Origin of the sequence: Streptomyces sp. NPDC057900 (genome assembly GCF_042887885.1) — a bacterium.
Classification (GTDB): Bacteria; Actinomycetota; Actinomycetes; order Streptomycetales; family Streptomycetaceae; genus Streptomyces.
In genome coordinates this window covers 495,122-550,465 of the sequence record NZ_JBHVOI010000002.1, presented here as the reverse complement: position 1 = coordinate 550,465, position 55,344 = coordinate 495,122, and the positions used below count along the sequence as shown (strand labels likewise).

Genomic DNA, 55,344 nt, shown 5'->3' with positions numbered 1-55,344 from the left:
TCGGCTTCGGAGCGATCCTGGCCAGCCTGGTCTGGTTCGCCGGCCTCGCCTACGGCGCCCGGCTGCTCAGCGGCATCCTCAACCGCCCCGCCGCCTGGCGGATCCTGGACGCGCTCGTCGCGGCCACGATGCTCACGATGGGCACCATGCTGCTGGCCCGCTCCGTCTGACCAGGACGACTCGCGGACTTCGCCCCTCTGGTCAACGGCCGCCGCCCGGACCTGCGGAGATCAGCTCCACATACCCATGGCGATCTCCTCGAAGGAAGGAACCCACTCACTGTCTTCCGAGAACGGAAGCGGATCTCGTTGCTCGATCTCCCGCCGCACACGCTGGATGATTGCCTCCCTGCTGTCGAACGAGCTCTGTGCCGCGATCTCGGGCAGAGCGCATTCCACGGCATAAATGGTGTAGGCGAGGGACGAGATGTCCGCATGGAGTGTGACTGGATCTTCAGCACCCTCATAAAATCCGTATACCAGTCCGGTAACCGTGTCGAGGGCGATGGTCGTGGCAGTGAGATTTCCCAGAATGATCCAATTTAGCGCCTCTTTCGGCACGCTCCATTGAGAGTCCGACATTTCATCGATCGCGCGCAGATCAACAGATCCGCCCGGGGCCGCGACTTCCGCTTTGGGGGTGGAGGGGATGCCGACTTCACAAAGGAATTCAAGAGTTTCTCCAGTAAAACCCAGCCCTCCCGCCTCTTCCCGGACGGACCGTTCGACGTTCTCGGCACCGAACCGGCTCACCAATTCATCATGCGTCAGGTCAAACTTCAAGGCACTCACACCGTCCAAATCCACTCGCTCGGCAACATCTACTTGAATCCGCCACTGACTCCGTGCGCCTTTTGGTCTTTCTGTAGCTGAGATCGGTACGCCTCGTGTTCGGCGTCCCTTATCTTCGGAATGTCAGAGTTGAGGTATTTTGCCGTGTGGGTCACCTCCAGGTCCGGTTTAAAATACTTTGCCGTCCATTTGTCACACCACGACGGCGCCCCCTGACAAGGCTCCCTCTCGGTATATAAGGCCTTTAGGTTATCCTGCTTTCCAGCCTTGAGGATCGGGTAACCAAGCGTACGTTCGGAGTGGGGACCCTCGCTGTTGGTTACGAGTATCATCTGCTTTCCCGAGCTGTCTACGTAACGGCCCGCCGCATAATTGCCACCACCCCAGTCGCTATTATGGTATCTGGCTATCTGGGTGGCTTGAGATAAGTCAGTGCTCCCGGAGGGGATTTTAGTCGAAGTGACCTTGGCCTGATCTTTTTTTGGGCTAACGGGATACGAAGGACCTTTTTCCCCTTTACGAGGACGCCAGACTCGTCCAGCTTCCCCGTTCTTCCCGGGTTCCGTCATGAGATCAAGGATCCCCGAGTTGTCATCCTTTTTGACCGCAACGGTTGTTCCATCGGGATTCAGCTTCTCGACTGTTCCGTCGGCATTGAGAAGGAACATGGGCGTATCGTCGACCTGACAACCTTCAATGTCCTTTTTGGTCTTCTGATCGTTCTTCTCGTGCCCTTTCTTACTGTCACTGATTTTACCGCCGTGCTCCTCAAGGACATGGACTGTTTCGTCGGCCTTCTTTTCGATAGCATCTTCCGCCTTGTCCATGACGGTAGCAAGCTTTCGAAATCGACTGTCCTTTTTTACCGAGCTGCGCCTCTTGGACCCGCCCGCCTTGTGTGAATTTTTCTTCTCATCGAACTTGCGCTTGGTTTCGTCGTATCCACCGATCGACTTGTCGAACTCGTCAAACTCTATGACAAGGTCCTGCGCCAAGTCGGCTCCACCATCGGCGTACCGCGCGAGATCGGCGTCGTCGTGGGCATCCAGCCTTTCGGTGAAGAGGTCCTCGATTTTGGTGAGGATCTTGGCTTCGATTTTGTCGGTGACAACGCTGGTGATCTGCCCGACGGCGTAGTCGATGGCTTCATGGAGCGCTATGCGACAGGCTGCTATCGCGGCGGCACTAAGGAGACCGCTTAGGCCTGCGGTGAAGAACATGCCGATGACACCCGCGGTGGCCGCCGCCGCTGTCGTGCTGAGTTCCGCGATACAAACGATCTTGCACCCTTCGATCAGGCCTGCGCAGTCGTCGAGGGCGTCGCCCAGGCTGTCGAGAGCATTGATGAAGGTGACTAGATCTTTGGTGGTGAGCTTGCCCCACCGGCGGTCGATCGCGGTGACCGTCGCGCCTTTGCTGCGTCCGGATACGATGTGGGAGCACGCATTGTTGCCCTGGGTGATGACGTCGCGGAGGCCTTCGGCGAGATGCCGGTAGTCCTTGGCGGTTTCACGAACTTCGTCTTCGTCGATATTTGGCCACTGAACGCCCACAAGGTCGAGGACCTCGACCAGGTCGTCGGGTATTCGCTTCCCCATGATTCGACCACACCCCCGCCAGTCCGGAAGCAGCGAATTCTCGCTATTGCGCGTCGGGCCGTCAACCCTCAGCCGTCTGAATTCAGCCTCATCAGGGTCAGAGAGGGCGCAGGCACACAACCATGTGGTCCATGCCGATGACGAGGTCTCCCCCGGCGGTGAGGGCCAGGGCGTTCACGGCAGGTCCGAGGTGCAGGGTGTGCACCTCGTGAGTTCTGGGCCGGTGATGTTCGATGTGTCCGTCGGCCCAGGAGATGGCGAGGGCCGGGCCGCCGGGAGTCGATGCGGCTGCGAGCGCGGTGACCGGTAGCGGGCGTGCCGCGACGACTGTCTCAGCAGCTGTGTTCCCTGGATCCCAGCCCCGGACCTGTCCGTCGATCCCACCGCTGTATACGTAGGAAGAGCCGCAGGATTCCATCGAGCCGTCACTGGGCTCGGTATCCATGACGGCCAGCGCACTCACTGAATGAGCGTGAGCACAATGGGCCTGGGGGTCGCGGGACGCGTTGTGGGCACTGAACACATGCACGGCACCGCTCTGATGACCGGTAACGACGACCCGAGAGGATGCCGCCAGCGCATGGGCGGGGTGGCTGTCGAGGTGGGCGCGCACCGTGTGGACGAGTTCCTCCGTGGGGTCGGTGCTTTCCTCCAGCAGCGCTCTGATCCCGGGGGTGGGAGTGGTGGCGGAACGCTGCGCTCGAAGTCCGCCTTGCTCGGTGAGGGCGAGCACGGTGCCGTCGTCCAGAGCTGCCAGGGCGCCGACCGTGCCGAAGGCCCTGGGCAGCCTGCCGACCGGCTCAGCGTCTACGAGGCCCAAGCTCCTCACCGTGCCCTGCTGGTCCGCGATCAGGAGAACGGGCGTTTTCGTGCGGCTCACGGTGAGAGTGCGGGCGGGGCCGGGCCATGGGGGCAGGACGTCCCCGTCGACGCTGCTCCAGACCAGCTGCCATGGCGCGTCGGCCGTGTAACCGGCGAGTGTTCCGCGAAGGCGGGGGTCGGCACTGTCGCCCAGCGCCGCAAGCAGAAGCAGCCCCCTGGTCGTGGAGTCCTCTTCGCTGATGAGAGCTTGCCCGACACGGAACCAGGCAGCGCGCAGGCCGCCGTGATCGTGGGTACTCGACTCATAGCGAGTGGTGACGTACAGGGCGTCGGCGGCCAAGACATCAGCGGGGTCGTCGAGGCTCGGCTCCATCTCCGCCCTCGCTTCTGAATCCGCTGAAGGCACCGGCCGGTCCGAGTACTGCCGCCGCCACAGGGCAAGGCGATATCCATCGGTCCAGTGTTCCTGGTCGAGGTCCATGACTGCGGGCCCAAAGGCCTCCAGCCGGCGTGCGGCAGCGCTCTCAGTATCGACTTCGACGATGACGCGAACGTGGTCCAGCGCCAGGAATGCCGCGATCAGTTCGCTGAGTTCGCCAGGCGTCGCGGAACCTTGCAGATCCGGCAGCACGATCGTCGTCCGCCGGGTGTCCGTGGAAAGCCCCTGGAGCAGTTGCGCGACGGTGGGCGCGCTCAGGTGAAGCTGTTCGGCGAGTGTCCAAGCAGTTGCGTGCAGCCCCAAGCCCTTGAGGGGGGCGAACGCGTGCACCCGACGTGCGGGGGGTGTGCCCGGCCGGGTTCCGTGCGCGACCAGCCAGGCAAGCAGAGTAGATTTCCCGCACTCCTTACTTCCGGTGACCAGGCACAGGTGGGGAGCCGACCCGTCGGCCAGCCAGGCCAGCAGCGCAGCCGCAGCGGGTTCGCGCCCCGCAGGGGGCCTGGCCCATTCCTCACCGTGCGCGGTACTCACGGCCGGGCCTGGCCGGCTGCGCTGGTGATCAATTCCTTCAGAGCCGATTCGCGTGACTCCGCAGATGATCCGTAGTCGAAGGAGTGGGTGAATTCGGCATCCGGAAACGTCTGCCGCATCCAGGCCGCACAGTAGTGACCAGGCATCATGCAGGGCTCAAGTTCGCAGTACACGCGCCGAACCTGTTCTGGTGTAACCCCCTGCTCCTTGAGACGCCACCACAGCAGCTCCTCGGGGTGCGACCGGCCCGGCCCGGTGGCGTCGGTGGCTATCTGCTTCTCACCTGCGGCGTCGGTGTACTCGAAGGCTGCGGAGAACGGGAAGTTCAGCGTGTGGCGCACGTCGTCCAGGACACGCGGCCACCAAGCCTCCCGGTCCTCGAACGCGGCCGGGTCAATCTGACGCAGTTCGGCGTTCAGCTCTCTGAAGGCCGCTGCGGCAACCGGAAGTTGTGTGGCAGCGGCGATAGTCGGGAGCCTGCGGTCCAGGCAGGCCAGCGAGGTCGTGAATGCGGCCACGCTGGAGGAGACCAGCATGTCTTCCTCATTCCAGCTCCCGAGGAAGACTGCCTGCACCGCGCCATCGGGGCGGACACACAGTTGTGTGAGGCGATCGGAGCCCAGACGCAGCCAGTCAGCCATCCCCGCGGAAGGAGGGGCCAGACTCGCACGGTCGGCGTACGGACCGAGTGTCATGGCGTCAGCCGGGTCGGCAGCAGTGAAATAGGGAAAGACGAGGAGCGGCACGCCGATGTTCTGCAGGGCCTCCCGTGCCGACTGAGGACACCGGGCCCCGCCCGACCGGGCAGCGGGCAGCCGCCACATTCCGGCAGCACCGAAATGGCCGAGTGCCGGGTCCTGATGAGACATGAGATGCAACCTCTCGATTCGGCCGTCTGGTCGTAGGCATCAGTTCGAACTGCTGGTCGCCTCATCGTGTACGACGCGACCCTCCAGGACTCGGGCCCTGCAACGCATCCCAAGCTACTTCGCCATCGGGATCATGGAAGGCCTGCACCAGCCATAGTGCTCCCAAACGTGGATCACAGGCCCCGGAGGGCTCTCCCGGCCTCCGGCTCACGGCCATGCCGGGCCCGCCCCTCCCACGTGACCGACCCCACCCCCCGCTCCGTTCGGATTCCCGCGACAATGAACCTGTGATCACTTCGCCGACACGGAGCACGAACCGACGCGCCGAGCACGCCGCGACGCCGTACGTCGACCTCTCCCGAGCGGAGTGGAGTGCGCTGCGCGACAAGACGCCGCTGCCGCTGACCGCCGAGGAGGTGGAGCGGCTGCGCGGGCTCGGGGACGTCATCGACCTGGACGAGGTACGGGACGTCTACCTGCCGCTCTCCCGGCTCCTCAACCTGTACGTGCAGGCCACGTCCGGGCTGCGCGGCGCGCTGAACACCTTCCTGGGGGACGCGGGGAACGGGCAGGGGGCGCAGCGCGGCACCCCGTTCGTCATAGGGGTCGCGGGCAGTGTCGCGGTGGGTAAGTCGACCAGTGCCCGGCTCCTCCAGGCGCTGCTGGCGCGCTGGCCGGAGCACCCCCGGGTGGAGCGGGTGACCACCGACGGGTTCCTGCTGCCGATGAAGGAGCTCCACGCGCGCGGGCTGATGTCGCGCAAGGGGTTCCCGGAGTCCTACGACCGGCGCGCCCTGACCCGCTTCGTCGCGGACATCAAGGCGGGCAAGGACGAGGTGACCGCCCCCGTCTACTCGCACCTGATCTACGACATCGTGCCCGGTGAGCGGCTCACCGTCCGGCGCCCCGACATCCTCATCGTCGAGGGGCTGAACGTGCTCCAGCCCGCGCTCCCCGGCAAGGACGGCCGTACCAGGGTCGGGCTGGCGGACTACTTCGACTTCAGCGTGTACGTGGACGCCCGGCCCGAGGACATCGAGACCTGGTACCTCAACCGCTTCCGCAAGCTGCGCGAGACGGCGTTCCAGGACCCGTCCTCGTACTTCCGCAAGTACACGCAGGTCTCCGAGGCGGAGGCGCTGGAGTACGCGGCGACGATGTGGCGGACCATCAACAAGCCGAATCTGGTGGAGAACGTCGCGCCGACCCGGGGCCGTGCCACTCTGGTGCTCCGCAAGGGCCCCGACCACAAGGTCCAGCGGCTGTCCCTGCGCAAGCTCTGAGGCGCAGGACCCACCCGAGGAGCGTGTTGTGCTGCATCTGCGTCTGATCGTGCCCACCGGCCGTACGGACGAGGTAACGGATCTGCTGGAGCGGACCGTCGGCACCGCCCATCTCGTGGTGCTGCCGGGCGTGGCCCGCGACCCGGTGGGCGACATGGTGCTGTGCGACGTGGCGCGGGAGGCGGGCGACGAGCTGATCGGGGCGCTGCGGGCGCTCGGCCTGGACGAGTACGGCTCGATCACCGTCGAGAACATGGACCTGACGCTCTCCGCCCGCGCGGACCGGGCCGAGGCGGACGCTCCGGGCGAGGGCGCGGACGCGGTGCTGTGGGAGGAGCTGACGGAGGCGACCCACGACGAGTCGACGTTCAGCGTCACCTACGTGGCGTTCCTCGCGGTCGCGACGATGCTCGCCGCCTGCGGTGTGATGCTCGACAACGCGATCCTGATCGTGGGCGCGATGGCGGTGGGCCCGGAGTTCGGTCCGCTGGCCGGGATCTCCACGGCCCTGGTGCAGCGGGCTCCCCGGCTGGTCTGGCGCTCGCTGCTGGCGCTGATCGGCGGCTTCGCCGTCGCGATGGTGCTGACAGCCGGTTTCGCCTGGCTGATGGACGTTCTCGGGCTCTTCGACGTGGGGATGATCGAGGCGGACCGGCCCAACACGGCGTTCGTCTGGCAGCCCGACTGGATCTCGTTCGTGGTCGCGTTCCTCGCGGGCATCGCCGGGACGCTCTCCCTCACCTCGGCCAAGTCCGGCGCGCTGATCGGGGTCGCGATCTCGGTGACGACCGTGCCGGCCGCGGCCAACGCGGCGGTGGCGTTCAGCTACAGCGACTACGGCCAGATGACCGGCTCCGTGCAGCAGCTGATGGCGAACCTCGGCGGGATCGTGCTGGCCGGAACGCTGACGCTCCTGGCCCAGAAGGCCCTGTGGCGGGCGGCCCGCAACCGGGACGCGAACGTCCGGCCGTCGGCGCGGACGGCCGCGGGCCGGCGCGGAGGCGGGGGCTGAGGACGCCCCCGGGCCGGGGGCTGAGAAGCCCCCGGGGGCCGGGGGCTGAGAAGCCCCCGGGGGCCGGGGCTGAGGACACCCCCGGCCCCCGGCCGCCCCGGCCCCGCGCACCGCTACCCCAGCGCGGACTTCACCACGTCGGCCAGCCGGCCGGCCACCGAGCGCGCCTGCTCGATGTCGGCGGCCTCGACCATGACCCGTACCAGCGGCTCCGTGCCCGACTGGCGCAGCAGCACGCGTCCGGTGGCGCCCAGCTCGTGCTCGGCCTCCGCGACGGCCAGGGCCAGCTCCGGGGAGGTGGACACCCGGGACTTGTCGACGTCCGGCACGTTGATGAGGACCTGCGGCAGGCGCTCCATCACACCCGCCAGCTCGGCGAGCGTACGGCCGGTCGCGGCGACCCGGGCCGCCAGCATCAGGCCGGTCAGCGTGCCGTCACCGGTCGTGGCGTGGTCCAGGACGATGACGTGGCCGGACTGCTCGCCGCCCAGCGCGTAACCCTGGTCCTTCATCGACTCCAGCACATAGCGGTCGCCCACCGCGGTCTGGACGAGCTGGATACCCTCCCGCTCCATGGCGATCTTGAAGCCGAGGTTCGACATCACGGTGCCGACCACGGTGCCCTTGCGGAGCTGCCCGGCATCGCGCATGGCGAGGGCGAGGACGGCCAGGATCTGGTCGCCGTCGATCTCCTCGCCCGCCGCGTCCACGGCCAGGCAGCGGTCGGCGTCGCCGTCGTGCGCGATGCCGAGGTCGGCGCCGTGCTCGACGACGGCGGCGCGGAGCAGCTCAAGGTGCGTGGAGCCGCAGCCGTCGTTGATGTTCAGGCCGTCCGGCTCCGCGCCGATCGTGACGATCTCGGCCCCGGCGCGGGCGAACGCCTCCGGCGAGACACGGGCCGCGGCACCGTGCGCCTCGTCCAGGACGACCTTCAGTCCGTCGAGCCGGTTGGGCAGTACGCCGATCAGGTGAGCGACGTACCGGTCGAAGCCCTCCGCGTAGTCGTTGATCCGGCCCACCCCGGCGCCGGTGGGACGGGCCCACGGCTCGCCCGTGCGGTGCTGCTCGTAGACCGTCTCGATGCGGTCCTCCAGCTCGTCCGCGAGCTTGTGGCCGCCTCGGGCGAAGAACTTGATGCCGTTGTCCGGCATGGCGTTGTGGCTGGCGGAGAGCATCACGCCGATGTCGGCGCCCAGCGCACCGGTGAGGTACGCCACGGCGGGGGTCGGCAGCACGCCGACGCGCAGGACGTCGACGCCCGCGCTGGCGAGGCCCGCCACCACGGCGGCCTCCAGGAACTCTCCGGAGGCACGGGGATCTCTGCCGACCACGGCCGTCGGCCGGTGGCCCTCGAAGGTGCCCACCTCGCCCAGTACGTGCGCCGCAGCGACCGACAGGCCGAGCGCGAGCTCAGCCGTCAGGTCCGCATTGGCGACACCGCGCACGCCGTCCGTGCCGAAGAGTCGTCCCACTGGTGTCCTCCGAAGGTGCTCCGAAACGCAAAAACAGACCAGCCAGTCCACGAGCGTATGAACGTCTTATGCCGTTATATGCCCGAGGCTGTCAATAAACGAACGCCCCGGCAGCACGAGGTGTGCCGCCGGGGCGAACGTGTAACGCGGATGAGCAGGCGGTTTAGCGCTTGCTGTACTGCGGGGCCTTACGGGCCTTCTTGAGACCGGCCTTCTTGCGCTCGACCGCACGGTCGTCGCGGGAGAGGAAGCCGGCCTTCTTCAGCGTGGCGCGGTTGTTGTCCTCGTCCGCCTCGTTCAGCGAACGGGCGACACCGAGGCGCAGGGCACCGGCCTGGCCGGAGACGCCGCCACCCGAGATGCGGGCGATGACGTCGTAGCGGCCGTCGAGCTCAAGCACCTTGAAGGGCTCGTTGACTTCCTGCTGGTGCACCTTGTTGGGGAAGTAGTCCTCAAGGGTGCGACCGTTGATCTTCCACTTGCCGGTGCCCGGGATGATCCGGACGCGGGCGATGGCGTTCTTGCGACGGCCGAGGCCGGCCGCCGGCTGCGGGTCGCCGAAGCGGCCCACGAGCGACTCCGAGGTGTACTCGCCCTCGACGGGCACCTCGGACTCGAAGGTGGTCACCTCGGCGAAGGTCTCTTCGCCCTCGGTGACCTCGGTGCCCTCGACGGGCGTCTCTGCAGTGGTCTCGGCCACGATTCTCCTCAGATCTTTCTGTACGTCTTAGGGGGAGGCCGGAACTACTGCGCGACCTGGGTGATCTCGAACGGGACCGGCTGCTGGGCAGCGTGCGGGTGCTGGTCACCCGCGTAGACCTTGAGCTTCGAGATCATCTGGCGACCCAGAGTGTTCTTGGGGATCATGCCCTTGATGGCCTTCTCGACAGCCTTCTCGGGGTTCTTCGCGAGAAGCTCGTCGTAGCGCACGGAGCGCAGACCGCCCGGGAACCCGGAGTGGCGGTACGCCATCTTCTGGGTCTTCTTGTTGCCGGAGAGGTGAACCTTCTCGGCGTTGATGATGATGACGAAGTCGCCCATGTCCATGTGGGGGGCGTAGATCGCCTTGTGCTTGCCTCGGAGGAGGTTCGCAGCCGTGGTGGCCAGACGGCCCAGGACGATGTCCTCGGCGTCAATGATGTGCCACTGGCGAGTGACATCGCCGGGCTTGGGGCTGTACGTACGCACTTCGTAGCCTTCGCTTCTTCAGTGGATGGGGTCCAGACACACGGCACCTCTGAAGCGATCATGCAGCTGGGGCTGACAATGCCGGGGACGCTGCCCGTATGCGAGCCACTGGTAACTGCTCCAGAGAACCTACGTAAGGGCCCTTCGCGTGAGAACGACGAAGCCAATACGTATAACAACGCCCGAGAGTACCCGCCACGCCCCGGACGGGTCAAAACGGTGCCCTCGGCCGGGGGGCGCGGGGTTCCTCGGCGCGGGATTCCGTCCTCAATCGCCGGACGGGCCCCCGTACCCCGGACCGGCGCACCTCACCGAGCCCGTGACACCCGGCGCTCGTCCCAGACCGGCTCCGCCGTCTCCCGTACGACCCCGTCGGAGCCGAAGACCAGGTACCGGTCGAAGGACTTCGCGAACCAGCGGTCGTGCGTGACGGCCATCACCGTGCCGTCGTACACCTCAAGGCCGTCCTGGAGCGCCTCGGCCGACTCCAGGTCCAGGTTGTCCGTCGGCTCGTCCAGCAGCAGCGCGGTCGTACCGGCCAGCTCCAGGAGCAGGATCTGGAAGCGCGCCTGCTGCCCGCCGGACAGCTTCTCGAAGGGCTGGTCGCCCTGCCGCTCCAGCTCGTACCGCCGCAGCACCGACATCGCGCCGCCCCGGTCCTTCGCCTGCTCCGTCCACAGGATCTCGACGAGGGTCTTACCGAGCAGCTCCGGGTGGGCGTGGGTCTGCGCGAAGTGCCCGGCCACCACCCTCGCCCCGAGCTTCCACTCCCCCGTGTGCGCCACCGGCTCGCCGGCCAGCAGCCGCAGGAAGTGCGACTTGCCCGACCCGTTGGAGCCGAGGACGGCGACCCGTTCCCCGTAGAAGATCTCCAGGTCGAACGGCTTCATCAGGCCGGTCAGCTCCAGGTTCTTGCAGGTCACCGCCCGCATACCGGTCCGGCCACCGCGCAGCCGCATCCGGATGTCCTGCTCGCGGGGCGGCTCCGGCGGCGGGCCGGCGTCCTCGAACTTCTTGAACCGGGTCTGCATCGCGTGGTAGCGGTTCGCCATGTCGGGGCTGTTCGCCGCCTGCTGCCGCATCCGCAGGACGAGCGCCTTCAGCCGGGCGTGCTCCTCCTCCCAGCGCCGCAGCAGCTCCTCGAAGCGCGCGAACCGCTCCTTGCGGGCCTGGTGGTACGTGGCGAAGCCGCCACCGTGCACCCATACGTCGCTGCCGGCCGCGCTGGGCTCCACGCTGACGATCTTCTCCGCGGCCCGGGACAGCAGCTCCCGGTCGTGGGAGACGAAGAGGACCGTCTTACGGGTCTCCTTCAGCTTCTCCTCCAGCCAGCGCTTGCCGGGGACGTCCAGATAGTTGTCCGGCTCGTCGAGCAGCAGCACCTCGTCTGGCCCGCGCAGCAGCGCCTCCAGGACCAGCCGCTTCTGCTCACCGCCCGAGAGTGTGCGCACCTCGCGCCACTGCGCCTTCTCGTACGGGACGCCGAGCGCCGCCGTCGTGCACATGTCCCAGACGGTCTCGGCCTCGTACCCGCGCGCCTCCGCCCAGTCGCTGAGCGCCTGCGCGTACGCCATCTGCGCGGCCTCGTCGTCCACGGTGAGGATCTTCTCCTCGGCGCGGTCGACGGCCAGCGCGGCTTCCCGGATGCGGGGCTGGGCGACGGAGACCAGCAGGTCGCGCACGGTGCGTTCGTCGCGTACCGAGCCGACGAACTGCTGCATCACGCCGAGCCCGCCGCTCACCGAGACCGAGCCGCCGTGCGGCTGAAGCTCACCGGCGAGCAGCCGCAGCAGCGTGGTCTTCCCGGCGCCGTTCGCCCCGACGAGGGCGACCACCGCGCCGTCCGCCACGCGGAACGAAGCATCGCCGAGCAGCACCCGCCCGTCCGGTAGGTAGTACTCCAGATGGCCTGCTTCAAGATGTCCCATACACAGCATTGTCACGGCCAGCGAAGCTCTGGCCCAACAGGTTTGTGTTCCGTCTAGGATTCGCCGCATGAGCTTTGGGCAAGGGGGGCCCTCCTGGGGGCCAGGGGAGAGCGGTACTCCGGACTGGTCGGCCCTGGCCGACCAGTCCGCGGCGCGGACCAGGCGCAAGCGGTGGCTGCTGATCGGCGGGGGCGCGCTGGCCACCGCCGCCGTCGCCGCGATCGTGGCGACGGCGGTCATCAAGACCAACAAGGACGACACCGGCGCCTCCGGGGGCAAGGACGCGAGCCAGCTGCCGTCGGCGACGGACCTGCCGAGCCAGACGGCCGAGCCCGAGCCGTCCTTCTCCGCGGTGCAGCCGCCGCCACCGCCGGACCCCAAGGACTACATATCCGACGCGAAGAAGGACCGGGCGCCCATCAGCGCCGACGCCTTCTTCCCCGGCAAGCAGCTCAAGATGGGCGACCGCGTCTATGCCAAGGGCGCCACGGACCGCACCACGAAGTGCGCCGCCACCACCCAGGGCGCACTCGGCTCGATCCTCGTCAACAACGGCTGCGACCAGGTCATCCGGGCCACCTACAGCCGCGGCGGCGTCGCGGTGACGATCGGGCTGGCGGTCTTCGAGACCGAGGCCCAGGCCAGGAAGACCGCCCAGCAGGCATCCGGCAGCGTCGCGTCACTGAGCGGCGCGGGCGTGCCGACCTTCTGCCGGGGCGGCGCCGTCTGCCGCCGTACGACCAACTACTACGGCCGGTACGTCTACTTCGCGATCAGCGGCTTCACCAACGGCAAGAGCGTCACCAAGGCCGACAAGAACGTGTTCACCGTGGGGAACGACCTCACGGACTTCACGTTCCGCCAGATCCGCCACCGCGGCGAGGTCCAGGCCTCTGCCGCCGCCACCGCCCCCACCACCTGACGCCCCGCCGCCCGGGGCCGGCCGCTCAGCAGCAGCCGGCCCCCGGCAGGGTCCGTACGTTACGGGCCTCCACCGCCCGCGCGGCCAGCAACTCGTCGGCCGGGTAGGCCACTTCCTCCAGCGTCAGCCCGTGCGGCCGCACCACGTGCACCCCGGGGTCGCGCACCCGCGCGGCGAGCACCTCGGCCGGCCAGCCGGACGGGCGCCGCCCGTCCCCCACGAACAGGGCCGCCCCGATCAGCGCCCGCACCATGTTGTGGCAGAACGCGTCGGCCTGCACCGTCGCCGTCATCACGCCCGACGCCTCGTCACGTACCCAACTGAGCTGCTGGAGGGTGCGGATGGTCGTCGCGCCCTCGCGCTTCTTGCAGTACGCGGCGAAGTCGTGCTCGCCGGTCATCAGCGCCGCCGCCTCGTTCATCGCATCGATGTCCAACGGCCGGTCGTGCCACAGAACATGACCCCGGATCAGCGGGTCGACGCCGCCCGGCCGGTCCGCGACCCGGTACGCGTACCTGCGCCACAGCGCCGAGAAGCGCGCGTTGAACCCCGCCGGGGCCTCCGCGATCCGCATGATCCGCACATCGGGCGCCATCCGCCCGGCCATCCGCCGCAGCAGCTTGTCCGCGTGCTCGGCCCACACCCCGGAGGGCAGGTCCACATGCGCGACCTGGCCACGCGCGTGCACCCCGGCATCGGTGCGCCCGGCCACGGTCAGGTCGTACGTCCGCGAGGAGCGCGTCACGGTGCGCAGGGCGTCCTCGATCTCCCCCTGGACGGTGCGCCGGCTCGTCTGCTTCGCCCAACCGGAGAAGTCCTTGCCGTCGTAGGCCAGGTCCAGCCGCACCCGTACGAAACCGGGCTCCACCACGTCACTCACACCAGCGGTCCTTTCAAGATCCGTACACAGCGGAACGGGCCCGCACCGCCCCGAAGGGTGATGCGGGCCCGTCCAGAGGTCTCAGAACGCTCAGGCGTCCTTGGACTCCTCGGCGTCGGCCGGCTTGGCGTCCTCGACGGACTCGACCGGGGTCTCGTCCTTCTTGGCCGCGTCTTCCTTGACCGCACGCTTCGTGGCGGCCTCGGCCTCACCGGTGGCGGCCTGCGCCACGGTCAGGGCCTCGACCAGCTCGATGACGGCCATCGGGGCGTTGTCGCCACGACGGTTGCCGATCTTGGTGATACGGGTGTAACCACCGGGGCGGTTCTCGTACCGCGGGGCGATCTCGGTGAAGAGCGTGTGGACGACGCCCTTGTCCGTGATCGACTGCAGCACCAGGCGACGGTTGTGGATGTCGCCCTTCTTCGCCTTGGTGATGAAACGCTCGGCGACCGGACGCAGGCGGCGGGCCTTGGCCTCGGTCGTGGTGATGCGGCCGTGCTCGAACAGCGACTTCGCGAGGTTGTTGAGAAGAAGCTTCTCGTGCGCAGCGCTGCCGCCCAGACGGGCGCCCTTGGCGGGCTGAGGCATGGTATTTCTCCTTGTGTGCTGCACCGGCCGTATCAGGTACCGGTGTCAGTTCCCGCGCGGCGGTCGCCGCACGGAAGTCTTACGAGCCTTACGGCTGTCATCGGACATCAGCCCGAATATCAAGCCCGTCCGGCGATTGAGGACAAAGTCCCCGCCCGGTCCGGGGCACGCGACAACACCACGCACCCCAGCCGGAGGCGGCTCAGTACTGCTCGGTCTCCACGAAACCCGCGTCCGCGTCGTCGTCCGCGCCGAACGCGTCCGCCGCGGCGGTCGGGTCGAAGCCGGGAGGCGAGTCCTTCAGCGCCAGGCCCATACCGGCCAGCTTCGCCTTGACCTCGTCGATCGACTTCGCACCGAAGTTGCGGATGTCGAGCAGGTCCGCCTCGGAGCGGGCCACGAGCTCGCCCACCGAGTGGATGCCCTCGCGCTTGAGGCAGTTGTACGAGCGGACCGTGAGCTCCAGCTCCTCGATCGGCAGCGCCAGATCGGCGGCCAGGGCCGCGTCCGTCGGCGAGGGGCCCATGTCGATGCCCTCGGCGTCGATGTTGAGCTCGCGCGCCAGACCGAACAGCTCGACCAGGGTCTTACCGGCCGACGCCATGGCGTCACGGGGACGCATGGCCTGCTTGGTCTCGACGTCGACGATCAGCTTGTCGAAGTCGGTGCGCTGCTCGACACGGGTCGCCTCGACCTTGTACGTGACCTTGAGCACCGGGGAGTAGATGGAGTCGACCGGGATCCGGCCGATCTCCTGGCCCACCTGCTTGTTCTGGACGGCGGAGACGTAACCGCGACCGCGCTCGACGGTCAGCTCCATCTCCAGCTTGCCCTTGCCGTTCAGGGTGGCCATGACGAGGTCCGGGTTGTGGACCTCGACACCGGCCGGCGGGGCGATGTCGGCAGCGGTGACCAGGCCGGGGCCCTGCTTGCGCAGGTACATCACGACCGGCTCGTCGTGCTCCGAGGAGACGACCAGCTGCTTGATGTTGAGGATGAGGTCGGTGACGTCCTCCTTGACACCCGGCACGGTGGTGAACTCGTGCAGAACGCCGTCGATCCGGATGCTGGTGACAGCGGCGCCCGGGATCGAGGAGAGGAGCGTACGGCGAAGAGAGTTACCGAGCGTGTAACCGAAACCCGGCTCCAGCGGCTCGATGACGAACCGCGAACGGAACTCGTCGACGACCTCTTCGGTCAGCGACGGACGCTGAGCGATAAGCATGTGTGAATCCTTCAGTCGTGGGCGACCACTATTTGACGCCCGACAGATGAAACAAGGATACGGGCGGCACACCCCCGTAGGGGGCATACCGCCCGTACCCACGCTACTGACGCACGGCCGTCACCGGCCGTGGCGGATCAGACGCGGCGACGCTTCGGCGGACGGCAGCCGTTGTGCGGCGTCGGGGTGACGTCCTGGATCGAACCGACCTCAAGGCCCGTGGCCTGGAGGGAGCGGATCGCGGTCTCGCGGCCGGAGCCCGGACCCTTCACGAAGACGTCAACCTTGCGCATGCCGTGCTCCTGCGCGCGGCGGGCGGCCGACTCGGCGGCCATCTGCGCGGCGAAGGGGGTGGACTTGCGCGAGCCCTTGAAGCCGACGTGGCCGGCGGAGGCCCAGGAGATCACGTTGCCCGAGGGGTCCGTGATCGAGACGATGGTGTTGTTGAACGTGCTCTTGATGTGCGCGTGGCCGTGAGCGACGTTCTTCTTTTCCTTGCGACGCACCTTCTTGGCTGCGCCCTGACGACCCTTGGGGGGCATGTCTTTACTCCAGATGGAGAGGGGAGGTGATCGGTCCTACAGCGAAGACCGCTGGATGCTGCGGATGCCCGGGGACCCGGACGTTCGCAGTGCGTCCGCTGAGGACTACTTCTTGCCCGGCTTCTTCTTACCGGCGATCGCGCGACGCGGGCCCTTGCGGGTACGCGCGTTCGTGCTGGTGCGCTGACCGTGCACCGGCAGACCACGGCGGTGACGAATGCCCTGGTAGCAGCCGATCTCGATCTTGCGGCGGATGTCGCCCTGGATCTCGCGGCGGAGGTCACCCTCGGTGCGGAGGTTGGCGTCCACGTACTCGCGGATCTTGACCAGGTCTTCCTCGGCCAGGTCACGAACGCGGGTGTTCGGGTTCACGCCGGTGGTGGCGAGGATCTCCTTGGACCGGGTGCGCCCGATACCGAAGACGTAGGTGAGGGCAACCTCCACGCGCTTTTCGCGCGGGATGTCAACACCTGAAACGCGTGCCATTCAATGGCTCCAGTTGTTATTTCGGGGGTCTTCCGCAGTGCCGCTCCCGACCGCCGACCGCTCACTCGGAGCCGGTGGTACGCCCGGGTCTCCGGCCCCCGCCGGAGGTGTCGTCAGCCGTGGCTTGGACGGGCACTGCGTATGTACGTTTACGTGCGTCGCGCGAAGTACTGCGAGATGCAGGGGGTCGTGCGTCAGCCCTGGCGCTGCTTGTGGCGCAGGTTGTCGCAGATGACCATGACCCGACCGTGACGGCGGATCACCTTGCACTTGTCGCAGATCTTCTTGACGCTCGGCTTGACCTTCATGGGATGTCAGGTTCTCCGGGTCAGTGCCAGCACCCCGCCGAAGCGGAATGTGGGCAAGATCTACTTGTAGCGGTAGACGATCCGGCCACGCGTCAGGTCGTACGGGGAGAGCTCCACGACGACCCGGTCATCGGGAAGGATTCGGATGTAGTGCATCCGCATCTTCCCGCTGATGTGCGCGAGGACCTTGTGACCGTTCTGGAGCTCCACCCTGAACATGGCGTTCGGGAGAGACTCGATCACGGTGCCCTCAATTTCGATGGCACCTTGCTTCTTGGCCACGCTTCGCCTTTCGAATCGGCTACCTTGATCGGCTCCGTACCTTCGTGTGCATACATACGGGCACACTGATGCACGAGAGCCGACGAGTCAGTCTACGTCAGCGGACTCCAAAAGACGAATCCGTCAAGTTTGCCCAGCGCAGGAGATCCTTAGACCTCCTGACCGTCCTCAATCACCCCAGCGGGTCGGGCGCCGCCTCAATGCCGTACTGCGCGAGCTTCTCGCGGCCGCAGTCCGGTGCGGTGAGCACCAAGGGGCCCTGCTCCGTGAGGGCGATGGAGTGCTCCCAGTGGGAGGACCAGCTGCCGTCGGGGGTGATGACCGTCCACTCGTCCTCCAGCACCTCGGTGCGGGCCGTGCCGAGCGAGACCATGGGCTCGATCGCCAGGCAGACACCGGGGACCAGCTTGATGCCCTTGCCGCGCTTGCGGGAGACGTAGTTCAGCAGGTGCGGGTCCATGTGCATCTCGGTGCCGATGCCGTGGCCGCCGTAGTCCTCGACGATCCCGTACTTGCCGGTCGACGGGCGGGGCTGGCGCCGGATGTAGGACTCGATCGCCTTCGAGATGTCGACCAGCCGGTTGTTCACCTTCATCGCGGCGATGCCGGCCCACATCGACTCCTCGGTCACCCGGGACAGCTCGATGAGCTCCGGAGCGTGACCGGTGCCGACGAAGGCCGTGTACGCGGCGTCGCCGTGCCAGCCGTCGATGATCGCGCCGGCGTCGATGGAGATGATGTCGCCGTCCTTGAGGACGGTCTTCTCGTCCGGGATGCCGTGGACGACGACCTCGTTGACCGAGGTGCAGATCGTCGCGGGGAATCCGCCGTAACCGAGGAAGTTCGACTTCGCACCGTGCTCGTCGATCACCTTGCGGGCGACCTGGTCCAGGTCCAGCGTGGTGGCGCCGGGAACGGCGGCCTCTCGGGTGGCCGCGTGAATGGCAGCGACCACCAGCCCCGCCTCACGCATCTTCGCGATCTGCTCGGGGGTCTTGATCTGCACCATTGCGCGGCGCCTTTCTGGATACGGGACGGGGCGGCGTATCAACGATACGACCACAAACAGTCGGCCGCGGCGCCCATGGGCGTCGCGGCCGACTGCACAAGTACTACGGGTTCTACTGCTTCGCCGTCAGCCCTCGTCGGACTTCTTCAGCGCCTCCATGGCCCGCTCGGTCACATCGGTGACCTTGCCGAGCGCGGAGATGGTGACCACCAGGTCCTGGGCCCTGTAGTAGTCGATGATCGGCTCGGTCTGCGTGTGGTAGACCTCCAGCCGGGTGCGGACCGTCTCTTCGCTGTCGTCGTCGCGCTGGTACAGCTCGCCGCCGCAGGTGTCGCAGACACCCTCGGTCTTCGGCGGGTTGTACGTCACGTGGAACACGTGCGCGCTCTCGTTGCGGCAGATACGACGGCCGGCGATCCGCTTCACGACCTCGTCCTCGGGGACTTCGAGATCGAGAACCGCGTCCAGCTTTACGCCCTCGTCCTTGAGCATCACATCCAGGGCCTCGGCCTGGCCCACGTTGCGCGGGAAGCCGTCGAGCAGGAAGCCGTTGACCGCGTCCGACTGGGACATCCGGTCCTTGGCCATCCCGATCGTGACCTCGTCCGGCACCAGCTGTCCCGCGTCCATGTAGGCGCGGGCCTGCTTGCCAAGGTCAGTGCCCTGGCTGATGTTGGCGCGGAAGAGGTCGCCCGTGGAGATGTGCGGAATCGACAGGTTCTTGGCAAGGTACGCAGCCTGCGTTCCCTTGCCGGCACCCGGCGGGCCGACGAGGACGATTCGCATCAGCGGAGGAACCCTTCGTAATTGCGCTGCTGGAGCTGACTCTCAATCTGCTTCACGGTTTCCAGACCCACACCCACGATGATGAGGATGCTCGTCCCGCCGAACGGGAAGTTCTGGTTAGCGCCACCGAAGCCTGCCAACGCCATCGTTGGCACCAGAGCGATCAGACCCAGGTACAGCGAGCCCGGCCAAGTGATCCTGTTGAGCACGTAGCTCAGGTACTCGGCAGTAGGTCGACCAGCCCGGATACCCGGGATGAAGCCACCATACTTCTTCATGTTGTCCGCGACTTCCTCGGGGTTGAACGAAATCGCCACATAGAAGAAGGCGAAGAAGACGATCAACAGGAAGTACGCGGTGATGTAGTACGGGTGGTCGCCCTTGACGAAGTGGTCCTTGATCCAGGTCGCCCAAGCCGCTTGGGAGTTGGAGAACTGGACGATCAGGGCCGGGATGTAGAGCAGCGAAGAAGCGAAGATGACGGGAATCACACCCGCCTGGTTCACCTTCAGCGGGATGTAGGTGGACGTACCACCGTAGGACCTGCGGCCGATCATGCGCTTCGCGTACTGAACCGGAATGCGGCGCTGGGCCTGCTCGACGAAGACCACGAGGGCCACCATCACGAAACCGATCAGGATGACGGTGCCGAACTCGATCCAGCCGTCCGCGAGCTTGCCGCTCGTCTTGATGGCCCACAGGGCGCCGGGGAAGCTGGCGGCGATCGAGATGAACATCAGGATCGACATGCCGTTGCCGATGCCGCGGTCGGTGATCAGCTCACCGAGCCACATGACGGCGGCCGTGCCGGCGGTCATCGTGATGACCATCGTGATGGTCGTGAACAGCGACTGGTTCGGGACGATCTGGTCGGCGACCGGGCAGCCGCTGAAAAGGGCTCCGCTGCGTGCGGTGGCCACCAGGCCGGTGCCCTGGAGGATGGCGAGCGCGACCGTCAGATAACGCGTGTACTGCGTGATCTTGGCCTGGCCGGACTGCCCCTCCTTCTTGAGCGCCTCTAGTCGGGGAATCACCACGGTCAGCAGCTGAAGAATGATGCTGGCCGTGATGTACGGCATGATGCCGAGCGCGAAGATCGTGATCTGCAGCAGTGCACCACCGCTGAACATGTTCACCAGGCCGAAGAGGCTGTTATTGCCCTTGCTTGCCTGATCAACACAGGTCTGGACGTTCTCGTAGCTCACCCCCGGGACCGGGATGTGCGCCCCGAGCCGGTAGAGCACGATGATGCCGAGCGTGAAGAACAGCTTCTTGCGCAGGTCGGGCGTCTTGAACGCCCGGGCGAACGCGGTGAGCACGGTGCCTCCTGCGACCCCCGCGCAATGCGTAGAGGTGACGGTCTTGAGGATTGACGAATACGTAACAGTCAAAGGTCCCCGGACGACATGCGTCCAGGGCTTACCACAGCAACGGACGCCACCTTACCGGCGTACATGCCCCCCTAGGAACGACCAACCGGGGATGCCCCATATGAGAGGCATCCCCGGTCGGATGTTCAGGCCACCTATGTGTCCGAGTTGTCTCAGACCAGCTCGGTGACGGTGCCGCCCGCGGCGGCGATCTTCTCCTTGGCGGAGCCGGAGACGGCGTCAACCGAAACCTGCAGCGCCACGGAGATCTCGCCCTGTCCGAGGACCTTGACGAGGTGGTTGTTGCGCACAGCGCCCTTGGCGACCAGACCGGCCACCGTGACCTCTCCACCCTCGGGGTAGAGCGTCGCGAGCTTGTCCAGGTTCACGACCTGGTACTCCGTGCGGAACGGGTTCTTGAAGCCCTTGAGCTTCGGGAGACGCATGTGGAGGGGCATCTGCCCACCCTCGAAGCGCTCCGGAACCTGGTAGCGGGCCTTGGTGCCCTTGGTGCCACGTCCGGCGGTCTTACCCTTGGACGCCTCGCCTCGACCCACGCGGGTCTTGGCGGTCTTGGCGCCCGGGGCAGGCCGGAGGTCGTGGGCCTTCAGCGGCTGGTTCTCCGCCATGTCAGTCGACCTCCTCAACCGTCACGAGGTGGCGGACGGTGTTAGCCATTCCGCGGAACTCGGGGCGGTCCTCCTTGACAACCACGTCGTGCAGGCGCTTGAGCCCGAGCGAACGAAGGGTGTCGCGGTGGTTCTGCTTGCTGCCGATGTACGACTTGGTCTGCGTGATCTTGAGGCGAGCCATCACACACCCGCCGCTCGGGCACGGAGGAGAGCGGCCGGGGCCACGTCCTCAAGCGGCAGACCGCGGCGGGCCGCGATCTCCTCGGGACGCTGCAGGCCCTGGAGGGCCGCCACCGTCGCGTGCACGATGTTGATCGGGTTCGAAGAACCGAGCGACTTCGACAGGATGTCGTGAACGCCGGCGCACTCAAGAACGGCGCGCACGGGGCCACCCGCGATCACACCGGTACCGGGGGAAGCAGGCTTGAGCAGGACAACGCCCGCGGCCTTCTCGCCCTGGATCGGGTGGGGGATGGTGCCCTGGATACGCGGAACCTTGAAGAAGCTCTTCTTGGCCTCTTCAACGCCCTTGGCGATGGCCGCGGGAACTTCCTTGGCCTTGCCGTATCCGACACCGACGCTGCCGTCACCGTCGCCCACCACGACCAGCGCGGTGAAGCTGAAGCGACGACCACCCTTCACGACCTTGGCGACACGGTTGATCGCGACGACACGCTCGACGTACGCGGTCTTCTCGGCGGCGCTGGCGCCGTCACGGCCCTTCCGGTCCCGCCGCTCGCCGCCACCGGCACCGCTTCCGCGGCGCTGGGGTCCAGCCATTGGAATTACCTCTCTCTGTTACGTCCGCTGTGCGTAGGAACCGGGGCTTAGAACTTCAGCCCGGCTTCACGGGCGGCGTCAGCCAGAGCGGCAATCCGCCCGGCGTACTGGTTGCCACCGCGGTCAAACACGACGGCCTCGACGCCTGCGGCCTTGGCGCGCTCGGCGACCAGGGCCCCGACCTGCTTGGCGAGGGCGCTCTTGTCACCCTCGACGCCGCGGATGGAAGCGTCGAGCGTCGACGCCGACGCGAGCGTGTGGCCCGCGATGTCGTCGATGACCTGAGCGACCATGTGGCGGTTCGAACGCGTCACAACCAAGCGCGGACGCTCGGGCGAACCGGAGATGTGCTTCCGGACGCGGATGTGGCGGCGCTTGAGGGCGGCACGCTTGTAGGCGTCGCCCTTGGCGATCTTTACACCGTATGCCATGGCTTACTTACCCGCCTTTCCGACCTTGCGGCGGATAACCTCGCCGGCGTACTTGACGCCCTTGGCCTTGTACGGGTCGGGCTTCCGCAGCTTGCGGATCTTCGCCGAGACCTCGCCGACCTTCTGCTTGTCGATGCCCTCGACAGTGAACTTCGTGGGCGACTCGACCTTGAAGGTGATGCCTTCGGGGGCCTCGATGAGGATCGGGTGGCTGTAGCCCAGGGCGAACTCCAGGTTGGAGCCCTTCGCCTGGACTCGGTAACCGACACCGCTGATTTCGAGCGCCTTGATGTATCCCGTGGTCACGCCGGTGATCATGTTCGCCACCAGCGTGCGGGACAGGCCGTGAAGGGCCTTGTTCTGACGCTCGTCGTTCGGGCGGACGACGTTCAGAACGCCGTCCTCACCCTTGGTGACCTCGATCGGCGCGGCGACGGTGTGCGAGAGGGAACCCTTGGGGCCCTTCACCGCGACCGTGCGGCCATCGATGGTGACGTCCACACCGGCGGGAACCTGGATGGGGAGCTTGCCGATTCGCGACATGAGCTTTTCCTCCGTTCCCGACTACCAGACGTAGGCGAGGACTTCCCCACCTACGCCCTTCTTGCTGGCCTGCTGGCCGGTCAGGAGACCGTGGGACGTGGAGATGATCGCCACGCCCAGGCCGCCCAGAACCTTCGGCAGATTGGTGGACTTTGCGTATACACGCAGACCCGGCTTCGAAATACGCTTGATGCCGGCGATCGAACGCTCGCGGTTCGGACCGAACTTCAGGTCGAGAACGAGGCTCTTGCCGACCTCGGCGTCCTCGACCTTCCAGCCGGTGATGAAGCCCTCCTGCTGGAGGATCTCCGCGATGTGCGACTTGATCTTGCTGTGCGGCATCTTGACGTCGTCGTGATACGCCGAGTTCGCGTTACGCAGACGCGTGAGCATGTCTGCGATGGGATCAGTCATGGTCATGAGTTGGCCTTCGGCCTCTCTCGCCGGGGTTTCCTGTATGCGCCATCCCTCTCCCCACTCAGTGGCGGGACGGGTGCGGTGCGGGGACCTACGGCGTAGTAAGTCGGTCTAGGGCGGCAGGCGCCCAACCACACAAGCCTACGGCATGTGGGGCCGGGCTCCTGCCGACCAGATACTTACCGAGAGCTTCCGGATAATCCCAACGCCCAGAGGGCGAAGGAGGATTACCAGGAGCTCTTGGTCACGCCCGGCAGCTCGCCACGGTGAGCCATCTCACGAAGGCACACGCGGCACAGGCCGAACTTGCGGTAGACGGAGTGGGGCCGGCCGCAGCGCTGGCAGCGGGTGTACCCGCGGACGCCGAACTTCGGCTTGCGGGCGGCCTTAGCGATCAGGGACTTCTTCGCCACGGTCAGTTCTCCTTGAACGGGAAGCCGAGGTGACGAAGGAGGGCACGACCCTCGTCGTCATTGGTCGCCGTGGTGACCACGGTGATGTCCATGCCCCGGACCCGGTCGATCTTGTCCTGGTCGATCTCGTGGAACATGACCTGCTCCGTGAGACCGAAGGTGTAGTTGCCACGGCCGTCGAACTGCTTCGGCGACAGGCCACGGAAGTCACGGATACGCGGAAGCGCGAGCGACAGCGTACGGTCCAGGAACTCCCACATGCGGTCACCGCGGAGGGTGACGTGGCAGCCGATCGGCTGCCCCTCGCGCAGCTTGAACTGCGCGATCGACTTGCGGGCCTTGGTGACGGCGGGCTTCTGGCCGGTGATCGTGGTGAGGTCGCGCACGGCGCCATCGATCAGCTTGGAGTCGCGGGCGGCGTCGCCCACACCCATGTTGACCACGATCTTGACCAGACCGGGGATCTGCATGACGTTCTCGTAGGAGAACTCCTCACGCAGCTTGCCGGCGATTTCCTCGCGGTAGCGCGTCTTGAGACGCGGCGCTGTGGTGGTAGTCATCAGATGTCCTCACCGGTGCGCTTGGCAACGCGGATCTTGTTGCCCTCGTCGTCAAAGCGGTAGCCGACGCGAGTAACGACCTTGTTGCCGTCCTTCTCAACAACCAGCTGCACGTTGCTGACGTGGACGGGGGCCTCGGTCGTCACAATGCCACCGGTCTGCGAACCGCGAGCGGTCTGACCGGCCTTCGTGTGCTTCTTGACCCGGTTGACACCCTCGACGAGGACGCGGTCCTGAGCAGGGTAGGCAACGATGACCTTGCCCTGCTTGCCCTTGTCCTTACCGGTGATGACCTGAACCAGGTCGCCCTTCTTGATCTTCATGCTTACAGCACCTCCGGCGCGAGCGAGATGATCTTCATGAACTTCTTCTCGCGCAGCTCACGGCCCACCGGGCCGAAGATACGGGTGCCGCGGGGGTCGCCGTCGTTCTTGAGAATGACAGCGGCGTTCTCGTCGAAGCGGATGTACGAGCCATCCTGACGACGACGCTCCTTGACGGTGCGAACGATGACGGCCTTGACGACGTCACCCTTCTTCACGTTGCCACCGGGGATCGCGTCCTTGACGGTGGCGACGATGACGTCACCGATGCCCGCGTAGCGGCGACCCGAGCCACCGAGAACACGGATGGTGAGAATTTCCTTCGCACCCGTGTTGTCGGCGACGCGCAGTCGCGACTCCTGCTGGATCACGTCTATCTCCTGATCGTCTGCCGGTTCCCGGCGGGGGCCGCTCCGTTACCGGAGCGAACCCCCACCGAGCCTGGCGGAACCTGCCTGAGAGGAATGCCTCTCAGGAATTACTTGGCCTTCTCAAGGATCTCGACGACGCGCCACCGCTTCGTGGCGGACAGCGGCCGGGTCTCCATGAGGATGACACGGTCGCCGACGCCGGCGGCGTTCTGCTCGTCGTGAGCCTTGAGCTTGTTCGTACGGCGGATGACCTTGCCGTACAGCGCGTGCTTGACGCGGTCCTCGACAGCGACGACGACGGTCTTGTCCATCTTGTCGCTGACGACGAGACCCTCACGGGTCTTACGGAAACCGCGGTCAGTGTTCGTCTCAGTCACAGTCTTCTCGCTCATCAGACGCTCTCCACCGTCTCGATGCCGAGCTCGCGCTCACGCATCAGGGTGTAGATCCGGGCGATGTCCTTACGGACGGACTTGAGCCGGCCGTGGTTTTCGAGCTGTCCGGTCGCCGCCTGGAAGCGGAGGTTGAACAGCTCTTCCTTGGCCTCGCGGAGCTTGTTGAGGAGCTCCTCGTTGCCCAGCTCGCGCAGCTCGGACGTCTTGGTACCGGCCGACATCACGACTCACCTGCCTCGCGCCGAACAATCCGGCACTTCATCGGAAGCTTGTGAGCAGCGCGGGTGAGCGCCTCACGAGCAATCTTCTCGTTCGGGTAGGACAGCTCGAACATCACCCGGCCCGGCTTGACGTTCGCGATCCACCACTCGGGAGAACCCTTACCGGAACCCATGCGGGTCTCGGCAGGCTTCTTCGTCAGGGGACGGTCCGGGTAGATGTTGATCCAGACCTTGCCGCCACGCTTGATGTGACGGGTCATCGCGATACGAGCGGACTCGATCTGACGGTTCGTCACGTACGCCGGGGTCAGCGCCTGGATGCCGTACTCGCCGAACGCAACCTGCGTGCCACCCTTGGACATGCCGCTGCGCTTCGGGTGGTGCTGCTTGCGGTGCTTGACCCTACGGGGGATCAGCATTTCGGTCAGGCCTCCGTTCCGGTGCTCTCAGCCGCCGGAGCAGCGGCGGGCGCGTCGGCCTTGGGGGCCTCGGCGGCCGGAGCCGACTGCTGCGGCTTGCGGCCGCGACCGCCACGCTCGCCACCGCGGCCACCGCGGCCGGCCGGACGGTCAGCGCCGCCACGGGCCGGGCGGTTGCCCGCACGGGCAGCAGCGTTCTCGGCGCGGACCTCGGCGATGTTCTTGACGTCGCCCTTGTAGATCCAGACCTTCACACCGATGCGGCCGAAGGTCGTCTTGGCCTCGAAGAAGCCGTAGTCGACGTTCGCGCGGAGCGTGTGCAGGGGCACACGGCCCTCGCGGTAGAACTCCGAGCGGGACATCTCGGCGCCGCCGAGACGACCGCCGCACTGGATCTTGATGCCCTTGGCGCCGGCCTTCATCGTGCTCTGCATGCTCTTGCGCATGGCACGACGGAAGGAGACGCGGGAGGAGAGCTGCTCGGCGACGGCCTGGGCCACCAGCTGAGCGTCGACCTCGGGGTTCTTGACCTCAAGGATGTTCAGCTGGACCTGCTTGCCGGTCAGCTTCTCCAGCTCGCCACGGATGCGATCGGCCTCGGCGCCGCGGCGGCCGATGACGATGCCCGGACGGGCGGTGTGGATGTCAACGCGGACGCGGTCGCGGGTGCGCTCGATCTCGACCTTCGAGATGCCGGCCCGCTCCATGCCCTTCGTCATCATGCGACGAATGGCGACGTCTTCCTTGACGTAGTCCTTGTACAGCTTGTCGGCGTACCAACGGGACTTGAAGTCCGTGGTAATGCCGAGCCGGAACCCGTGCGGGTTTACCTTCTGGCCCATTACCGGGTTCCTTCCTTGCTGCTGACGACCACGGTGATGTGGCTGGTCCGCTTACGGATCCGGTAGGCACGGCCCTGAGCACGCGGACGGAACCGCTTCAGGGTCGGACCCTCGTCCACAAACGCCTCGCTGATGACCAGCGAAGAAGCGTCGGGGTGGTCGTAGTTGTGTGCAGCGTTGGCGATGGCGCTGTCAAGCACCTTGCCAACCGGCACGCTCGCGGCCTGCGGGGCGAAACGCAGGACCGCCTGAGCCTCCGTGGCATCCATGCCACGGATGAGGTCCACCACTCGGCGGGCCTTCATGGGCGTGACGCGGATGTACCGCGCCTGGGCCCTGGCTTCCATGGTTGTCCCTTCGGTGTGAGTCATAGTCGTTTCCACCCCGCGCTAGCGGCGCTTCGACTTCCGGTCGTCCTTGACGTGGCCGCGGAAGGTGCGAGTCGGCGAGAACTCGCCGAGCTTGTGGCCGACCATCGACTCGGTGACGAACACCGGGACGTGGATCTTGCCGTTGTGCACCGCGATGGTGTGACCCAGCATGGCCGGGATGATCATCGAGCGACGGGACCAGGTCTTGATGACGTTCTTGGTGCCGGCTTCGTTCTGTACGTCCACCTTCTTGACGAGGTGGCCGTCGACGAAGGGCCCCTTCTTGAGACTGCGCGGCATCTAAACCCGCTCCTAGCGCTTCTTGTTCGTCTTGCGGCGGCGGACGATGTACTTGCTCGATGCCTTCTTCGGCGAGCGAGTACGACCCTCCTTCTGACCCCACGGCGAGACCGGGTGACGTCCACCGGAGGTCTTGCCTTCACCACCACCGTGCGGGTGGTCGACCGGGTTCATCGCAACACCGCGGACGGACGGGCGAACGCCCTTCCAGCGCATGCGACCGGCCTTGCCCCAGTTGATGTTCGACTGCTCGGCGTTGCCGACCTCACCGATCGTGGCGCGGCAGCGGGCGTCGACCAGGCGGATCTCACCCGACGGCATACGAAGGTGGGCCATGGTGCCCTCCTTCGCCAGCAGCTGCACGGAGGCACCCGCGGAACGGGCGAACTTCGCGCCGCCGCCGGGCCGCAGCTCGATGGCGTGGATGGTCGTACCGACCGGGATGTTGCGCAGCGCCAGGTTGTTACCGGGCTTGATGTCGGCGGCCGGGCCGTTCTCGACACGGTCGCCCTGACCCAGGCCGCGCGGCGCGATGATGTAGCGCTTCTCGCCGTCGGCGTAGTGCAGGAGCGCGATGCGCGCGGTGCGGTTCGGGTCGTACTCGATGTGCGCGACCTTGGCCGGCACGCCGTCCTTGTCGTGACGACGGAAGTCGATCACGCGGTAGGCGCGCTTGTGGCCACCACCCTGGTGGCGAACGGTCACACGACCGGTGTTGTTACGGCCGCCCTTGCTGTGCAGGGGGCGGACCAGCGACTTCTCCGGCGTGGACCGCGTGATCTCGACAAAGTCGGCGACGCTGGAGCCACGACGGCCCGGGGTCGTCGGCTTGTACTTGCGGATACCCATTTCTCAGTCCTCGTCCGATTCCGGACGACTCGACCTCCGTTAGGAGGTCGGGCCGCCGAAGATGTCGATTCGGTCGCCCTCAGCGAGGGTCACGATGGCGCGCTTGGTGTCAGCGCGCTTGCCGAAACCGGTCTTGGTGCGCTTGCGCTTACCCTGACGGTTGATCGTGTTGACCCCGGTGACCTTGACCGAGAAGACCGCTTCGACGGCCTGCTTGATCTGGGTCTTGTTGGAGCCGGGCGCGACGATGAACGTGTACTTGTTCTCGTCGAGCAGCGCGTAGCTCTTCTCCGAAACAACCGGCTTGACGAGAACGTCACGCGGGTCGGAGTAGGTCTTGCTGGTAACGGTCGCCTCGCTCATCAGGCGTCGCTCCCTTCGGTCTCAGCGGTCTGGGGGCCAGACACGAAGGACTCGAAAGCGGCCTGAGTGAAGACCACGTCGTCAGAGACGATCACGTCGTACGTGTTCAGCTGGCCCGGGTCCAGGATGTGCACCTGGGGCAGGTTGCGTGCGGAGAGCCACGCGGCCTCGTCGTTGCGGTCGACGACCAGGAGCACGTTCTTGCGCTCCGAGATCTTGCCGAACAGCGACTTCGCTGCCTTCGTGGAGACCGCGGCACCCTCGACCACGCCGGTGACGACGTGGATGCGGGAGTGGCGCGCCCGGTCGGAGAGGGCACCGCGCAGGGCGGCGGCCTTCATCTTCTTGGGGGTGCGCTGCGAGTAGTCACGCGGCTGCGGGCCGTGGACGACGCCACCGCCGACGAACTGCGGTGCGCGGGTCGAACCCTGGCGCGCGCGGCCGGTGCCCTTCTGGCGGTAAGGCTTGCGCCCACCACCGCGGACCTCGCCACGACGCTTGGTCTTGTGCGTGCCCTGACGGGCAGCTGCCAGCTGTGCGACAACGACCTGGTGGATCAGCGGAACGCTGGTCTTCGCGTCGAAGATCTCCGCGGGGAGCTCGACGGTACCGGCCTTGTCGCCTGCCGGCGAAAGGATGTCAATGGTGCTCATTACCTCAAGCCCCCTTGGCCGCGGTACGGACCAGGACGAGGCCGCCGTTCGGACCGGGGACCGCGCCCTTGATGAGCAGCAGACCCTTCTCCGCGTCAACCGCGTGGATGGTCAGGTTCTGGGTGGTGACGCGCTCGTTACCCATCCGACCGGCCATGCGCATGCCCTTGAAGACACGCCCAGGGGTGGCACAGCCACCGATCGAACCGGGGGAACGGTGCTTGCGCTGGACGCCGTGGCCGGCGCCGAGGCCCTTGAAGTTGTGACGCTTCATGACACCGGCGAAGCCCTTGCCCTTGCTCTTGCCCGTGACGTCAACCTTGACGCCGGACTCGAACACCTCGGCATTGATCTCCTGGCCCAGCGTGTACTCGCTGGCGTCAGGGGTGCGGAGCTCCACCAGGTGGCGGCGCGGGGTGACGTCGGCCTTGGCGAAGTGACCCTTGAGGGGCTTGTTCACCTTGCGCGGGTCAATCTCGCCGAAGGCGATCTGGACCGACTCGTAGCCGTCGCTGTCGTTCGTACGGACCTGCGTCACGACGCACGGACCGGCCTTGACGACGGTCACCGGGACAACCCGGTTGTTCTCGTCCCAGACCTGGGTCATGCCGAGCTTCTCGCCCAGGACGCCCTTGATGTTCTTGCTCATCTCGGCCCGTCCCCTCAGAGCTTGATCTCGATGTCGACGCCCGCCGGCAGGTCGAGGCGCATCAGCGAGTCAACCGTCTTCGGCGTGGGGTCGAGAATGTCGATGAGGCGCTTGTGCGTGCGCATCTCGAAGTGCTCGCGCGAGTCCTTGTACTTGTGCGGCGACTTGATGACGCAGTACACGTTCTTCTCAGTGGGCAGCGGCACCGGGCCTGCGACCGACGCACCAGTGCGGGTCACCGTCTCGACGATCTTCTTCGCCGAGGAGTCGATGACCTCGTGGTCGTAGGCCTTGAGCCGGATGCGGATCTTCTGTCCCGCCATGGCTACTAGTAGTCCTGTCTCTCGTAACGCTCTGGAACCCGGGGTTCTGATTACTCCGCCTCCGACCCACGCGGTCGGGCGTGTCGCATCCCCTCTACGAAAATCTCCCGAAGAAGATCCCAACCAAGGGGGTGCGGGCCTGAGACCGCGGATGCCGGGGGAGGAACCCCACCGGGTGCCTGGCCGGTGGCACACATACGCTTCCCGAAAGATTCCCGTACGTCCGGCCCATGGGGCCGACGAGTACTGTGGGACTCGCTTCCGGTCCTCCCGGCGGGAGGCGCGCAGCATTGACACTCAACCGAGCAACCTGGTCAGTGTGCCATACGGGGTGTGAGCCTGGCCAATCGGCCGGGGATCTTACCCCCCGGGGATGAATGGTCAAACGCGGGCACGCCTCCGCGACCCCCGCTCCCCTCCCCCGGCGGGGTAATTCGGTCGAGCGCCGCGACCCCCCGCCCCTACAGTGACCGGCCGGACCAGGCACGTCACCGGGGGCGGGAATCCATGCGTACGCACTATCCGCGGACACCGCATCTGCCCTGGTCACCGGGGGCCACCTCGGACGACGTACGGCTCACCGGCCACACGGACCTCGCCGGACTCACCGGCTCCGAGGTCGTGGTCACCGAGAAGCTGGACGGCGAGAACACCACGCTCTACACCGACGGGCTGCACGCCCGCTCCCTCGACTCGGCGCACCACCCCTCCCGGGCCCGGGTCAAAGCACTCCAGGGACGCGTCGGCCCCCGCATCCCAGCGGGTTGGCGGATCTGCGGCGAGAACGTGTTCGCCCGGCACTCCATCCCGTACGAGGACCTCGCGGGCCACTTCTACGGCTTCTCCGTCTGGGCCGGGGACACCTGCCTGGGGTGGGACCGGACGGTGGCGTTCCTGCACGGCCTCGGCATCCCGACCCCGCCGGTGCTGTGGCGCGGGGTGTTCGACGCCCGCGCGGAACGGACGCTGCGCGCGCTGCGCCTGGACACCGGCCGCCAGGAGGGTTACGTCGTCCGCCCCGCCGGGAGCTTCCCGGCCGCCGAGTTCGGGCGGCGGGTCGCCAAATGGGTACGGCCGGACCACGTCGTCACGGACACGCACTGGATGCACGCGGCGGTGGTGGAGAACGCGCTGGGCCCGGCCGCCGCGCTCTGGGACGTGCGCTCGGGCGCCCCGGTCGACCCGGCGGCGCTCGCGCTCGCCGTCACGCCCGCTTCGGCCGGGGCCGGTGGCGTTTCCGCCGGGGCCGGTGACGCGTCCGCCGCCCGCGCGGCGGCCGACGCCCTGGACGCGCTGGGCCTCACCGGCGACGACCGGCTGTCCGGAGTACTGGCCGCCCTGCTGCACCGCACCCGGCGCGCCGCCCTGGCCCCCGTCCTGGCGGGCCCGCTCGGCATGCCGCTCGCCCGCCGCGTCGCGGACCTGGTGGGGCTGGCCCCCTCGCTGCACCGCCCGTACCCGGACGAGGAGCGGCGCGGCGGGCTGGCGCGGATGTCGCTCGCCGCCCGGCTGCCGGTGCTGCACGCGGTGGCCGGCGCCCTGGCCGCGAGCCCGGAGGCCCGCGAGCAGGTGGAGTGGTCGCGGCTGCACGCGGAGGAGGTGGCCGAGCCGGCCGGGCTCCGGGAGGCGTTCGCGGAGCTGGAGCCTGCCGCCGCGGACCGCTGCCTGGCGCAGGCCCGCGAGGCGTACGCGCTGGGCCGGATCAGCACCGCCGAGGAGGCGGTGGCCGCGACCTGGCGGTGGCGGGACGGCGGCTTCCCCCGCCTGATCCACCTGGTCGGCCCGTCCGGCAGCGGCAAGAGCACCTTCGGCCGCGCCCTGCCGGGCACCGACACCTATATATCCCTCGACGACCTGCGCCTCGCCCGTGGCTCGCGCGCCGACCAGAGTGCCAACGCGGACGTCCTGCGCGAGGGGCTGCGCCGCCTGGACGAGGCGCTGGTCCCCGGCGCCACCGTGGTCTGGGACGCCACCTCGCTCAACCCGCACCAGCGCAACCCGGTGCACGCGGCCGCCCACCGCCGCGACGCCCTGCTCACCCACGCCGTGGCCTGGACCGGCGAGGCCGAACTGACCGCGCGCAACACCCGGCGCGCCCACCCGGTTCCCCCGGAGGTCCTGGCCTCCCAGCTGCGCCGGTTCGTACCCCCGTACCCGGGCCGGGCGCACCGCACCTGGTACATCGGCAGCAGCACGACCGTGGAGGACCGGGCCTGATGCGTACGAGCGAGGACATCTACCACCGGGTCCGCTGGGACCCCCGGTTCGACCCCGCGCGCTTCGTCCTGGGCGTCGCCCAGCGCGGCCGGGACCCCAAGCGCGTACCGCTGGAACGGTTCACCCCGGGCGGGGACATCCCCTGGCACCGGGTGCTCTTCTTCGAGGCGGACGGCGAGGTGGTGTGGGACCGGTCCACTGGCACGGACCGGATCGACGCGACGGACGCCGGCCGGATCCGCACTCCGCGCAGACTCCCGTCCCCCTACTTCACGTCCCGCGTGCCGCACGCGTACTCCCCTGCCACGGGCACCTGGGAACCGGCAGCGGCGCCGGTCGGACAGGCGAGTCGGGCGACGCCGCTCACCGTGCTGACCTGGAACACCCTCTGGGACCGGTACGACGCCGACCGGATCGACACGGCCCGCCGCCGGCCCCTGCTGCTCGACGCGCTGCGCGCGGCGGACGCGGACGTCATCGCACTCCAGGAGGCGGAGCCCGCACTGCTGGACCTGCTACTGGGGACCGGCTGGGTGCGCGACGGGTACACGGTCGCCACGGAACCGGCGGGCCGGGACGTGGCGGACTGCGGTCTGCTGCTGCTCAGCCGGCTCCCCGTGCGCGAGGCCGGGCTGCACGTCCTCGGCCCGCACAAGGCGGTGGCGGCAGCCGTCGTGGACACCGCCGGGGGCCCCGTCACCGTGGCCGTGACCCACCTCAGCAGCGACCACTCCCCTGCGGGAGCCACCCGCCGTGACACCGAACTGGCCGATCTGGCAACGGGGTTGGCGGGCGTCGAGGGCGAGGTGCTGCTCGTCGGGGACTTCAACGACGGCGGCGACCACCCGCAGACCCGGCTGGCGATGACGGACGCGTGGCACCAGGTCCACGGCCCCGCCGACCACGCCCCGACCTTCGACCCGTCCGCGAACCCCCTGGCGGCTGTCTCCTCCCTGTCAGGGCGGGTCTCCCGGCTGGACAGGGTGCTGCTGCGCACGGAGCGCCTCCGGGCCCGTACCGCGACCCTGACCGGCGTCGCCCCCGGCCCGGCCGGACTCCACATCTCCGACCACTACGGGGTACGGGTGGAGCTGGGCCCGCCCGTACCGGCGGCGACGGAAGAACTCACGGAACGGATCGCCGCCGCCCTCCCCGGCGCCCGGGTCCACGTCGTCGGCTCCCGCCGCATGGGCTGCGCGCTGCCGGACGCGGACCTGGACCTGGTGGCGGCGCTACCGGGCGCGCCCGCTCCGTCGGAGCTGCTGCAACAGCTGACCGCCGCGCTCCCCGGGGCCCGGGACGTCCGCGAGGTGACGGGCGCCCGGGTGCCCGGCCTGCGCTTCCAGCTGGACGGGCTCGGCGTCGACCTGGTCACCGTGGCGACGGGGTCGCTCCCCCCGGCCGACGCGGTCGGCCACCGCGCGGACCTGGGCGAGGCGGCGGCGATCGCGCTGAGCGCGGTGAGCGACGCGGAGGCGGTACTCGCGGCGACGGAACCCCACGGGGCGTCCTTCGCGACTCTCGCCCGGAACGTCAAGGCCTGGGCCCGGGCCCGAGGCCTGGACTCCGCCCCCTGCGGCGGCCTCCCGGGCCTGGCCTGGACCCTCCTCGCGGCCCGCACCGCGCACGACTCGGACGACCTGCCACCCCTCGGACTGCTCCGACACTTCTTCGCGACCTGGGCGGCGTGGAACTGGGACGAACCGGTGGGCGGGGGCAGCGCTGCGGCGACCGCTGCCCCGGTCACGGTGCTGACTCCTACCGCCCCGATACGTTCCTGCACCACGCAGGTCTCCGCCGCCGGCCGCGATCTCCTCGCCGCCGAGCTGTACCGCGCCTGGGAGATCCTGGAGGCCGCGGAGGACGGCGCGGAGCCGCGCCCCCTGCTCTGCGCCCCGCCCGTACCCCAGGACCGCCACACCTCCTGGGCCCTCGCCTCCGCGCGCCCCGGCCCGGACGAGGGCCGACTGCGCGGCCGCCTCCTGGCCCTGCGCACCGCCCTCGACGAGGCGGGCGCACCCGACACCTATATATGGCCGCGCCCGCTCACGGCCGACGGCCGCACGGGGTACGCGATCGGCCTGGGCGCGACGCCACCGGACGGGCACCGGCTGGCGGAGATCGGGGCGGAGGTGCTGCGCGGAATCCCGGATGCCTCACTGTCCCCGGTGGGCCTGCCGGCACTGCGGTCGAGCGGGGACGCGGCGTTCGCGGACCACTGAAAAACCCACCCGCCCCGGTCCTGACCTGGTCACTCACACGGGTGATATATGACAACTGGGCCTGATTCAGCCCGGGTTGACTGGCATATGCTCGCGGCAACATCCCTCAACTCCGAACGGACCTGCATGGTCAGCTCACCCCACGAGGCGATGCACCGCATCTTCCAGGAGTACCCGGGGCTCTTCTCCCGCGTGTCCGAAGTGCTCGGCGTCGACCTCCCGCAGCCCACCTCGGCCACCGTTCTGCCCACCGACCTCACCGAGGCCAAACCCGTCGAGCGCCGGGTAGACACCCTCCTGCGCATCGAAACAGAGACCGACGGCCCCTTCCTCCTCGCCATTGAGGCCCAGGGCAAGAAGGACCGACGCAAGACGACCAGCTGGCCCTACTACGTCAGCTACCTCCACAACAGATACGACGGTCTGCCCGTCCTCCTCCTGGTCGTCTGCCAGGACCACGCCACCGCCGAATGGGCCGCCCGGCCCCTCACCATCGGCCTCCGCCAATGGCCGACCCTCACCCTCAACCCGCTCGTCGCAGGCCCTCACAACATGCCCGTCATCACCAACGTGGCCGAGGCGCGCAAGTACCTCGCACTCGCCACCCTCGCCGCCATCACACTGAAAACGCTCTCCGCAGCACTGCGCGAGGCGCCGGAACCCATGGTCGAACTCACCGCACAGGGCCTGGGCAACCGCCCGGCCGCACAACAGTGGAGGAACCTGGTGGCCGTGGATACCTCTTTCTACAAGTCCTTCATGTCAGAAGAGATCCGGGACGAAGGACGCGCCCAGGGCATGGAGAAGAGCCTCCTCCTGATCCTCCAGGCACGCGGCATCGCCGTCACCGACGAGACCCGCGAAAAGATCAGCACCTGCACCGACCTCCAGCTCCTGCGCCGCTGGCTCACTCGGGCCGCCACCGCAACCACCGCCGAGGACGTCTTCGCCGAGGACAACTGACCCCGGCCCCGGGCCCCGGCTCTGGCAGAATCCCGCCATGCGTGTACGTACCACTCGGGCCTGGACGCTGCGCCCCGCCACCCCTGAGGATCTTGAGGCCATAGTCGAGATCCGGGCCGTCGTGATGCGCCCGGATCTCGTCCGGCTCGGGCGCTACGACGAACACCGGGTGCGCCAGCGGCTGCGGGACTCTTATCTGCCGGAGTACACCTCGATCATCGTCGTGGACGGGCGCTTCGGCGGGAGTGTCACCCTCCGGCCCGCCGAGGGCGGCCTGTGCCTGGAGAACTTCTTCCTCGCCGGGGAGCTCCAGGGCGCGGGCATCGGCTCGGCGGTGCTGCGTGAGCTGCTGGCCCGTACCGACGCCGAAGGGGTCACCGTCCGGCTCAACGTGTTGCGGGGCAGCGCGGCCCGGCGGCTGTACGAGCGGCACGGGTTCATCCTGGAGCGCGAGGATCCGGTCGACGTGTTCATGGTGCGCAGTCCCGGCGCCACCGCCTGAGCCACGCGCCCGGCGCATGGAATACAGAAGGGCCCCCTCCCACCGCTCGCGCGGTGGGAGGGGGCCCTTCTCGGTGCTCTTGTGCGGAGCTACCAGGTCAGACGCTCAAGTAATTACTTGAGGATCTTGGTGACCTGGCCGGCGCCCACGGTCCGGCCACCCTCACGGATGGCGAACTTCAGGCCCTCTTCCATGGCGACCGGCTGGATCAGCGCGACGTCCATGAGGGTGTTGTCACCCGGCATGACCATCTCGGTGCCCTCGGGAAGGGTCACAACGCCCGTCACGTCCGTGGTACGGAAGTAGAACTGCGGGCGGTAGTTGTTGAAGAAGGGGGTGTGACGGCCACCCTCGTCCTTCGACAGGATGTAGGCCTGGGCCTGGAACTCGGTGTGCGGCGTGACCGAACCGGGCTTGATGATGACCTGGCCGCGCTCGACGTCCTCGCGCTTGATGCCACGGAGGAGCAGACCGACGTTCTCACCGGCCTGGCCCTCGTCGAGCAGCTTGCGGAACATCTCGATGCCGGTGACCGTGGTGGTGGTCTTCTCGGTCTTGATACCGACGATGTCGACGGTCTCGTTGACCTTGAGGACACCACGCTCGATACGACCGGTGACGACGGTGCCACGACCGGTGATCGTGAAGACGTCCTCGATCGGCATCAGGAACGGCTTCTCGACGTCACGCTCGGGCTGCGGGATGGACTCGTCGACGGCCTTCATCAGGTCGAGGACGGTCTGGCCCCACTCCTTGTCACCCTCAAGAGCCTTGAGCGCCGAGACCTTGACGACCGGAAGGTCGTCGCCCGGGAACTCGTACTCGGAGAGGAGCTCACGGACCTCAAGCTCGACGAGCTCCAGGATCTCCTCGTCGTCCACCATGTCGGCCTTGTTCAGCGCGACGACGATGTACGGAACGCCGACCTGGCGGGCCAGGAGCACGTGCTCCTTGGTCTGCGGCATCGGGCCGTCGGTCGCGGCGACGACGAGGATGGCGCCGTCCATCTGCGCCGCACCCGTGATCATGTTCTTGATGTAGTCAGCGTGACCCGGGCAGTCGACGTGAGCGTAGTGACGCTGCTCCGTCTGGTACTCGACGTGCGCGATCGAGATGGTGATACCGCGCTGGCGCTCTTCGGGAGCCTTGTCGATCTGGTCGAAGGCCGAGGCCTCGTTCAGGTCCGGGTACGCGTCGTGCAGCACCTTGGTAATGGCGGCCGTGAGGGTCGTCTTACCGTGGTCAATGTGACCGATGGTGCCGATGTTGACGTGCGGCTTAGTCCGCTCGAACTTTGCCTTCGCCACTGGGTCCTCCTGCGGAGTGGTTCTGTACGCCTTGCTTCATCGGCGCCAGGTGATCTTTGCTGGGATGCCGGGACCCGGGGGCATTCGGCACAGTGCTTGCGCGCTGTGCCGAATGCCCCGCCGGGCTCCGGTGACAAGCCTAAAGCGTGAGCTCGGGAGAGTTACTCGCCCTTGGCCTTCGCGATGATCTCCTCGGCGACGTTCCGCGGAACCTCGGCGTAGGAGTCGAACTGCATCGAGTAGCTTGCGCGACCCGAGGTCTTGCTGCGGAGGTCTCCGACGTAGCCGAACATCTCCGAGAGGGGCACGAGGCCCTTCACGACGCGAGCGCCGTGACGCTCCTCCATGGCCTGGATCTGGCCACGGCGGGAGTTGAGGTCGCCGATCACGTCGCCCATGTAGTCCTCGGGGGTGGTGACCTCCACGGACATCATCGGCTCCATGAGCACGGGGGACGCCTTGCGGGCACCCTCCTTGAACGCCTGCGAACCGGCGATCTTGAAGGCCAGCTCCGAGGAGTCGACCTCGTGGTAACCACCGTCGAGAAGGGTGACGCGGACGCCCACCATCTCGTAGCCGGCCAGGATGCCGAACTGCATGGCTTCCTGAGCACCCGCGTCCACCGAGGGGATGTACTCCCGGGGGATGCGGCCACCGGTGACCTTGTTGACGAACTCGTACGACGCGTCGCCGCCCTCAATGGGCTCGATGGCGATCTGCACCTTCGCGAACTGGCCGGTACCACCAGTCTGCTTCTTGTGCGTGTAGTCGATGCGCTCGACGGCCTTGCGGATCGTCTCGCGGTACGCGACCTGCGGCTTGCCGACGTTCGCCTCGACGCGGAATTCGCGCTTCATGCGGTCGACGAGCACTTCGAGGTGAAGCTCGCCCATACCACCGATGATGGTCTGGCCGGTCTCCTCGTCGGAGTGCACCTGGAAGGAGGGGTCCTCCTCGGAGAGGCGCTGGATGGCGACACCCAGCTTCTCCTGGTCGCCCTTGGACTTCGGCTCGATGGCGACCTCGATGACCGGCGCCGGGAAGTCCATGGACTCCAGGATCACCGGGTTCTTGTCGTCACAGAGCGTCTCACCGGTCGTGGTCTGCTTGAGCCCCATGACAGCGATGATGTCGCCCGCGCCCACCGACGCGATCTCCTCACGCTTGTTCGCGTGCATGCGGTAGATCTTGCCGATGCGCTCCTTCTTGCCCTTGACCGAGTTCAGCACCGCGGTGCCGGCCTCAAGGCGACCGGAGTAGATCCGGACGAAGGTGAGCTTTCCGAGGTGCGGGTCGCTCGCGATCTTGAACGCCAGGCCGGAGAACGGCTCGTCGTCCGAAGGCTTGCGCTCGATGACCTTCTCGGGGTCCTTGACGTCGTGGCCCTCGATGGCCTCGACGTCCAGGGGCGAAGGCAGGTAACGGACGACCGCGTCGAGCAGGGGCTGGACGCCCTTGTTCTTGAACGCGGTGCCACAGAACACCGGGGTGACCGTGACGGAGTCGGCGGAACCCTTCGACGCGAGGGTGATCCGGCGCAGCGCCTCGTGCAGCTGGTCCTCGGTGGGCTCGACGCCCTCCAGGTACAGCTCCATCATCTCGTCGTCGTTCTCGGAGACGGCCTCAAGGAGCTTGCCGCGCCATTCCTCTGCGGCCTCCTTCAGGTTGTCCGGGATCTCGATGACGTTGTACATCTCGCCCTTGGCGGCCTCTTCGGGGTAAACGAAGGCCTTCATCGACACGAGGTCGACGACACCCGTGAAGTCGGCCTCCGCGCCGATGGGGAGCTGCATGACGATCGGGACAGCGCCGAGGCGCTCGACGATCATGTCGACACAACGGAAGAAGTCGGCACCGGTGCGGTCGAGCTTGTTGACGAAGCAGATACGCGGCACGCCGTAGCGGTCCGCCTGACGCCAGACGGTCTCGGACTGCGGCTCGACGCCGGCCACACCGTCGAACACGGTGACAGCGCCGTCGAGGACGCGGAGCGAACGCTCCACCTCGACGGTGAAGTCGACGTGACCCGGGGTGTCGATGATGTTGATCGTGTGGTCAACATCGTTGAGCGGCCAGTGGCAGGTCGTCGCGGCGGACGTGATCGTGATGCCGCGCTCCTGCTCCTGCTCCATCCAGTCCATCGTGGCAGCGCCGTCGTGGACTTCACCGATCTTGTACGAAACGCCGGTGTAGAAGAGGATCCGCTCAGTGGTGGTCGTCTTGCCCGCGTCGATGTGGGCCATGATCCCAATGTTGCGGACCTTGGCCAGGTCAAGCGAAGTGGTGGCCATAAGGCTCAATCTTCTCTCGGTCTCGATGGGGTAAGCGACTACCAGCGGTAGTGCGCGAAGGCCTTGTTCGACTCGGCCATCTTGTGGGTGTCCTCGCGCTTCTTGACGGCAGCGCCAAGACCGTTGGAGGCGTCGAGCAGCTCGTTCATGAGCCGCTCGGTCATCGTCTTCTCGCGACGGGCGCGGGAGTAACCGACGATCCAACGCAGCGAGAGGGTGGCGGCACGACCGGGCTTGACCTCGATCGGCACCTGGTAGGTGGCGCCACCGACACGGCGGGACTTGACCTCAAGCGAGGGCTTGACGTTCTCAAGCGCGCGCTTCAGCGTGATGACCGGGTCAGCGCCGGTCTTCTCGCGGAGGCCTTCCATGGCGCCGTACACGATCCGCTCGGCGGTGGAACGCTTGCCGTCGAGGAGGATCTTGTTGATCAGCGAGGTGACAAGAGGAGAGCTGTAGACCGGGTCAATGATGACCGGGCGCTTCGGGGCGGGGCCCTTACGAGGCATTCTTACTTCTCCTTCTTGGCGCCGTAGCGGCTGCGGGCCTGCTTGCGGTTCTTGACACCCTGGGTATCAAGGGAGCCGCGGATGATCTTGTAACGAACACCCGGCAGGTCCTTCACACGGCCACCACGCACGAGCACGATGGAGTGCTCCTGCAGGTTGTGTCCCTCACCCGGGATGTAGGCCGTGACCTCGATACCGGAGGTCAGACGCACACGCGCGACCTTACGGAGCGCCGAGTTCGGCTTCTTCGGGGTGGTCGTGAACACACGCGTGCAGACGCCGCGGCGCTGGGGAGAACCCTCAAGCGCGGGCGTCTTGTTCTTCTCGACCTTGTCCTGCCGGCCCTTCCGGACCAGCTGCTGAATCGTAGGCACTACTTCTCCGGTTTCTGTGTGCCGTCGGTGAAACTAACCTGGAACAACTCCGACCCACGCGGTCGGGTGTGTCGGATACTGCGGGTCACTGCCCTGAAGGCGGTTCATCCACAGATCACGGTGGCCAAAGACGGGCTCGCCGTGCGGTTGAGGACACGCACACGAGCCCAGGCACACCCCAGGCACAAGGTCTGATCGTACCTACCGCATCGACTCCGGTCAAAACAAGTGCTGTCCACCCGGACGCGCCATCCGGGCGAGCCTCTCACCAGGAGCGCTCCGCCGGCCCGTGCACGACCGGCGGGGGGCACCCGCACCACGCCGGAGGGCGGCCACCCCGCGTACGGGATGACCGCCCTCCGGTCGTATCAGGCGACTCGCCTACTGGTTGTACGGACCGTAGTCGTAGTCCTCCAGCGGGACGGCCTGGCCGGAGCCGGTGCCGAACGGCGAGTAGTCGATGTCGTCGTAGCCGACGGCCGAGTACATCGCGGCCTTGGCCTCCTCGGTCGGCTCGACCCGGATGTTGCGGTAGCGGGACAGACCCGTACCGGCCGGGATGAGCTTACCGATGATGACGTTCTCCTTGAGGCCGATCAGGGAGTCGGACTTGGCGTTGATCGCCGCGTCCGTCAGGACCCTGGTCGTCTCCTGGAAGGAAGCCGCGGACAGCCACGACTCCGTCGCCAGCGAGGCCTTGGTGATACCCATCAGCTGCGGACGGCCGGAGGCGGGGTGACCGCCCTCGGTGACCACACGACGGTTCTCGGTCTCGAACTTCGAACGCTCGACGAGCTCGCCCGGCAGGAGTTCCGCGTCGCCGGACTCGATGATCGTCACGCGGCGGAGCATCTGCCGGATGATGATCTCGATGTGCTTGTCGTGGATCGACACGCCCTGCGAGTTGTAGACCTTCTGGACTTCGCCGACCAGGTGGACCTGGACCGCGCGCTGACCGAGGATCCGCAGCACGTCGTGCGGGTTGGTGGCACCCACGGTGAGCTTCTGGCCCACCTCGACGTGGTCGCCCTCGCCCACCAGCAGACGGGCGCGCTTGGAGATCGGGAACGGGATCTCCTCGCTGCCGTCGTCCGGCGTGACGACGAGCTTCTTCGTCTTCTCGGTCTCCTCGATCCGGACCCGGCCCGCGGACTCCGAGATCGGGGCGACACCCTTCGGCGTACGGGCTTCGAAGAGCTCGACGACTCGGGGCAGACCCTGGGTGATGTCGTCACCGGCCACACCACCGGTGTGGAAGGTACGCATCGTCAGCTGGGTGCCGGGCTCACCGATGGACTGGGCGGCGATGATGCCGACCGCCTCACCGATGTCGACCAGCTTGCCGGTGGCGAGCGAGCGTCCGTAGCAGAAGGCACAGGTGCCGACCGCGGACTCACAGGTCAGGACCGAACGGGTCTTGACCTCCTCGACGCCGGCGCCCACCAGGGCGTCGATCAGGACGTCACCGAGGTCGACGTTGGCAGGCGCGATGACCTTGCCGTCGATGACGACGTCCTCCGCGAGCATGCGGGCGTAGACCGAGGTCTCGACGTCCTCCGTCTTGCGGAGCACGCCGTCGGCGCCCTTGACCGCGATCTTCAGCTTGAGGCCGCGGTCGGTGCCGCAGTCCTCCTCGCGAATGATCACGTCCTGCGAGACGTCCACCAGACGACGGGTCAGGTAACCCGAGTCGGCGGTACGCAGGGCGGTGTCCGCCAGACCCTTACGGGCACCGTGCGTGGAGATGAAGTACTCCAGAACGGTGAGGCCCTCGCGGAAGGACGCCTTGATGGGACGCGGAATCGTCTCGTTCTTGGCGTTGGACACCAGACCACGCATACCGGCGATCTGACGCATCTGCATCATGTTTCCTCGGGCACCCGAGTCAACCATCATGAAGATGGGGTTCGTCTTGGGGAAGTTCGCGTTCATCGCCTCGGCAACCTCGTTGGTCGCCTTGGTCCAGATCGCGATGAGCTCCTGCGTGCGCTCGTCCTTGGTGATCAGACCGCGCTCGTACTGCTTCTGGACCTTCTCGTCCTGGTCCTCGTAGCCCTTGACGATGGCCTTCTTGGCCTCGGGCACGACGATGTCCGCGACGGACACGGTGACGCCGGAACGGGTGGCCCAGTGGAAGCCCGCCGCCTTCAGGTTGTCGAGCGTCGCCGCCACGATGACCTTGGGGTAGCGCTCTGCGAGGTCGTTGACGATCTCGGAGAGCTGCTTCTTGCCGACCGAGTAGTCGACGAACGGGTAGTCCTCGGGCAGCAGCTCGTTGAAGAGCGCGCGGCCCAGGCTCGTCCGCAGCCGGAAGGTGTCACCCGGCTGGTACTCGGGCTCGCCCTCCTCCGCGACCGGCGGCACCCAGCCACGCGGCGGGATGGTGCCCACCGGGAAGCGGATGTCGACGGACGACTGGAGCGCCAGCTCGCCGGCGTCGAACGCCATGATCGCCTCGGCCGTCGAGCCGAACGCACGGCCCTCGCCCTTGGTGTCACGGAGCTCACCGTCGGTGGTGAGGAAGAACAGACCCAGCACCATGTCCTGGGTCGGCATGGTGACGGGACGACCGTCGGCCGGCTTCAGGATGTTGTTCGAGGACAGCATCAGGATGCGGGCCTCGGCCTGCGCCTCCGCGGAGAGCGGCAGGTGCACGGCCATCTGGTCACCGTCGAAGTCCGCGTTGAACGCGGTGCAGACGAGCGGGTGGATCTGGATGGCCTTGCCCTCGACCAGCTGCGGCTCGAAGGCCTGGATGCCGAGACGGTGCAGCGTGGGCGCACGGTTCAGGAGAACCGGGTGCTCCGCGATGACCTCTTCCAGGACGTCGTACACGACCGTGCGGCCGCGCTCGACCATACGCTTGGCCGACTTGATGTTCTGCGCGTGGTTCAGGTCCACCAGGCGCTTCATCACGAACGGCTTGAAGAGCTCCAGCGCCATGGCCTTCGGCAGACCGCACTGGTGCAGCTTGAGCTGCGGGCCGACGACGATCACGGAACGCGCGGAGTAGTCCACACGCTTACCGAGAAGGTTCTGACGGAATCGACCCTGCTTGCCCTTCAGCATGTCGCTGAGGGACTTGAGCGGGCGGTTACCAGGACCGGTGACCGGGCGACCGCGGCGGCCGTTGTCGAACAGCGCGTCGACGGCCTCCTGCAGCATCCGCTTCTCGTTGTTCACGATGATCTCGGGGGCACCGAGGTCAAGGAGACGCTTGAGGCGGTTGTTGCGGTTGATCACGCGGCGGTACAGGTCGTTCAGGTCGGAGGTCGCGAAGCGGCCACCGTCCAGCTGCACCATCGGACGCAGGTCCGGCGGGATGACCGGCACGCAGTCGAGCACCATGCCCTTGGGCTTGTTGCTGGTCTGCAGGAACGCGGAGACGACCTTGAGGCGCTTGAGCGCACGGGTCTTCTTCTGGCCCTTGCCGGTGCGGATGATCTCGCGGAGGCGCTCGGCCTCCTCGTCGAGGTCGAAGGACTCCAGGCGCTTCTGCAGCGCGGCGGCGCCCATGCAGCCGTCGAAGTACGTGCCGAAGCGGTCACGCAGCTCGCGGTAGAGCAGCTCGTCGCCCTCCAGGTCCTGGACCTTGAGGTTCTTGAAGCGGCTCCACACCTCGTCGAGACGGTCGATCTCGCGCTGCGCACGGTCGCGCAGCTGCTTCATCTCACGCTCGGCACCTTCGCGCACCTTGCGGCGCACATCGGCCTTGGCGCCCTCGGCCTCAAGCTCGCCGAGGTCGGTCTCCAGCTTCTTGGCGCGGTTCTCCAGGTCGGAGTCGCGGCGGTTCTCGACCTGCTGACGCTCGACGGAGACGTGCGCCTCCAGCGACGGGAGGTCGCGGGTACGGCGCTCCTCGTCGACGAACGTGATCATGTACGCGGCGAAGTAGATGACCTTCTCAAGGTCCTTCGGCGCGAGGTCCAGCAGGTAGCCCAGTCGCGACGGGACGCCCTTGAAGTACCAGATGTGGGTGACGGGAGCGGCAAGCTCGATGTGGCCCATGCGCTCACGGCGCACCTTGGCGCGAGTGACCTCGACGCCACAGCGCTCACAGATGATGCCCTTGAAGCGGACACGCTTGTACTTGCCGCAGTAGCACTCCCAGTCCCGGGTCGGACCGAAGATCTTCTCGCAGAAGAGTCCGTCCTTTTCGGGCTTGAGCGTGCGGTAGTTGATGGTCTCCGGCTTCTTCACTTCGCCGTGGGACCAGGTCCGGATGTCGTCCGCGGTGGCAAGGCCGATCCGCAGCTCGTCGAAGAAGTTGACGTCGAGCACTTGTCGTCAATCCCTCTTTCGGGGGTTCGAGCCCCCTCGCGTCAACGCGAGAAATCGGGGCACTTCAGCAATGGTCTGAACGGGTCCGGGGAGAGCCGGCCGGATCACAGGGATCCGGCCGGCCAACCCGTCAGACCTCTTCGACGCTGCTCGGCTCGCGCCGGGACAGGTCGATACCGAGCTCCTCCGCCGCGCGGAAGACGTCCTCGTCCGTGTCGCGCATCTCGATGGACATGCCGTCCGAGGACAGCACCTCCACGTTGAGGCAGAGCGACTGCATTTCCTTGATGAGCACCTTGAAGGACTCGGGAATGCCGGGCTCGGGGATGTTCTCGCCCTTGACGATGGCCTCGTAGACCTTCACGCGGCCGGTCACGTCGTCGGACTTGATCGTCAGCAGCTCCTGGAGGGCGTATGCGGCGCCATAAGCTTCAAGGGCCCACACCTCCATTTCACCGAAGCGCTGTCCACCGAACTGAGCCTTACCACCCAGCGGCTGCTGGGTGATCATGGAGTACGGACCCGTCGAACGAGCGTGGAGCTTGTCGTCGACGAGGTGGTGGAGCTTGAGGATGTACATGAAGCCGACCGAGACCGGCTCCGGGAACGGCTCGCCGGAGCGGCCGTCGAACAGGTTGGCCTTGCCCGAGGGCTGGACCAGCCGGTTGCCGTCGCGGTTCGGGATCGTGGCCTGGAAGAGGCCGGTGATCTCGTCCTCGCGCGCACCGTCGAAGACCGGGGTCGCGACGTTGGTGCCGGGGGCGACCTGGTCGGCGCCGATGTACTGCAGGCGCTGGGCCCACTCGTCACCGAGGCCGGAGACGTCCCAGCCGCGGCTGGCGAGCCAGCCGAGGTGGATCTCCAGGACCTGTCCCGGGTTCATTCGGGACGGGACACCCAGCGGGTTGAGGATGATGTCGACCGGGGTGCCGTCCTCCAGGAACGGCATGTCCTCGATCGGCAGGATCTTCGAGATGACGCCCTTGTTGCCGTGACGGCCGGCGAGCTTGTCACCATCGGTGATCTTGCGCTTCTGCGCGACGTAGACGCGGACCAGCTGGTTCACGCCCGGCGGCAGCTCGTCGCCCTCTTCGCGGTCGAAGACGCGGACGCCGATGACCTTCCCGATCTCACCGTGCGGCACCTTCAGCGAGGTGTCGCGCACCTCGCGCGCCTTCTCACCGAAGATCGCGCGGAGCAGGCGCTCCTCGGGGGTCAGCTCGGTCTCGCCCTTGGGCGTGACCTTGCCGACGAGGATGTCGCCGGCGACGACCTCGGCACCGATCCGGATGATGCCGCGCTCGTCGAGGTCCGCGAGGACCTCTTCGGAGACGTTCGGGATGTCCCGGGTGATCTCCTCCGGGCCGAGCTTGGTGTCACGGGCGTCGACCTCGTGCTCCTCGATGTGGATCGAGGAGAGGACGTCGTCCTGCACGAGGCGCTGCGACAGGATGATCGCGTCCTCGTAGTTGTGACCCTCCCACGGCATGAACGCCACGAGCAGGTTCTTGCCGAGGGCCATCTCACCGTTCTCGGTGGCCGGACCGTCGGCGAGCACCTGGCCCTCGATGACCCGGTCGCCCTCGGAGACGACGACCTTCTGGTTGACCGAGGTGCCCTGGTTCGAGCGCATGAACTTCGCGATGCGGTACGTGGTGTACGTGCCGTCGTCGTTCGTCACGGTGATGTAGTCCGCGGAGACCTCCTGGACCACACCGTCCTTCTCGGCCTTCAGCACGTCACCGGCGTCGGTGGCGCAGCGGTACTCCATGCCGGTGCCGACGAGCGGGGCCTCCGACTTGATCAGCGGCACCGCCTGACGCATCATGTTCGCGCCCATGAGGGCACGGTTGGCGTCGTCGTGCTCCAGGAACGGGATCATCGCGGTGGCGACGGACACCATCTGGCGCGGCGAGACGTCCATGTAGTCGACTTCGGTGCCGGGCACGTAGTCGACCTCTCCGCCACGACGGCGGACCAGGACGCGGGGCTCGGTGAAGCGCAGCTCGTCGGAGAGCGTCGCGTTCGCCTGGGCGATGACGTAACGGTCTTCCTCGTCGGCCGTGACGTAGTCGACCTCGTCGGTGACCTGGCCGTCGACGACCTTGCGGTACGGCGTCTCGATGAAGCCGAACGCGTTGACGCGGCCGTACGAGGCGAGCGAACCGATCAGACCGATGTTCGGGCCTTCAGGGGTTTCGATCGGGCACATGCGTCCGTAGTGGGACGGGTGCACGTCACGGACCTCGAAGCCGGCCCGCTCACGGGAGAGGCCACCCGGGCCGAGCGCCGACAGACGGCGCTTGTGGGTGAGACCCGACAGCGGGTTGTTCTGGTCCATGAACTGCGACAGCTGGCTGGTGCCGAAGAACTCCTTGATGGAGGCGACGACCGGCCGGATGTTGATCAGGGTCTGCGGCGTGATCGCCTCGACGTCCTGAGTCGTCATGCGCTCGCGCACGACGCGCTCCATACGAGCCAGACCCGTACGGACCTGGTTCTGGATGAGCTCGCCGACGTTACGCAGACGACGGTTGCCGAAGTGGTCGATGTCGTCGGTCTCGACGACGATCTCCCGGCCGGACTCACCGGTCGTCTCGGTCTCCCCGGCGTGCAGCTTCACCAGGTACTTGATGGTCGCGATGATGTCGTCGCTGGTGAGGACACCGGCGTCGAGCGGCTCATCCGCGCCGAGCTTCTTGTTCACCTTGTAGCGGCCGACCTTCGCGAGGTCGTAGCGCTTCGGGTTGAAGTAGAGGTTCTCAAGCAGCGTCTGAGCAGCTTCGCGGGTGGGCGGCTCGCCCGGACGCAGCTTGCGGTAGATGTCGAGCAGTGCGTCGTCCTGGCCCTGGGTGTGGTCCTTCTCCAGGGTGGCGCGCATCGACTCGTACTCGCCGAACTCTTCGAGGATCTGCTCGGTGGTCCAGCCGAGAGCCTTCAGGAGGACGGTGACGGACTGCTTGCGCTTGCGGTCGATGCGGACACCGACCATGTCGCGCTTGTCGATCTCCATCTCCAGCCAGGCACCCCGGGAAGGGATGATCTTGGCGGAGAAGATGTCCTTGTCGGACGTCTTGTCGATCGAGGAATCGAAGTAGACACCCGGCGAGCGGACCAGCTGCGACACGACGACACGCTCGGTGCCGTTGATGACGAAGGTGCCCTTGTTGGTCATGAGCGGGAAATCGCCCATGAAGACCGTCTGGGACTTGATCTCGCCGGTCTCGTTGTTGGTGAACTCGGCCGTGACGAAGAGCGGAGCCGCGAACGTGAAGTCGCGCTCCTTGCACTCGTCGATCGAGTTCTTCGGGGGCTCGAAGCGGTGGTCGCGGAACGTAAGCGACATCGACCCGGAGAAGTCCTCGATCGGTGAGATCTCCTCGAAGATCTCCTCCAGGCCGGACTTGGTGGGGACGTCTTGTCCACTGTCCAGAGCAGCCTCGACGCGAGCCTTCCAGGCGGCGTTACCGAGGAGCCAGTCAAAGCTCTCGGTCTGCAGCGCGAGGAGGTTCGGAACCTCGAGGGGCTCCTTGATTTTTGCAAAAGAGATGCGCAGCGGGGCGGTGCTGGCGCCGTTGTTCGTATTCGCGGTCGAGGCGTTGCGCGAGGCGGCCAAGAGGGGGTCCTTCCGAGGGCTCGGACTCACTACGCGCGTACCGGTCCCAAACTGGACACATGGATAGATGTCCCTCTTCAGGGATGCTCAATCCACGGTGCACAAGATGGGTATGCCCCTGGTGACGGGCAGGAGGCAGCTAACAGGCAGCGCAAAGGGTCAGTGTAGCCAAGAGGCACACTGATGTCCAGTCGGGGTTCTCAGAGACCCACGTTGCTCGCAACAGCTTGTTCTCAACACCTATGTCTAGCCCTGCATAGCCCTGGATGAGCTGCGCTCTTCTTTACTGCCCTGTTCGCCCTCGATCCATGCCTCGGATCCGGATCGATATGACGACGCGCCTTGAGAATTGCGCGCCTCGTGCGGTTCGTCAAGGCCCCCCAGCCCGTACGGGCCCCGGGGACCCGGGTACGCCGCCTCCGCGCGCCGTTCGCACTCCCCTCCGAGAGGCGCACGGCGAAGATCACCATACTCGTCAGCGCGCGAAGAGCAAGGCACTCCCACGGGTACGCCGAAAGGCGACCACCCGTACGGGTGATCGCCTTTCGCGATGTGACGTCCGTGCCTCGCGGCACGGGGGTCCAGACGGGTCAGAGGACCCGCAGGGTCACTTGACCTCGACGGAGGCGCCGGCGCCCTTGAGGGACTCGGCAGCCTTGTCGGCGGCCTCCTTGGCGACCTTCTCCAGGACGGGCTTCGGGGCGCCGTCCACGAGGTCCTTGGCCTCCTTGAGACCCAGCGAGGTCAGCTCACGCACGACCTTGATGACCTGGATCTTCTTGTCGCCGGCACCCGTGAGGATGACGTCGAACTCGTCCTGCTCGGCCTCGGCCTCGGCGGCGGGGCCACCGGCGGCGGGGCCGGCGACGGCGACGGCCGCGGCGGCGGTGACGTCGAACTTGGCCTCGAAGGCCTTAACGAACTCGGAGAGCTCGATGAGGGTGAGCTCCTCGAACTGGGCGAGCAGGTCTTCCTGGCTGAGCTTCGCCATGATGGCGTCCTTCCACTATTCGGCAGGTGCCGGATGTATATGTCGGCGGGCGTACGTGGAGCCCGCTGGACCGCTGAGCGAAATTACTCGGCGGCCTCGGCGGGAGCCGGAGTACCGGCACCGCCCTGCTCTTCCCGCTTGGCACGAAGCGCTTCCGCGGTGCGGACGAACTTCGACGGCAGAGCCTGGAAGAGCTGCGCAGCCTGAGTCTGCTTGCCCTTCATGGCGCCGGCCAGCTTGGCGAGCAGAACCTCGCGGGACTCAAGGTCCGCAAGCTTCTTGAACTCATCGGCGGACAGCGCCTTGCCATCAAGGACACCGCCCTTGATGACGAGGTTGGGGTTGTCCTTGGCGAAGTCACGAAGACCCTTCGCCGACTCCACCGGGTCACCGGTGACGAAGGCAACCGCCGTCGGACCTGCGAACAGGTCGTCGAGCGTGTCGATCCCGGCCTCGTTGGCCGCAATCTTGGTCAGCGTGTTCTTCACCACGGCGTACTGGGCGTTCTCACCGAGCGAACGGCGCAGCTGCTTGAGCTGTGCCACGGTGAGACCCCGGTACTCGGTCAGCACGGCGGCGTTCGAGCTGCGGAACTGGTCCGCGAGCTCGGCTACCGCGGCAGCCTTGTCGGGCCTTGCCATGAGCGTCGGCCTCCTTCCGGGTGATGAGGACCGCTCAGAAGGGGCCGGAAAAGACGAAACGCCCCGGCACAGGTGCCAGGGCGTAGCTCAACCGCACGAAGTCCGGGAGCTTTCCACAGTCACCTGCGCAGGTCGTCCGTGCTCAACGGATCCTTCGGTTGCTGTTCCCCTTGCGGGAAAGCAGCAACGACCAGCGGTCTTTGGCTTCTGCAGAAGAGTACGCGACCGGAGCCGCGCCGAGCAAATCCGTCCCGGACCGGGTGGTCCGGGAGGTTTAGGACGCGCTGCCGGACGCGCCCTGCTGCTGCTTCAGGAGCTCCTTGAAGTCGACGCTGTCGGAGGCCGGCGGCCGCTCGACCGACACCTTGGTGCCGTAGTCGCTGTAGAACACCGTGGAGTTCAGCTCGCCCGTCTTCATCTGGCCGCGCTCGGTCTTCTTCACCAGCAGGTCGTCCTTGTCGACCCAGATGTCGACCTTCTCCGTGGAGACTCCCGCGTCGCTCAGCTGCTTCTTGAACGCGGCCAGCTGCTTGGCGTCCAGCTCGGAGTTCTTGGCGGTCAGCTCGGCGACGTCGACCGTGCCGGAGTAGTGCGTGGCGGTGACGCCCCGGACATCCTCCTGGCCGACCTTCTTCACGTCGCCCGAGGCCAGCAGCGCCTTCACCCCCTGGTCGGGGGTGGTGTTCTGCATCTGGTCCTTCATGACCTCACCGGAGGCACCGGAGAGCTCCGCGAGATCGTCGTAGCTGTAGTTGATCCAGTGCTTGCCGCCGCTCTGCTTCGCGAAGGCGTCGCCCATGTTGGCCGCGTAGCCGTCCTTGAAGTAGCGGGCCTGCATCGTGCCGTCGCCACCGATCTGCTTCATGGCGTCCGCCATGGAGCCGCCGGTGTACTTGATCTCGATGACGCCGCTGATGCCGTCGGACCAGTCGAGGGATCCGGTCTGCTTCATGGACATCGTGCTGCCCATCGCGGTGGTGCCCTCGACCTTCGCCGAGTTCGCCCCGCCGGTCTTCTTCTGGACCGCGAGCAGTGCGGCGATCGGCTCGGCCTTCGACGCCGCGGCGCCGTCGCTCCCGCCCTTGTCGTCCGATCCGCCGCAGGCCGCGACCGACGTCAGCGCCGCCGCCACTGCCACGGACAGACCCACGCGTCGTACGGTACTCGTCCTCATATCCGCTCCCACCCCTTTGTCGGCTCTCGGTCACCTCACGCTAACGCACGGCACCGACAGCCTTCGGTACGTATATACGAGGACGGGCCCCGCACCTCGAAAGGTTGCGGGGCCCGTCAATGTCACACGTGACACGGCGGTCGTACGAGCGCGGAGGCTCAGACGGAGGCCGGGTCCTCCTCGACGAGGAGGTTACGGGTGCGGTTGGCGTCCAGCGGGATGCCGGGGCCCATCGTGGTGGCCAGGGTGGCCTTCTTGATGTAGCGGCCCTTGGCGGCGGACGGCTTCAGACGGAGGATCTCCTCCAGCGCCGCTGCGTAGTTCTCCACCAGCTTGGTCTCGTCGAACGAGGACTTGCCGATGATGAAGTGCAGGTTCGAGTGCTTGTCGACGCGGAACTCGATCTTGCCGCCCTTGATGTCGTTGACAGCCTTCACGACGTCGGGGGTGACGGTGCCGGTCTTCGGGTTCGGCATCAGACCACGCGGACCGAGCACGCGGCCGAGGCGGCCGACCTTGCCCATGAGGTCCGGGGTCGCGACGACGGCGTCGAAGTCCAGACGGCCCTTCGCGACCTCGTCGATGAGCTCGTCGGCGCCGACGATGTCGGCGCCCGCGGCTTCCGCGGCCGCAGCACGGTCACCGGTCGCGAAGACCAGGACCCGGGCGGTCTTGCCGGTGCCGTGCGGGAGGTTCACGGTGCCACGGACCATCTGGTCGGCCTTGCGCGGGTCAACACCCAGGGCAAACGCGACCTCGACGGTGCTGTCGAACTTCGTGGAGGCGGTGTCCTTGGCGATACGAACGGCTTCGAGCGGGGCGTAGTTGCGTGCCCGGTCGATCTTGGCGTCCGCAGCGCGGAGGTTCTTGCTGCGCTTCACTTCTACTCCTGTGGTTTCAGAGTGTGGAGTCGTGGTGCGGACCAGCGCTTGGTCCTACCACTGAGGGGGTGGGGCTGAATCAGCCTTCGACCGTGATGCCCATGGAACGGGCGGTGCCGGCGATGATCTTCGACGCGGCGTCGAGGTCATTGGCGTTCAGGTCGGGGAGCTTCGTCGTGGCGATCTCGCGGACCTGGGCGGCCGTCAGCTTGGCAACCTTGGTCTTGTGCGGCTCGCCGGAGCCCTTGTCCACACCCGCGGCCTTGAGGATCAGCTTGGCGGCCGGCGGAGTCTTGGTGATGAAGGTGAAGGAGCGGTCGTCGTAGACCGTGATCTCCACCGGCACGACCATGCCACGCTGCGACTCGGTCGCGGCGTTGTAGGCCTTGCAGAACTCCATGATGTTGACGCCGTGCTGACCCAGTGCGGGGCCGACCGGCGGGGCCGGGTTGGCCGCACCGGCGTTGATCTGGAGCTTGATAAGCCCCGTGACCTTCTTCTTCTTGGGAGGCATGTGCTCTCTCCGGGTCCTAGTGAGAGTTTTCGCCGTCATCCGGTCATCCGGATGCAGGCATACCGCACAACGATAACGGGTATAGCTGCGCGACCAAAAACCAAGCAGGTCAGACAGGCTTTGACAGCCGGTCTGACCTGCTTGGTAGGCATGTGTCCAGAAGCTGGCAGTCGCCTGCTCGGGTGGTGCTAGTTCTTCTGGATCTGGTCGAAGCTGAGCTCGACCGGCGTCTCGCGGCCGAAGATCTCGACGAGACCCTTGACCTTCTTCGAGTCGGCGTTGATCTCGTTGATCGTCGCCTGCAGCGTCGCGAACGGGCCGTCGGTGACGGTGACGGAGTCGCCCACCTCGAAGTCCAGCACCTGGACCTCGACCTTGCGGGACGGAGCCGGCTTGCCCTCGGCCTCCGCGGCCTCACGGGCGGCCTTCTCCTCGGCCTCCGGCGCCAGCATCTTGACGATCTCGTCCAGGGTCAGCGGGTACGGGTCGTAGGCGTTGCCCACGAAGCCGGTGACACCGGGAGTGTTGCGGACGACGCCCCAGGACTCGTTCGTCAGGTCCATGCGCACCAGGACGTAACCCGGGAGCTTGTTCTGCCGGACGTTCTTGCGCTCGCCGTTCTTGATCTGGACGATTTCCTCCTCAGGCACCTCGGCCTGATAGATGAACTCCTCCACGTTCAGCGAGACGGCGCGCTGCTCCAGGTTGGCCTTCACACGCTTCTCGTAACCGGCGTACGTGTGGATGACGTACCACTCGCCCGGCAGGGTGCGCAGTTCCTCGCGCAGGGCCGCGACGGTGTCGACGGGGGCGGCCGGCTCGGCCTCTTCCTCGTCGGTCTCGTCGGCGGCTTCCTCGGTCTCCGCCTCTTCGGCGGCTTCCTCCGCGGCCTCGGCACCTTCGACGTCCGCGACGGCCTCGGCCTCCGCGGTCTCGTCGGCGGCCTCGGGGTTCACTGCGGCCTGCTCGACGGGCTCGCCCGCGGCGGCGTCGGCAGCTTCAGCCTGGTCCGGCTCCACAGCGTCCGCCGCCTCGACGATGTCGAGCTCGTCCTCGGCGGACTCGAAGGCGCCCGCCGTCGGCTCGACGGCGTCGTTCAGGTTCGGGTCAGACACGGTGGCTGCTTCTTCCTGGATACAAATGGGTGGAACATGCGAAAGGGGCGCCCATGAGGCGCCCTCCGCGGGATCAGCCGAAGACGTACTTGATGACCCGCTGGAAACCGAAGTCAATCACGGTAACGAGACCGATCATGACGACGACGAACACAATCACCACGGTGGTGTACGTCGTCAGCTGGTTGCGAGTCGGCCAGACAACCTTGCGGAGCTCGGCAACGATCTGGCGGTAGAACAGCGCGAGACGGCCCAGAGGGCCCTTCTTGCCGCGCTTCCCGCCCTTCCGGGTCTTCTTCTTCGACTCGGGGACTTCATCCTCGGCATCAGGCATGTCGATGGAGCCCACGGCGTCCGTCACGCTACTCACCTGATTCCGGGTCATGGCCGTGCCGCGCCCGGTGGAGCCGCACGGCGATGCATTGAAGTACGTACATGCGCACACATCCTGGCGAAGGAGTGTGTAGCAGGGCCGGAGGGACTTGAACCCCCAACCGCTGGTTTTGGAGACCAGTGCTCTACCAATTGAGCTACGACCCTTTGTGGTTTCCACCAACCTACCGCATGCTCCCGGATGCTCCGAGTGCAGGAACGGCGTGACTGGTGAAGGCCAACGACAGGTGAGTGTACGTGTTCAGCGGCCCGGCGTCGAACAGAAAGCTCCCGACCGCTCCTGTCCGATGCTGTCCGCTTCTCTGTCCGCATGCTGTCCACATGGTGTCCGGTCACTGAAACCCCTGTGCCGACAAGGAATACGGTCTGGGAGCATGGGGGGCATGAGCGCTGCTACTCCTCCCTCCGAGCGCCGGGTCTCCGCCCGCATCGGTGCCATCTCCGAGTCCGCCACCCTCGCCGTCGACGCCAAGGCCAAGGCCCTCAAGGCCGCCGGCCGTCCGGTGATCGGCTTCGGTGCCGGTGAGCCCGACTTCCCGACCCCCGGCTACATCGTCGACGCCGCGGTCGAGGCCTGCCGCAACCCGAAGTACCACCGCTACACCCCGGCCGGCGGGCTCCCCGAGCTCAAGGCCGCCATCGCGGAGAAGACGCTGCGCGACTCCGGTTACGAGGTCGACGCCTCCCAGATCCTGGTGACCAACGGCGGCAAGCAGGCCATCTACCAGGCCTTCGCCGCGATCCTCGACCCGGGCGACGAGGTCATCGTCCCGGCTCCGTACTGGACCACCTACCCGGAGTCGATCCGCCTCGCGGGCGGTGTCCCGGTGGAGGTCGTGGCCGACGAGACCACCGGTTACCGGGTCTCCGTGGAGCAGCTGGAGGCGGCCCGTACCGAGCGTACGAAGGTCGTCCTGTTCGTCTCCCCGTCGAACCCGACCGGCGCGGTCTACAGCGAGGCCGACGCCGAGGCGATCGGCCGCTGGGCCGTCGAGCACGGCCTGTGGGTGCTGACCGACGAGATCTACGAGCACCTGGTCTACGGCGACGCGACGTTCACCTCGCTGCCGGCGATCGTGCCCGAGCTGCGCGACAAGTGCATCGTGGTCAACGGGGTCGCCAAGACGTACGCGATGACCGGCTGGCGCGTGGGCTGGATCGTCG

The 55,344-nt window shown here is 66.9% G+C and carries 61 protein-coding genes and 1 tRNA gene (2 of these 62 only partly in view); 9 read left to right on the top strand and 53 right to left on the bottom strand.

Annotation, left to right across the window (positions count from 1 at the left end):
• Window positions 1-170: the end of a LysE/ArgO family amino acid transporter gene (locus ACFVQ0_RS09830; protein WP_390086287.1), read on the top strand. It extends 457 nt beyond the left edge of the window; the window shows 170 of its 627 coding nt (coding positions 458-627); the start codon falls outside the window, past its left edge; its stop codon occupies window positions 168-170.
• A 60-nt stretch (window positions 171-230) separates the two neighbouring features.
• On the opposite strand, the gene ACFVQ0_RS09825 is transcribed toward ACFVQ0_RS09830, so the two are convergent.
• From ACFVQ0_RS09825 to ACFVQ0_RS09810, 4 genes are all read right to left on the bottom strand, one after another.
• Window positions 231-791, bottom strand: a complete 561-nt coding sequence (locus ACFVQ0_RS09825; RefSeq protein WP_390086285.1) for an SUKH-4 family immunity protein — start codon at window positions 789-791, stop codon at window positions 231-233.
• Window positions 792-820: 29 nt separating this feature from the next.
• Window positions 821-2,389: a nucleic acid/nucleotide deaminase domain-containing protein gene (locus tag ACFVQ0_RS09820; RefSeq protein ID WP_390086283.1), complete on the bottom strand. Its 1,569-nt coding sequence runs from the start codon at window positions 2,387-2,389 to the stop codon at window positions 821-823.
• Between the two features lie 97 nt (window positions 2,390-2,486).
• Window positions 2,487-3,953, bottom strand: a complete 1,467-nt coding sequence (locus tag ACFVQ0_RS09815) for a hypothetical protein (RefSeq protein WP_390086281.1) — start codon at window positions 3,951-3,953, stop codon at window positions 2,487-2,489.
• 224 nt (window positions 3,954-4,177) lie between these two features.
• Window positions 4,178-5,050, bottom strand: coding sequence for a nucleic acid/nucleotide deaminase domain-containing protein (locus ACFVQ0_RS09810; RefSeq protein ID WP_390086279.1), 873 nt, complete (start codon window positions 5,048-5,050; stop codon window positions 4,178-4,180).
• Between the two features lie 287 nt (window positions 5,051-5,337).
• Between ACFVQ0_RS09810 and coaA the strand changes: the two genes are divergently transcribed.
• Complete coding sequence (gene coaA, locus ACFVQ0_RS09805; RefSeq protein ID WP_073732665.1) at window positions 5,338-6,333, top strand: type I pantothenate kinase; 996 nt, start codon at window positions 5,338-5,340, stop codon at window positions 6,331-6,333.
• A gap of 28 nt (window positions 6,334-6,361) precedes the next feature.
• Window positions 6,362-7,345, top strand: coding sequence for a DUF389 domain-containing protein (locus tag ACFVQ0_RS09800; protein WP_390086277.1), 984 nt, complete (start codon window positions 6,362-6,364; stop codon window positions 7,343-7,345).
• Window positions 7,346-7,458: 113 nt separating this feature from the next.
• On the opposite strand, the gene glmM is transcribed toward ACFVQ0_RS09800, so the two are convergent.
• From glmM to ACFVQ0_RS09780, 4 genes are all read right to left on the bottom strand, one after another.
• Window positions 7,459-8,817, bottom strand: a complete 1,359-nt coding sequence (glmM, locus tag ACFVQ0_RS09795; protein WP_390086276.1) for a phosphoglucosamine mutase — start codon at window positions 8,815-8,817, stop codon at window positions 7,459-7,461.
• A 163-nt stretch (window positions 8,818-8,980) separates the two neighbouring features.
• Window positions 8,981-9,517, bottom strand: a complete 537-nt coding sequence (gene rpsI, locus ACFVQ0_RS09790) for a 30S ribosomal protein S9 (protein WP_024490228.1) — start codon at window positions 9,515-9,517, stop codon at window positions 8,981-8,983.
• Between the two features lie 44 nt (window positions 9,518-9,561).
• Window positions 9,562-10,005 carry a 50S ribosomal protein L13 gene (gene rplM / locus ACFVQ0_RS09785; RefSeq protein ID WP_024490227.1) on the bottom strand — a complete coding sequence of 148 codons (444 nt, stop codon included), beginning with the start codon at window positions 10,003-10,005 and terminating at the stop codon, window positions 9,562-9,564.
• Window positions 10,006-10,313: 308 nt separating this feature from the next.
• A complete protein-coding gene (locus ACFVQ0_RS09780) occupies window positions 10,314-11,933 on the bottom strand; it encodes an ABC-F family ATP-binding cassette domain-containing protein (RefSeq protein ID WP_390086273.1) in 1,620 nt (539 codons plus the stop codon).
• A 67-nt stretch (window positions 11,934-12,000) separates the two neighbouring features.
• Between ACFVQ0_RS09780 and ACFVQ0_RS09775 the strand changes: the two genes are divergently transcribed.
• Window positions 12,001-12,855 carry a hypothetical protein gene (locus ACFVQ0_RS09775; RefSeq protein WP_390086271.1) on the top strand — a complete coding sequence of 285 codons (855 nt, stop codon included), beginning with the start codon at window positions 12,001-12,003 and terminating at the stop codon, window positions 12,853-12,855.
• A 25-nt stretch (window positions 12,856-12,880) separates the two neighbouring features.
• Here ACFVQ0_RS09775 and truA read toward each other — a convergent pair whose 3' ends face one another.
• The 31 genes from truA to rpsJ all read right to left on the bottom strand — a co-directional run bounded on the left by truA (window position 12,881) and on the right by rpsJ (window position 30,189).
• Complete coding sequence (truA, locus tag ACFVQ0_RS09770; protein WP_390086269.1) at window positions 12,881-13,735, bottom strand: tRNA pseudouridine(38-40) synthase TruA; 855 nt, start codon at window positions 13,733-13,735, stop codon at window positions 12,881-12,883.
• A 90-nt stretch (window positions 13,736-13,825) separates the two neighbouring features.
• The gene (rplQ, locus tag ACFVQ0_RS09765) at window positions 13,826-14,326 is read right to left on the bottom strand and encodes a 50S ribosomal protein L17 (protein ID WP_390086267.1); all 501 of its coding nucleotides are present in this window, start codon (window positions 14,324-14,326) and stop codon (window positions 13,826-13,828) included.
• 202 nt (window positions 14,327-14,528) lie between these two features.
• On the bottom strand, window positions 14,529-15,551 hold the full coding sequence (locus ACFVQ0_RS09760; protein WP_024491600.1) for a DNA-directed RNA polymerase subunit alpha: 1,023 nt from the start codon (window positions 15,549-15,551) through the stop codon (window positions 14,529-14,531).
• A gap of 137 nt (window positions 15,552-15,688) precedes the next feature.
• Window positions 15,689-16,093 (bottom strand): 30S ribosomal protein S11, encoded by a 405-nt coding sequence (rpsK, locus tag ACFVQ0_RS09755; RefSeq protein WP_003956432.1) that lies wholly within the window; start codon window positions 16,091-16,093, stop codon window positions 15,689-15,691.
• Between the two features lie 105 nt (window positions 16,094-16,198).
• The gene (gene rpsM, locus ACFVQ0_RS09750; protein WP_014047799.1) at window positions 16,199-16,579 is read right to left on the bottom strand and encodes a 30S ribosomal protein S13; all 381 of its coding nucleotides are present in this window, start codon (window positions 16,577-16,579) and stop codon (window positions 16,199-16,201) included.
• Between the two features lie 194 nt (window positions 16,580-16,773).
• Window positions 16,774-16,887 (bottom strand): 50S ribosomal protein L36, encoded by a 114-nt coding sequence (gene rpmJ, locus ACFVQ0_RS09745; protein ID WP_003956441.1) that lies wholly within the window; start codon window positions 16,885-16,887, stop codon window positions 16,774-16,776.
• 60 nt (window positions 16,888-16,947) lie between these two features.
• A complete protein-coding gene (gene infA, locus ACFVQ0_RS09740) occupies window positions 16,948-17,169 on the bottom strand; it encodes a translation initiation factor IF-1 (RefSeq protein WP_014047798.1) in 222 nt (73 codons plus the stop codon).
• 172 nt (window positions 17,170-17,341) lie between these two features.
• Window positions 17,342-18,178: a type I methionyl aminopeptidase gene (gene map / locus ACFVQ0_RS09735; protein ID WP_311303761.1), complete on the bottom strand. Its 837-nt coding sequence runs from the start codon at window positions 18,176-18,178 to the stop codon at window positions 17,342-17,344.
• 126 nt (window positions 18,179-18,304) lie between these two features.
• On the bottom strand, window positions 18,305-18,964 hold the full coding sequence (locus ACFVQ0_RS09730; RefSeq protein WP_073732674.1) for an adenylate kinase: 660 nt from the start codon (window positions 18,962-18,964) through the stop codon (window positions 18,305-18,307).
• Window positions 18,964-20,283 carry a preprotein translocase subunit SecY gene (gene secY, locus ACFVQ0_RS09725; RefSeq protein ID WP_024491597.1) on the bottom strand — a complete coding sequence of 440 codons (1,320 nt, stop codon included), beginning with the start codon at window positions 20,281-20,283 and terminating at the stop codon, window positions 18,964-18,966. Before secY ends, ACFVQ0_RS09730 begins: the two co-directional genes overlap by 1 nt.
• A gap of 224 nt (window positions 20,284-20,507) precedes the next feature.
• Window positions 20,508-20,963, bottom strand: a complete 456-nt coding sequence (gene rplO / locus ACFVQ0_RS09720; RefSeq protein ID WP_073732675.1) for a 50S ribosomal protein L15 — start codon at window positions 20,961-20,963, stop codon at window positions 20,508-20,510.
• Window position 20,964: 1 nt separating this feature from the next.
• The gene (gene rpmD / locus ACFVQ0_RS09715) at window positions 20,965-21,147 is read right to left on the bottom strand and encodes a 50S ribosomal protein L30 (protein ID WP_024491595.1); all 183 of its coding nucleotides are present in this window, start codon (window positions 21,145-21,147) and stop codon (window positions 20,965-20,967) included.
• Window positions 21,147-21,746, bottom strand: coding sequence for a 30S ribosomal protein S5 (gene rpsE / locus ACFVQ0_RS09710; protein WP_024491594.1), 600 nt, complete (start codon window positions 21,744-21,746; stop codon window positions 21,147-21,149). Before rpsE ends, rpmD begins: the two co-directional genes overlap by 1 nt.
• Window positions 21,747-21,793: 47 nt before the next feature.
• Window positions 21,794-22,177, bottom strand: coding sequence for a 50S ribosomal protein L18 (gene rplR, locus ACFVQ0_RS09705; RefSeq protein ID WP_024491593.1), 384 nt, complete (start codon window positions 22,175-22,177; stop codon window positions 21,794-21,796).
• 3 nt (window positions 22,178-22,180) lie between these two features.
• Window positions 22,181-22,720 carry a 50S ribosomal protein L6 gene (rplF, locus tag ACFVQ0_RS09700; RefSeq protein ID WP_311303763.1) on the bottom strand — a complete coding sequence of 180 codons (540 nt, stop codon included), beginning with the start codon at window positions 22,718-22,720 and terminating at the stop codon, window positions 22,181-22,183.
• Window positions 22,721-22,741: 21 nt separating this feature from the next.
• Complete coding sequence (rpsH, locus tag ACFVQ0_RS09695) at window positions 22,742-23,140, bottom strand: 30S ribosomal protein S8 (protein WP_024491591.1); 399 nt, start codon at window positions 23,138-23,140, stop codon at window positions 22,742-22,744.
• A 224-nt stretch (window positions 23,141-23,364) separates the two neighbouring features.
• The gene (locus tag ACFVQ0_RS09690) at window positions 23,365-23,550 is read right to left on the bottom strand and encodes a type Z 30S ribosomal protein S14 (protein WP_024491590.1); all 186 of its coding nucleotides are present in this window, start codon (window positions 23,548-23,550) and stop codon (window positions 23,365-23,367) included.
• A gap of 2 nt (window positions 23,551-23,552) precedes the next feature.
• The gene (gene rplE / locus ACFVQ0_RS09685; RefSeq protein WP_018550615.1) at window positions 23,553-24,110 is read right to left on the bottom strand and encodes a 50S ribosomal protein L5; all 558 of its coding nucleotides are present in this window, start codon (window positions 24,108-24,110) and stop codon (window positions 23,553-23,555) included.
• Window positions 24,110-24,433 carry a 50S ribosomal protein L24 gene (gene rplX, locus ACFVQ0_RS09680; RefSeq protein ID WP_018550616.1) on the bottom strand — a complete coding sequence of 108 codons (324 nt, stop codon included), beginning with the start codon at window positions 24,431-24,433 and terminating at the stop codon, window positions 24,110-24,112. Before rplX ends, rplE begins: the two co-directional genes overlap by 1 nt.
• Before the next feature lie 2 nt (window positions 24,434-24,435).
• A complete protein-coding gene (gene rplN, locus ACFVQ0_RS09675; RefSeq protein WP_003966950.1) occupies window positions 24,436-24,804 on the bottom strand; it encodes a 50S ribosomal protein L14 in 369 nt (122 codons plus the stop codon).
• A gap of 107 nt (window positions 24,805-24,911) precedes the next feature.
• Window positions 24,912-25,196, bottom strand: a complete 285-nt coding sequence (gene rpsQ, locus ACFVQ0_RS09670) for a 30S ribosomal protein S17 (RefSeq protein WP_024494977.1) — start codon at window positions 25,194-25,196, stop codon at window positions 24,912-24,914.
• A complete protein-coding gene (rpmC, locus tag ACFVQ0_RS09665; RefSeq protein WP_024494976.1) occupies window positions 25,196-25,420 on the bottom strand; it encodes a 50S ribosomal protein L29 in 225 nt (74 codons plus the stop codon). The genes rpsQ and rpmC overlap by 1 nt, the downstream gene beginning before the upstream one ends.
• Window positions 25,420-25,839 carry a 50S ribosomal protein L16 gene (gene rplP / locus ACFVQ0_RS09660; protein WP_003966953.1) on the bottom strand — a complete coding sequence of 140 codons (420 nt, stop codon included), beginning with the start codon at window positions 25,837-25,839 and terminating at the stop codon, window positions 25,420-25,422. Before rplP ends, rpmC begins: the two co-directional genes overlap by 1 nt.
• Window positions 25,840-25,844: 5 nt before the next feature.
• The gene (gene rpsC / locus ACFVQ0_RS09655; protein ID WP_390086263.1) at window positions 25,845-26,681 is read right to left on the bottom strand and encodes a 30S ribosomal protein S3; all 837 of its coding nucleotides are present in this window, start codon (window positions 26,679-26,681) and stop codon (window positions 25,845-25,847) included.
• Window positions 26,681-27,028, bottom strand: a complete 348-nt coding sequence (gene rplV, locus ACFVQ0_RS09650; protein WP_073733141.1) for a 50S ribosomal protein L22 — start codon at window positions 27,026-27,028, stop codon at window positions 26,681-26,683. Before rplV ends, rpsC begins: the two co-directional genes overlap by 1 nt.
• Before the next feature lie 42 nt (window positions 27,029-27,070).
• Window positions 27,071-27,352, bottom strand: coding sequence for a 30S ribosomal protein S19 (gene rpsS, locus ACFVQ0_RS09645; protein WP_015610726.1), 282 nt, complete (start codon window positions 27,350-27,352; stop codon window positions 27,071-27,073).
• A gap of 12 nt (window positions 27,353-27,364) precedes the next feature.
• Window positions 27,365-28,201: a 50S ribosomal protein L2 gene (gene rplB, locus ACFVQ0_RS09640; RefSeq protein WP_024494973.1), complete on the bottom strand. Its 837-nt coding sequence runs from the start codon at window positions 28,199-28,201 to the stop codon at window positions 27,365-27,367.
• A gap of 39 nt (window positions 28,202-28,240) precedes the next feature.
• Complete coding sequence (gene rplW / locus ACFVQ0_RS09635) at window positions 28,241-28,564, bottom strand: 50S ribosomal protein L23 (protein ID WP_014154589.1); 324 nt, start codon at window positions 28,562-28,564, stop codon at window positions 28,241-28,243.
• Complete coding sequence (rplD, locus tag ACFVQ0_RS09630) at window positions 28,564-29,217, bottom strand: 50S ribosomal protein L4 (RefSeq protein WP_073732676.1); 654 nt, start codon at window positions 29,215-29,217, stop codon at window positions 28,564-28,566. Before rplD ends, rplW begins: the two co-directional genes overlap by 1 nt.
• Window positions 29,218-29,221: 4 nt before the next feature.
• On the bottom strand, window positions 29,222-29,866 hold the full coding sequence (gene rplC / locus ACFVQ0_RS09625) for a 50S ribosomal protein L3 (RefSeq protein WP_390086261.1): 645 nt from the start codon (window positions 29,864-29,866) through the stop codon (window positions 29,222-29,224).
• Between the two features lie 14 nt (window positions 29,867-29,880).
• The gene (gene rpsJ / locus ACFVQ0_RS09620; RefSeq protein ID WP_003948644.1) at window positions 29,881-30,189 is read right to left on the bottom strand and encodes a 30S ribosomal protein S10; all 309 of its coding nucleotides are present in this window, start codon (window positions 30,187-30,189) and stop codon (window positions 29,881-29,883) included.
• A 507-nt stretch (window positions 30,190-30,696) separates the two neighbouring features.
• Here rpsJ and ACFVQ0_RS09615 point away from each other — a divergent pair.
• The 4 genes from ACFVQ0_RS09615 (at window position 30,697) to ACFVQ0_RS09600 (ending at window position 36,093) form a co-directional block, all read left to right on the top strand.
• Complete coding sequence (locus ACFVQ0_RS09615; RefSeq protein ID WP_390086259.1) at window positions 30,697-32,406, top strand: RNA ligase family protein; 1,710 nt, start codon at window positions 30,697-30,699, stop codon at window positions 32,404-32,406.
• Window positions 32,406-34,628 (top strand): poly(A) polymerase, encoded by a 2,223-nt coding sequence (locus ACFVQ0_RS09610; RefSeq protein WP_390086257.1) that lies wholly within the window; start codon window positions 32,406-32,408, stop codon window positions 34,626-34,628. The genes ACFVQ0_RS09615 and ACFVQ0_RS09610 overlap by 1 nt, the downstream gene beginning before the upstream one ends.
• Before the next feature lie 126 nt (window positions 34,629-34,754).
• Window positions 34,755-35,591, top strand: coding sequence for a hypothetical protein (locus tag ACFVQ0_RS09605; protein ID WP_390086255.1), 837 nt, complete (start codon window positions 34,755-34,757; stop codon window positions 35,589-35,591).
• A gap of 37 nt (window positions 35,592-35,628) precedes the next feature.
• The gene (locus ACFVQ0_RS09600; RefSeq protein ID WP_390086253.1) at window positions 35,629-36,093 is read left to right on the top strand and encodes a GNAT family N-acetyltransferase; all 465 of its coding nucleotides are present in this window, start codon (window positions 35,629-35,631) and stop codon (window positions 36,091-36,093) included.
• A 113-nt stretch (window positions 36,094-36,206) separates the two neighbouring features.
• On the opposite strand, the gene tuf is transcribed toward ACFVQ0_RS09600, so the two are convergent.
• The 14 genes from tuf to ACFVQ0_RS09530 form a co-directional block, all read right to left on the bottom strand.
• Window positions 36,207-37,400, bottom strand: coding sequence for an elongation factor Tu (tuf, locus tag ACFVQ0_RS09595; RefSeq protein WP_390086251.1), 1,194 nt, complete (start codon window positions 37,398-37,400; stop codon window positions 36,207-36,209).
• Between the two features lie 161 nt (window positions 37,401-37,561).
• On the bottom strand, window positions 37,562-39,691 hold the full coding sequence (gene fusA, locus ACFVQ0_RS09590; protein WP_390086249.1) for an elongation factor G: 2,130 nt from the start codon (window positions 39,689-39,691) through the stop codon (window positions 37,562-37,564).
• A 38-nt stretch (window positions 39,692-39,729) separates the two neighbouring features.
• A complete protein-coding gene (gene rpsG, locus ACFVQ0_RS09585) occupies window positions 39,730-40,200 on the bottom strand; it encodes a 30S ribosomal protein S7 (protein WP_014154599.1) in 471 nt (156 codons plus the stop codon).
• Window positions 40,201-40,202: 2 nt separating this feature from the next.
• The gene (gene rpsL, locus ACFVQ0_RS09580; protein WP_003948652.1) at window positions 40,203-40,574 is read right to left on the bottom strand and encodes a 30S ribosomal protein S12; all 372 of its coding nucleotides are present in this window, start codon (window positions 40,572-40,574) and stop codon (window positions 40,203-40,205) included.
• A 381-nt stretch (window positions 40,575-40,955) separates the two neighbouring features.
• Complete coding sequence (locus ACFVQ0_RS09575) at window positions 40,956-44,855, bottom strand: DNA-directed RNA polymerase subunit beta' (protein WP_390086247.1); 3,900 nt, start codon at window positions 44,853-44,855, stop codon at window positions 40,956-40,958.
• A 130-nt stretch (window positions 44,856-44,985) separates the two neighbouring features.
• Window positions 44,986-48,471 carry a DNA-directed RNA polymerase subunit beta gene (gene rpoB, locus ACFVQ0_RS09570; protein ID WP_390086245.1) on the bottom strand — a complete coding sequence of 1,162 codons (3,486 nt, stop codon included), beginning with the start codon at window positions 48,469-48,471 and terminating at the stop codon, window positions 44,986-44,988.
• 607 nt (window positions 48,472-49,078) lie between these two features.
• A complete protein-coding gene (gene rplL, locus ACFVQ0_RS09565; protein ID WP_390086243.1) occupies window positions 49,079-49,462 on the bottom strand; it encodes a 50S ribosomal protein L7/L12 in 384 nt (127 codons plus the stop codon).
• Window positions 49,463-49,545: 83 nt separating this feature from the next.
• Complete coding sequence (rplJ, locus tag ACFVQ0_RS09560; protein ID WP_311303777.1) at window positions 49,546-50,103, bottom strand: 50S ribosomal protein L10; 558 nt, start codon at window positions 50,101-50,103, stop codon at window positions 49,546-49,548.
• Between the two features lie 274 nt (window positions 50,104-50,377).
• Window positions 50,378-51,277, bottom strand: coding sequence for a hypothetical protein (locus ACFVQ0_RS09555; protein ID WP_390086241.1), 900 nt, complete (start codon window positions 51,275-51,277; stop codon window positions 50,378-50,380).
• 158 nt (window positions 51,278-51,435) lie between these two features.
• Complete coding sequence (rplA, locus tag ACFVQ0_RS09550; RefSeq protein ID WP_390086239.1) at window positions 51,436-52,158, bottom strand: 50S ribosomal protein L1; 723 nt, start codon at window positions 52,156-52,158, stop codon at window positions 51,436-51,438.
• 79 nt (window positions 52,159-52,237) lie between these two features.
• Complete coding sequence (gene rplK, locus ACFVQ0_RS09545) at window positions 52,238-52,672, bottom strand: 50S ribosomal protein L11 (RefSeq protein ID WP_024494105.1); 435 nt, start codon at window positions 52,670-52,672, stop codon at window positions 52,238-52,240.
• Between the two features lie 188 nt (window positions 52,673-52,860).
• Window positions 52,861-53,787 carry a transcription termination/antitermination protein NusG gene (nusG, locus tag ACFVQ0_RS09540; RefSeq protein ID WP_390086237.1) on the bottom strand — a complete coding sequence of 309 codons (927 nt, stop codon included), beginning with the start codon at window positions 53,785-53,787 and terminating at the stop codon, window positions 52,861-52,863.
• A 73-nt stretch (window positions 53,788-53,860) separates the two neighbouring features.
• A complete protein-coding gene (secE, locus tag ACFVQ0_RS09535) occupies window positions 53,861-54,148 on the bottom strand; it encodes a preprotein translocase subunit SecE (protein ID WP_219567765.1) in 288 nt (95 codons plus the stop codon).
• Window positions 54,149-54,254: 106 nt separating this feature from the next.
• Window positions 54,255-54,327, bottom strand: a tRNA-Trp gene (locus tag ACFVQ0_RS09530).
• Between the two features lie 236 nt (window positions 54,328-54,563).
• On the opposite strand from ACFVQ0_RS09530, the gene ACFVQ0_RS09525 reads away from it, so the two are divergent.
• Window positions 54,564-55,344, top strand: the 5' portion of a protein-coding gene (locus ACFVQ0_RS09525) for a pyridoxal phosphate-dependent aminotransferase (protein ID WP_390086235.1). Its footprint extends 446 nt past the window's final position; 781 of the gene's 1,227 nt are visible here — the first part of the coding sequence; it begins with the start codon at window positions 54,564-54,566; its stop codon lies off the right edge, out of view.

Coding starts and splice junctions, on each gene's coding strand:
- rplW (WP_014154589.1), bottom strand. CDS start 28,564: ATGAGCGAGGCGACCGTTACCAGCAAGACCTACTCCGACCCGCGTGAC.
- ACFVQ0_RS09810 (WP_390086279.1), bottom strand. CDS start 5,050: ATGTCTCATCAGGACCCGGCACTCGGCCATTTCGGTGCTGCCGGAATG.
- rplK (WP_024494105.1), bottom strand. CDS start 52,672: ATGCCTCCCAAGAAGAAGAAGGTCACGGGGCTTATCAAGCTCCAGATC.
- ACFVQ0_RS09775 (WP_390086271.1), top strand. CDS start 12,001: ATGAGCTTTGGGCAAGGGGGGCCCTCCTGGGGGCCAGGGGAGAGCGGT.
- ACFVQ0_RS09780 (WP_390086273.1), bottom strand. CDS start 11,933: ATGGGACATCTTGAAGCAGGCCATCTGGAGTACTACCTACCGGACGGG.
- ACFVQ0_RS09615 (WP_390086259.1), top strand. CDS start 30,697: ATGCGTACGCACTATCCGCGGACACCGCATCTGCCCTGGTCACCGGGG.
- rplB (WP_024494973.1), bottom strand. CDS start 28,201: ATGGGTATCCGCAAGTACAAGCCGACGACCCCGGGCCGTCGTGGCTCC.
- rpsC (WP_390086263.1), bottom strand. CDS start 26,681: ATGGGCCAGAAGGTAAACCCGCACGGGTTCCGGCTCGGCATTACCACG.
- rpsG (WP_014154599.1), bottom strand. CDS start 40,200: ATGCCTCGTAAGGGCCCCGCCCCGAAGCGCCCGGTCATCATTGACCCG.
- fusA (WP_390086249.1), bottom strand. CDS start 39,691: ATGGCCACCACTTCGCTTGACCTGGCCAAGGTCCGCAACATTGGGATC.
- rpsQ (WP_024494977.1), bottom strand. CDS start 25,196: ATGAGCGAGAAGACTGTGACTGAGACGAACACTGACCGCGGTTTCCGT.
- rpsM (WP_014047799.1), bottom strand. CDS start 16,579: ATGGCACGCGTTTCAGGTGTTGACATCCCGCGCGAAAAGCGCGTGGAG.
- ACFVQ0_RS09730 (WP_073732674.1), bottom strand. CDS start 18,964: ATGCGAATCGTCCTCGTCGGCCCGCCGGGTGCCGGCAAGGGAACGCAG.
- rplQ (WP_390086267.1), bottom strand. CDS start 14,326: ATGCCTCAGCCCGCCAAGGGCGCCCGTCTGGGCGGCAGCGCTGCGCAC.
- rplR (WP_024491593.1), bottom strand. CDS start 22,177: ATGGCATACGGTGTAAAGATCGCCAAGGGCGACGCCTACAAGCGTGCC.
- ACFVQ0_RS09610 (WP_390086257.1), top strand. CDS start 32,406: ATGCGTACGAGCGAGGACATCTACCACCGGGTCCGCTGGGACCCCCGG.
- rpsE (WP_024491594.1), bottom strand. CDS start 21,746: ATGGCTGGACCCCAGCGCCGCGGAAGCGGTGCCGGTGGCGGCGAGCGG.
- ACFVQ0_RS09760 (WP_024491600.1), bottom strand. CDS start 15,551: ATGCTTATCGCTCAGCGTCCGTCGCTGACCGAAGAGGTCGTCGACGAG.
- rpmC (WP_024494976.1), bottom strand. CDS start 25,420: ATGTCGGCCGGTACCAAGACGTCCGAGCTGCGCGAGCTGGGCAACGAG.
- ACFVQ0_RS09600 (WP_390086253.1), top strand. CDS start 35,629: ATGCGTGTACGTACCACTCGGGCCTGGACGCTGCGCCCCGCCACCCCT.
- rpsS (WP_015610726.1), bottom strand. CDS start 27,352: ATGCCGCGCAGTCTCAAGAAGGGGCCCTTCGTCGACGGCCACCTCGTC.
- rplE (WP_018550615.1), bottom strand. CDS start 24,110: ATGACTACCACCACAGCGCCGCGTCTCAAGACGCGCTACCGCGAGGAA.
- ACFVQ0_RS09605 (WP_390086255.1), top strand. CDS start 34,755: ATGGTCAGCTCACCCCACGAGGCGATGCACCGCATCTTCCAGGAGTAC.
- ACFVQ0_RS09555 (WP_390086241.1), bottom strand. CDS start 51,277: ATGAGGACGAGTACCGTACGACGCGTGGGTCTGTCCGTGGCAGTGGCG.
- rpsK (WP_003956432.1), bottom strand. CDS start 16,093: ATGCCCCCCAAGGGTCGTCAGGGCGCAGCCAAGAAGGTGCGTCGCAAG.
- rplV (WP_073733141.1), bottom strand. CDS start 27,028: ATGGAAGCCAGGGCCCAGGCGCGGTACATCCGCGTCACGCCCATGAAG.
- rpsH (WP_024491591.1), bottom strand. CDS start 23,140: ATGACCATGACTGATCCCATCGCAGACATGCTCACGCGTCTGCGTAAC.
- rpmD (WP_024491595.1), bottom strand. CDS start 21,147: ATGGCTCGCCTCAAGATCACGCAGACCAAGTCGTACATCGGCAGCAAG.
- rpmJ (WP_003956441.1), bottom strand. CDS start 16,887: ATGAAGGTCAAGCCGAGCGTCAAGAAGATCTGCGACAAGTGCAAGGTG.
- rplL (WP_390086243.1), bottom strand. CDS start 49,462: ATGGCGAAGCTCAGCCAGGAAGACCTGCTCGCCCAGTTCGAGGAGCTC.
- rplD (WP_073732676.1), bottom strand. CDS start 29,217: ATGAGCACCATTGACATCCTTTCGCCGGCAGGCGACAAGGCCGGTACC.
- rplF (WP_311303763.1), bottom strand. CDS start 22,720: ATGTCGCGAATCGGCAAGCTCCCCATCCAGGTTCCCGCCGGTGTGGAC.
- rplX (WP_018550616.1), bottom strand. CDS start 24,433: ATGAAGATCAAGAAGGGCGACCTGGTTCAGGTCATCACCGGTAAGGAC.
- rplC (WP_390086261.1), bottom strand. CDS start 29,866: ATGAGCAAGAACATCAAGGGCGTCCTGGGCGAGAAGCTCGGCATGACC.
- ACFVQ0_RS09820 (WP_390086283.1), bottom strand. CDS start 2,389: ATGGGGAAGCGAATACCCGACGACCTGGTCGAGGTCCTCGACCTTGTG.
- rpsJ (WP_003948644.1), bottom strand. CDS start 30,189: ATGGCGGGACAGAAGATCCGCATCCGGCTCAAGGCCTACGACCACGAG.
- rplP (WP_003966953.1), bottom strand. CDS start 25,839: ATGCTGATCCCCCGTAGGGTCAAGCACCGCAAGCAGCACCACCCGAAG.
- map (WP_311303761.1), bottom strand. CDS start 18,178: ATGGTGCAGATCAAGACCCCCGAGCAGATCGCGAAGATGCGTGAGGCG.
- rplJ (WP_311303777.1), bottom strand. CDS start 50,103: ATGGCAAGGCCCGACAAGGCTGCCGCGGTAGCCGAGCTCGCGGACCAG.
- rplO (WP_073732675.1), bottom strand. CDS start 20,963: ATGGCGGAGAACCAGCCGCTGAAGGCCCACGACCTCCGGCCTGCCCCG.